Annotated in this window: 49 protein-coding genes and 1 riboswitch (2 of these 50 cut by a window edge); of the genes, 27 read left to right on the plus strand and 22 right to left on the minus strand. The window is 45.8% G+C overall.

Annotated features, from left to right (window positions below; all coding sequences use genetic code 11):
* The 3 genes in view from mtoX to A3IE_RS21870 are tightly spaced (at most 3 nt apart) and all read left to right on the plus strand, a layout consistent with a single transcriptional unit that may run on beyond the window.
* A protein-coding gene (gene mtoX, locus A3IE_RS19865) for a methanethiol oxidase (RefSeq protein ID WP_020394367.1) crosses the window boundary here: on the plus strand, nt 1-884 show its 3' portion. It extends 490 nt beyond the left edge of the window; only the last 884 of its 1,374 coding nucleotides appear in the window; its start codon lies beyond the left edge, outside the window; its stop codon occupies nt 882-884.
* Between the two features lie 3 nt (nt 885-887).
* On the plus strand, nt 888-2,780 hold the full coding sequence (locus tag A3IE_RS0104340) for a cytochrome c peroxidase (RefSeq protein ID WP_020394368.1): 1,893 nt from the start codon (nt 888-890) through the stop codon (nt 2,778-2,780).
* Complete coding sequence (locus A3IE_RS21870; RefSeq protein ID WP_020394369.1) at nt 2,777-3,766, plus strand: SCO family protein; 990 nt, start codon at nt 2,777-2,779, stop codon at nt 3,764-3,766. The genes A3IE_RS0104340 and A3IE_RS21870 overlap by 4 nt, the downstream gene beginning before the upstream one ends.
* Nucleotides 3,767-3,832: 66 nt before the next feature.
* Here the strand turns inward: A3IE_RS21870 and A3IE_RS0104355 are convergent, their stop codons facing one another.
* The 5 genes from A3IE_RS0104355 to A3IE_RS0104375 form a co-directional block, all read right to left on the minus strand.
* The gene (locus A3IE_RS0104355) at nt 3,833-4,912 is read right to left on the minus strand and encodes an ABC transporter ATP-binding protein (RefSeq protein ID WP_020394370.1); all 1,080 of its coding nucleotides are present in this window, start codon (nt 4,910-4,912) and stop codon (nt 3,833-3,835) included.
* Between the two features lie 12 nt (nt 4,913-4,924).
* Nucleotides 4,925-5,767: a carbohydrate ABC transporter permease gene (locus tag A3IE_RS0104360; protein ID WP_020394371.1), complete on the minus strand. Its 843-nt coding sequence runs from the start codon at nt 5,765-5,767 to the stop codon at nt 4,925-4,927.
* Between the two features lie 9 nt (nt 5,768-5,776).
* Nucleotides 5,777-6,697, minus strand: a complete 921-nt coding sequence (locus tag A3IE_RS0104365) for a carbohydrate ABC transporter permease (RefSeq protein ID WP_020394372.1) — start codon at nt 6,695-6,697, stop codon at nt 5,777-5,779.
* Between the two features lie 109 nt (nt 6,698-6,806).
* Nucleotides 6,807-8,045, minus strand: a complete 1,239-nt coding sequence (locus tag A3IE_RS0104370) for an ABC transporter substrate-binding protein (protein ID WP_020394373.1) — start codon at nt 8,043-8,045, stop codon at nt 6,807-6,809.
* Nucleotides 8,046-8,079: 34 nt separating this feature from the next.
* On the minus strand, nt 8,080-8,994 hold the full coding sequence (locus A3IE_RS0104375) for an N-acetylmuramic acid 6-phosphate etherase (RefSeq protein ID WP_020394374.1): 915 nt from the start codon (nt 8,992-8,994) through the stop codon (nt 8,080-8,082).
* 261 nt (nt 8,995-9,255) lie between these two features.
* Between A3IE_RS0104375 and A3IE_RS0104380 the strand changes: the two genes are divergently transcribed.
* From A3IE_RS0104380 to nadD, 7 genes are all read left to right on the plus strand, one after another.
* Nucleotides 9,256-10,158 (plus strand): glucosamine kinase nucleotide-binding domain-containing protein, encoded by a 903-nt coding sequence (locus A3IE_RS0104380; RefSeq protein WP_020394375.1) that lies wholly within the window; start codon nt 9,256-9,258, stop codon nt 10,156-10,158.
* Nucleotides 10,149-10,901 carry a GntR family transcriptional regulator gene (locus A3IE_RS0104385; RefSeq protein ID WP_020394376.1) on the plus strand — a complete coding sequence of 251 codons (753 nt, stop codon included), beginning with the start codon at nt 10,149-10,151 and terminating at the stop codon, nt 10,899-10,901. Before A3IE_RS0104380 ends, A3IE_RS0104385 begins: the two co-directional genes overlap by 10 nt.
* Nucleotides 10,902-10,930: 29 nt before the next feature.
* Entirely contained in the window at nt 10,931-11,971 is a 1,041-nt protein-coding gene (locus A3IE_RS0104390) for an SIS domain-containing protein (protein ID WP_020394377.1), read from the plus strand.
* A complete protein-coding gene (gene nagA / locus A3IE_RS0104395) occupies nt 11,968-13,125 on the plus strand; it encodes an N-acetylglucosamine-6-phosphate deacetylase (protein WP_020394378.1) in 1,158 nt (385 codons plus the stop codon). The genes A3IE_RS0104390 and nagA overlap by 4 nt, the downstream gene beginning before the upstream one ends.
* 62 nt (nt 13,126-13,187) lie before the next feature.
* Nucleotides 13,188-13,360, plus strand: a riboswitch (yybP-ykoY riboswitch).
* A gap of 5 nt (nt 13,361-13,365) precedes the next feature.
* Nucleotides 13,366-13,944, plus strand: coding sequence for a TMEM165/GDT1 family protein (locus tag A3IE_RS0104400; protein ID WP_020394379.1), 579 nt, complete (start codon nt 13,366-13,368; stop codon nt 13,942-13,944).
* Between the two features lie 95 nt (nt 13,945-14,039).
* Complete coding sequence (locus tag A3IE_RS0104405; protein ID WP_020394380.1) at nt 14,040-15,299, plus strand: glutamate-5-semialdehyde dehydrogenase; 1,260 nt, start codon at nt 14,040-14,042, stop codon at nt 15,297-15,299.
* A complete protein-coding gene (gene nadD, locus A3IE_RS0104410) occupies nt 15,296-15,913 on the plus strand; it encodes a nicotinate-nucleotide adenylyltransferase (protein ID WP_020394381.1) in 618 nt (205 codons plus the stop codon). The genes A3IE_RS0104405 and nadD overlap by 4 nt, the downstream gene beginning before the upstream one ends.
* Here nadD and A3IE_RS0104415 read toward each other — a convergent pair.
* Nucleotides 15,910-17,088: a M20 aminoacylase family protein gene (locus tag A3IE_RS0104415; protein WP_020394382.1), complete on the minus strand. Its 1,179-nt coding sequence runs from the start codon at nt 17,086-17,088 to the stop codon at nt 15,910-15,912. The genes nadD and A3IE_RS0104415 overlap by 4 nt on opposite strands.
* A 171-nt stretch (nt 17,089-17,259) precedes the next feature.
* Between A3IE_RS0104415 and rsfS the strand changes: the two genes are divergently transcribed.
* The 7 genes from rsfS to pmbA all read left to right on the plus strand — a co-directional run bounded on the left by rsfS (nt 17,260) and on the right by pmbA (nt 23,978).
* Nucleotides 17,260-17,604 carry a ribosome silencing factor gene (gene rsfS / locus A3IE_RS0104420; protein ID WP_020394383.1) on the plus strand — a complete coding sequence of 115 codons (345 nt, stop codon included), beginning with the start codon at nt 17,260-17,262 and terminating at the stop codon, nt 17,602-17,604.
* A gap of 6 nt (nt 17,605-17,610) precedes the next feature.
* Nucleotides 17,611-18,084, plus strand: coding sequence for a 23S rRNA (pseudouridine(1915)-N(3))-methyltransferase RlmH (gene rlmH / locus A3IE_RS0104425; protein WP_026154778.1), 474 nt, complete (start codon nt 17,611-17,613; stop codon nt 18,082-18,084).
* Nucleotides 18,085-18,669: a Maf family protein gene (locus A3IE_RS0104430; protein ID WP_020394385.1), complete on the plus strand. Its 585-nt coding sequence runs from the start codon at nt 18,085-18,087 to the stop codon at nt 18,667-18,669.
* 43 nt (nt 18,670-18,712) lie between these two features.
* Nucleotides 18,713-20,200 carry a ribonuclease G gene (gene rng, locus A3IE_RS0104435; RefSeq protein WP_020394386.1) on the plus strand — a complete coding sequence of 496 codons (1,488 nt, stop codon included), beginning with the start codon at nt 18,713-18,715 and terminating at the stop codon, nt 20,198-20,200.
* A gap of 126 nt (nt 20,201-20,326) precedes the next feature.
* Nucleotides 20,327-21,154: a carbon-nitrogen hydrolase family protein gene (locus A3IE_RS0104440; protein WP_020394387.1), complete on the plus strand. Its 828-nt coding sequence runs from the start codon at nt 20,327-20,329 to the stop codon at nt 21,152-21,154.
* 18 nt (nt 21,155-21,172) lie between these two features.
* On the plus strand, nt 21,173-22,624 hold the full coding sequence (tldD, locus tag A3IE_RS0104445; RefSeq protein ID WP_020394388.1) for a metalloprotease TldD: 1,452 nt from the start codon (nt 21,173-21,175) through the stop codon (nt 22,622-22,624).
* Nucleotides 22,625-22,634: 10 nt separating this feature from the next.
* Nucleotides 22,635-23,978, plus strand: a complete 1,344-nt coding sequence (gene pmbA, locus A3IE_RS0104450) for a metalloprotease PmbA (protein ID WP_020394389.1) — start codon at nt 22,635-22,637, stop codon at nt 23,976-23,978.
* A 51-nt stretch (nt 23,979-24,029) separates the two neighbouring features.
* On the opposite strand, the gene A3IE_RS0104455 is transcribed toward pmbA, so the two are convergent.
* The 4 genes from A3IE_RS0104455 to A3IE_RS0104475 form a co-directional block, all read right to left on the minus strand.
* Nucleotides 24,030-24,929, minus strand: coding sequence for a DMT family transporter (locus tag A3IE_RS0104455; protein WP_020394390.1), 900 nt, complete (start codon nt 24,927-24,929; stop codon nt 24,030-24,032).
* A gap of 79 nt (nt 24,930-25,008) precedes the next feature.
* The gene (gene pckA, locus A3IE_RS0104460; protein WP_020394391.1) at nt 25,009-26,619 is read right to left on the minus strand and encodes a phosphoenolpyruvate carboxykinase (ATP); all 1,611 of its coding nucleotides are present in this window, start codon (nt 26,617-26,619) and stop codon (nt 25,009-25,011) included.
* A 322-nt stretch (nt 26,620-26,941) separates the two neighbouring features.
* On the minus strand, nt 26,942-27,487 hold the full coding sequence (locus A3IE_RS0104465; protein WP_020394392.1) for an META domain-containing protein: 546 nt from the start codon (nt 27,485-27,487) through the stop codon (nt 26,942-26,944).
* Nucleotides 27,488-31,248: 3,761 nt separating this feature from the next.
* Nucleotides 31,249-31,941: a GntR family transcriptional regulator gene (locus tag A3IE_RS0104475; protein ID WP_033406409.1), complete on the minus strand. Its 693-nt coding sequence runs from the start codon at nt 31,939-31,941 to the stop codon at nt 31,249-31,251.
* A gap of 240 nt (nt 31,942-32,181) precedes the next feature.
* Between A3IE_RS0104475 and A3IE_RS0104480 the strand changes: the two genes are divergently transcribed.
* The 6 genes from A3IE_RS0104480 to A3IE_RS0104505 are packed head-to-tail and all read left to right on the plus strand — an operon-like array spanning nt 32,182 to nt 37,399.
* Entirely contained in the window at nt 32,182-33,642 is a 1,461-nt protein-coding gene (locus A3IE_RS0104480) for a 2-hydroxymuconic semialdehyde dehydrogenase (protein WP_020394395.1), read from the plus strand.
* Nucleotides 33,643-33,652: 10 nt separating this feature from the next.
* The gene (gene dmpE, locus A3IE_RS0104485; protein ID WP_020394396.1) at nt 33,653-34,447 is read left to right on the plus strand and encodes a 2-oxopent-4-enoate hydratase; all 795 of its coding nucleotides are present in this window, start codon (nt 33,653-33,655) and stop codon (nt 34,445-34,447) included.
* A 13-nt stretch (nt 34,448-34,460) separates the two neighbouring features.
* Nucleotides 34,461-35,345 (plus strand): acetaldehyde dehydrogenase (acetylating), encoded by an 885-nt coding sequence (locus tag A3IE_RS0104490; protein ID WP_020394397.1) that lies wholly within the window; start codon nt 34,461-34,463, stop codon nt 35,343-35,345.
* Nucleotides 35,346-35,357: 12 nt separating this feature from the next.
* Nucleotides 35,358-36,389, plus strand: a complete 1,032-nt coding sequence (gene dmpG, locus A3IE_RS0104495; protein WP_020394398.1) for a 4-hydroxy-2-oxovalerate aldolase — start codon at nt 35,358-35,360, stop codon at nt 36,387-36,389.
* A gap of 2 nt (nt 36,390-36,391) precedes the next feature.
* The gene (dmpH, locus tag A3IE_RS0104500) at nt 36,392-37,183 is read left to right on the plus strand and encodes a 2-oxo-3-hexenedioate decarboxylase (RefSeq protein WP_020394399.1); all 792 of its coding nucleotides are present in this window, start codon (nt 36,392-36,394) and stop codon (nt 37,181-37,183) included.
* A 9-nt stretch (nt 37,184-37,192) separates the two neighbouring features.
* Nucleotides 37,193-37,399: a tautomerase family protein gene (locus tag A3IE_RS0104505; RefSeq protein WP_020394400.1), complete on the plus strand. Its 207-nt coding sequence runs from the start codon at nt 37,193-37,195 to the stop codon at nt 37,397-37,399.
* Between the two features lie 110 nt (nt 37,400-37,509).
* Here the strand turns inward: A3IE_RS0104505 and A3IE_RS0104510 are convergent, their stop codons facing one another.
* The 9 genes from A3IE_RS0104510 to A3IE_RS19880 form a co-directional block, all read right to left on the minus strand.
* Nucleotides 37,510-37,929: a hypothetical protein gene (locus tag A3IE_RS0104510; RefSeq protein WP_020394401.1), complete on the minus strand. Its 420-nt coding sequence runs from the start codon at nt 37,927-37,929 to the stop codon at nt 37,510-37,512.
* A gap of 286 nt (nt 37,930-38,215) precedes the next feature.
* A complete protein-coding gene (locus A3IE_RS0104515) occupies nt 38,216-40,105 on the minus strand; it encodes a propionyl-CoA synthetase (RefSeq protein WP_020394402.1) in 1,890 nt (629 codons plus the stop codon).
* Nucleotides 40,106-40,218: 113 nt separating this feature from the next.
* Complete coding sequence (gene prpF / locus A3IE_RS0104520; protein WP_020394403.1) at nt 40,219-41,406, minus strand: 2-methylaconitate cis-trans isomerase PrpF; 1,188 nt, start codon at nt 41,404-41,406, stop codon at nt 40,219-40,221.
* A 134-nt stretch (nt 41,407-41,540) separates the two neighbouring features.
* Complete coding sequence (gene acnD / locus A3IE_RS0104525; RefSeq protein WP_020394404.1) at nt 41,541-44,147, minus strand: Fe/S-dependent 2-methylisocitrate dehydratase AcnD; 2,607 nt, start codon at nt 44,145-44,147, stop codon at nt 41,541-41,543.
* Between the two features lie 14 nt (nt 44,148-44,161).
* Complete coding sequence (gene prpC, locus A3IE_RS0104530) at nt 44,162-45,310, minus strand: bifunctional 2-methylcitrate synthase/citrate synthase (RefSeq protein WP_020394405.1); 1,149 nt, start codon at nt 45,308-45,310, stop codon at nt 44,162-44,164.
* A 13-nt stretch (nt 45,311-45,323) separates the two neighbouring features.
* The gene (prpB, locus tag A3IE_RS0104535; protein WP_020394406.1) at nt 45,324-46,214 is read right to left on the minus strand and encodes a methylisocitrate lyase; all 891 of its coding nucleotides are present in this window, start codon (nt 46,212-46,214) and stop codon (nt 45,324-45,326) included.
* Complete coding sequence (locus tag A3IE_RS0104540; RefSeq protein WP_020394407.1) at nt 46,214-46,882, minus strand: GntR family transcriptional regulator; 669 nt, start codon at nt 46,880-46,882, stop codon at nt 46,214-46,216. Before A3IE_RS0104540 ends, prpB begins: the two co-directional genes overlap by 1 nt.
* A gap of 174 nt (nt 46,883-47,056) precedes the next feature.
* Nucleotides 47,057-48,280 (minus strand): DsbA family protein, encoded by a 1,224-nt coding sequence (locus tag A3IE_RS0104545; protein WP_020394408.1) that lies wholly within the window; start codon nt 48,278-48,280, stop codon nt 47,057-47,059.
* Between the two features lie 117 nt (nt 48,281-48,397).
* A complete protein-coding gene (locus tag A3IE_RS19880) occupies nt 48,398-49,027 on the minus strand; it encodes a YgaP family membrane protein (protein ID WP_020394409.1) in 630 nt (209 codons plus the stop codon).
* Between the two features lie 314 nt (nt 49,028-49,341).
* Between A3IE_RS19880 and leuE the strand changes: the two genes are divergently transcribed.
* The 4 genes from leuE to A3IE_RS0104570 all read left to right on the plus strand — a co-directional run bounded on the left by leuE (nt 49,342) and on the right by A3IE_RS0104570 (nt 55,662).
* Nucleotides 49,342-50,016, plus strand: coding sequence for a leucine efflux protein LeuE (leuE, locus tag A3IE_RS0104555; RefSeq protein WP_020394410.1), 675 nt, complete (start codon nt 49,342-49,344; stop codon nt 50,014-50,016).
* A gap of 19 nt (nt 50,017-50,035) precedes the next feature.
* The gene (locus tag A3IE_RS0104560; RefSeq protein WP_020394411.1) at nt 50,036-51,295 is read left to right on the plus strand and encodes an MFS transporter; all 1,260 of its coding nucleotides are present in this window, start codon (nt 50,036-50,038) and stop codon (nt 51,293-51,295) included.
* 286 nt (nt 51,296-51,581) lie between these two features.
* The gene (locus A3IE_RS0104565; protein WP_020394412.1) at nt 51,582-54,296 is read left to right on the plus strand and encodes a DUF2339 domain-containing protein; all 2,715 of its coding nucleotides are present in this window, start codon (nt 51,582-51,584) and stop codon (nt 54,294-54,296) included.
* Nucleotides 54,289-55,662 (plus strand): DUF3999 family protein, encoded by a 1,374-nt coding sequence (locus A3IE_RS0104570; RefSeq protein WP_020394413.1) that lies wholly within the window; start codon nt 54,289-54,291, stop codon nt 55,660-55,662. Before A3IE_RS0104565 ends, A3IE_RS0104570 begins: the two co-directional genes overlap by 8 nt.
* A 23-nt stretch (nt 55,663-55,685) precedes the next feature.
* Here the strand turns inward: A3IE_RS0104570 and A3IE_RS0104575 are convergent, their stop codons facing one another.
* The 3 genes in view from A3IE_RS0104575 to A3IE_RS0104585 are tightly spaced (each overlapping or abutting the next) and all read right to left on the minus strand, a layout consistent with a single transcriptional unit that may run on beyond the window.
* Complete coding sequence (locus A3IE_RS0104575; protein WP_020394414.1) at nt 55,686-56,486, minus strand: ChbG/HpnK family deacetylase; 801 nt, start codon at nt 56,484-56,486, stop codon at nt 55,686-55,688.
* Nucleotides 56,483-56,875 carry a GtrA family protein gene (locus tag A3IE_RS0104580; protein WP_020394415.1) on the minus strand — a complete coding sequence of 131 codons (393 nt, stop codon included), beginning with the start codon at nt 56,873-56,875 and terminating at the stop codon, nt 56,483-56,485. Before A3IE_RS0104580 ends, A3IE_RS0104575 begins: the two co-directional genes overlap by 4 nt.
* A protein-coding gene (locus A3IE_RS0104585; RefSeq protein WP_020394416.1) for a glycosyltransferase family 2 protein crosses the window boundary here: on the minus strand, nt 56,862-57,671 show its 3' portion. Its footprint extends 177 nt past the window's final position; only the last 810 of its 987 coding nucleotides appear in the window; its start codon lies off the right edge, out of view — the gene reads right to left on this strand; the stop codon is at nt 56,862-56,864. Before A3IE_RS0104585 ends, A3IE_RS0104580 begins: the two co-directional genes overlap by 14 nt.

The raw sequence follows: 57,671 nt of genomic DNA on the forward strand, positions 1-57,671 counted from the left end.
ATAATAAGGATCATGGCGGACGCACAGCCTTGGTCGAGTACAATAATGATGGCTCGTATATCGGAACTTATTGGTTGCCGACCGAACAAGCCTTAGCGGGGGCGGTCAAAACGGGGCAGTATGCTGACGGTTATGGTTATGATTTGCGTGCGCTACCACGGCGTAATGCGATGTTTACATCCTCCTTTACGGGATGGTCAAATTACATGATGGATTTCGGCAAAATGCTGAATGATCCCGAGGCGATGAAGCGCTTCGGTAATACCGTAGTGGCTTGGGATTTACACGCTCGCCAACCTAAAAAAGTGTTTGATGTTCCCGGTGCACCCTTAGAAATTCGTTGTGCATGGCAGCCTAAACATGATTGGTGCGTGACCACCACGGCACTCACTTCAAAAATCTGGCTCATTCGTGAAGATGCTGAAAAAGGCTGGCAAGCGGTGGAAGTCGCGGATGTCGGTGATCCATCCAAAATTCCTTTGCCCGTCGATATTTCGATTACCGCCGATGATAGTGGTTTGTGGGTCAATACCTTTATGGATGGCAAAACCCGCTATTTCGATCTGAGTGATCCGATGAAGCCTAAACAAACTTACGAAACTCAGATTGGTAAACAGGTGAATATGGTGTCGCAAAGTTGGGATGGTAAGCGCTTGTATTACACCTCATCCTTGCTCGCGAATTGGGATAAGAAGGGGGATGATAATGAACAGTTTTTCAAAGCTTATGAATGGGATGGCAAGGAATTAGTACAGAAATTTGTGATTGATTTTACAGCCGAAAAGTTAGGTCGTGCGCATCAAATGCGTTTTGGGGCACGCTCGTTGTATGCCAAAGACCAAGTGATAGACCCGACCCACTTCGTTCAGCTTAAAGCACCCTAAGCGATGCGGTGTTTTCTACGTTTCCTGAAGGCTAAGCGTTACTTATTGCTAGTAACGCTGTTGCTTGGTATGAGCTTGCCAAGTCACAGTACTGAATTGGCGGTCGGCTATGGTGAACTACAGTATATCCCTCCTGCAGTGGGCTCTTACCAATTGCCCGTCTTGGGTCAGGCCGCTGAGGGGCAAGTCTTGGATGAGCAAGGGCAGGCGCAAAGCTTGCAGTCTATCTTACAGGGTAAATATAGCTTGCTCAGCTTTGTGTATAGTCATTGTAGTGATGTCAATGGTTGTCCCTTGGCGGCGCACGTGTTTTACAAAATTAAAGGGCTGATGCAGGAGCAGCCTGAGTTAGCGCAAAAGCTGCAATTAATTAGTTTAAGTTTTGATCCTGAGCGCGATACCCCAGACATTATGCGTTTGTATGGTGCTAATTTTAAATATGCGGGTCAGCAAGGGACTTGGCGCTTCTTAACTACACATTCTTTAGCAGAACTCAGCCCGATTTTGCAAGCATACCAGCAAGAAGTGCAACGCGAGGTTTCCCTAAATGGTCAGTCGACTGATTATGCCCATATGCTGCGCGTCTTTTTGATTGATCCTGAGTTGAGGATTCGCCAGATTTATAGCGTGGGTTTCTTGCACCCCGACTTGATTCTGAATGATCTCAAAACCTTGTGGATACCAGTAGCTCAACAAGTGCCTGTGCAGCCGGCAGTGAGTGAGTCCAGCAATATGGTGAAACCCAAGCAAAATTTGGATTTATTAGCGTTGGCGCAACAGCCGCCCTTGGGCTTGCCTCCCTTAATGCAAGAGACGCTAAAAGGCTTAACAACGGACAAAATCTTACTAGGGCAAAAGTTATTTTTTGATCGGCGTTTATCATTGAATAACACATTTTCTTGTGCCATGTGTCATATCCCTGAACAAGGGTTTACCAATAATGCAATGGCCACCGCCGTGGGTGTGGAAGGTCGCACTGTGCGCCGTAATGCGCCGAGTTTATTCAATGTCGCTTATAGCAAGCGCTTATTTCACGATGGGCGCGATACCCAGTTGGCGGAGCAAATTTGGTCGCCTTTATTGGCTGTAAATGAAATGGCGAATCCGTCTGTAGGGACTGTGTTAAATAAATTACGCAGCTTAGCGGATTATCAAGGGCGATTTGAGGCCATTTATGCCAGTAAACCAACCATGTCGAATCTCGGTGATGCGTTAGCGGCTTATCAACAGACTTTACTTTCAGCCAATTCAGCTTTTGATCGCTGGTATTTCGCTAAACAAGAACAGGCTTTGAGCATGGAGGCACAACAAGGTTTTCGTTTATTTACGGGCAAAGCTCATTGTGTCACCTGCCATCAAATCGCTGAAAAGTCGGCCTTATTCACTGATGATCAATTACATAATACGGGTATTGGTTATCGTGAGTCCTTAGGTTTACGGTCTGCTAAACAGCGTGTGGAAATAGCCAAGGGCGTATTTGTGGAGGTGGATCGGAGTATTATCGATCAGGTGAGTGAAAAATTACCGCAAGATTTAGGTTTGTACGAAATCACTCAAAATCCAGCGGATCGTTGGAAATATAAAACCCCGAGTCTGCGCAATATCGCGCTGACTGCGCCTTATATGCATAACGGTAGTATGTCCAGTTTGGCTGAGGTAGTGGCGTTTTATAATCAAGGTGGCATTGCAAATCCCAATCTCAGCACTGTGATTAAACCTTTACAGTTAAGCGCTGAAGAGCAGGGCTATTTAGTCGCCTTCTTACAGTCTTTAACTGGCAGTAATATTGCTGACCTCGTGGCCGATGCGGCGACAGCGCCTATTGGTGATCAGACTCAGCAAGATCCGAATTGGGCCAATCAACTCAGCCAACCGCTGCAAGGGGAAGCGCGATGAACTACTTCAAAGTGCTAGTCTTTAGCCTAATGTTGTTATGGACAACTAACAGTTGGAGCAAGCCTTTAGGGGGTGATTTCAGCTTAACAGATCAAGAGGGGCAACGTTTTCAATTAGAGCAGTTGCGTGGCAAAGTTGTATTGTTGTTTTTTGGTTTTACCCATTGCCCGAGCGTTTGCCCGGATAGCCTTGCGAAAATTAAAGTGGCTTTGCAAACAGCCCCTAAAGAGCAAGTTGCTGCGGTGTTTGTCAGTGTCGACCCAGAGCGCGATACGGTGGAGCGCATCCGAGCTTATATTGAGCCTTTTGGTGGTCAATTTACCGCCTTAACGGGGAGTGCTACTGAGTTACAACCCGTTTTAGAATCTTATCAAATTCGCGTTAAATCAATGAAGAAATCACCGAATGATCAAAAGTATATGATCGACCACACGGCGGATATTTATGTGCTAGATCGAATGGGGAAAATCGTGGGTTTAGTGCCTTATGGTTTGCCCACTGAACATTTACAAAAAGTACTCAGTGAACAAATAGAACCGTCGAAGCTTAGTGATGTGCTTGAGACTACGAATGCCCTAGTTGATTGGCGGGTAACGAATTTGCAGGGTGAGCCACAAACTTTAGCTCCTTTCAAAGGCAAGGCGATGGTGATTAATTTCTGGGCGAGTTGGTGTCCGCCATGTCGTGAAGAATTACCTTCTTTAAATCAAGCACAAGCCTTACTTAGAACTACCACTATTCAAATGCTAGCGGTTAATATTGGTGATAAACCTGCAGCGGCTCAACAATTTTTGGCGGATTACCCTATTAATTTTACCGTTTGGTTGGATGAAGATGCCACGAGTTTCAAAGCTTGGGCGCTCCAAGGATTACCAACAACACTGTTGATTCAAAGTGATGGCCTCGTGAAAGAGCGAATTGTCGGCGAACGTAATTGGAGCGACACAGCGTTATTAGAAAAAATACAAAGCTTAGAGCAGCCCTAGGGTTTTAACTAGGGCAAATTGGCAAATTAAAAAAATTATCAATCGCGCTCAATTCTGAAGCTAGTTTTATGACAATTTGATGGCTTTACCCGATTCATCAAATAAATGTATCTTTTCAGGCTTAGCGTAAGCACGGATGATTTGGCCTATGGGTAGTTGATGATCGCCTTGTTGTGCCATCGTAATGAGGTCATGGCCGGGCATAGAAAAATAAATATAGGTTATATCACCCATGCGCTCTACGGATTCAATTTGGCCTTCTATTGCTAAATCAGTTTCGGCGCCATATAAACTCAAATGTTCTGGTCGAATACCAAGGGTTAGTTGAGTGCCGTGTTTTAAATGTTGTTGAGTAGGGAGTGTTTGACCATTGGCTAAAGTAATAACATTAGTGTTATTGTCAGTAGACACACCAGCAACTAAAAAATTCATAGCTGGAGAGCCAATAAAACCTGCTACAAATTTATTTTGTGGTGCATTATAAAGCTCCATAGGTGCACCCACTTGCTCAATGTGTCCACCATTCATTACGACAATTTTATCGGCTAAGGTCATGGCTTCGACCTGATCATGAGTTACATAAATGGTAGTAGTATTCAAAACTTTTTGCAGGCGTGCAATCTCAATACGCATTTTTAAACGTAAAGCAGCATCAAGATTGGATAAAGGTTCGTCGAATAAAAATACTTTGGGATCACGCACAATTGCGCGTCCTATTGCAACACGTTGACGCTGGCCACCAGAAAGCTGCCCCGGCTTTCGGTCTAATAGACTATCTAATTGTAGTTTGCTAGCGACGTCTCGAATTTTCTGATCGATTTGCTGTTTATTTTGGCCATCGATTTTGAGCCCAAAAGCCATATTTTTATAAACCGACATATGCGGATAAAGCGCATAGGATTGAAATACCATGGCGATACCACGCTCACGCGGTGATAAATCATTCACAATGTGATCACCAATACGCATTTCGCCATCGCTAATAGTTTCTAAACCAGCAATGAGGCGTAATAGTGTCGATTTACCGCAGCCAGAAGGGCCTACAAATACCACGAATTCGCCATCTTGAATCTCAAGATCTAAATCATGCAGAACATGGACTTTGCCAAAGCGTTTATTAATTTTACGTAGGCTCAACGATGCCATAACAAGAGTCCTTTATTTCACAGCGCCAGCGGTTAAACCACGAATGAGTTGTTTCGAGAAAAATACATAAAGTAATAAAATGGGGATAACAGCCAAGGTTAAGGAGGCCAATACTGCATTCCAATCGGTAACAAATTGCCCAATAAATTGTTGAATACCGAGTGTTACTGTTCTTGTAGATTCACCCGGCGCTAATATCAACGGGAACCATAAATCATTCCAAATAGGAATCATGGAAAATACGGCAACCGTAGCAATTGCAGGGCGTGCTAAAGGCAGAATAATCGAGAAAAAGATTTGATATTCACTGACATCATCACAACGCGCCGCTTCTTTGAGTTCTTTAGGTATTTGTGACATATACTCATTTAAAATAAAAATGGCCATGGGTAATCCTTGAGCAATATATACTAAGATTAAAGCGGTACGCGTGTTGACTAAATTTAAGGCCACAACTATTTCTAGGATGCTAACTGTGCCTAAACGAATGGGAATCATAATCCCAATCGCCATAAACAGGCCCAGTAAGGTACGTCCTGTGAATTTATATTCACTCAAAGCCCAAGCGAGCATTGCGCCAAATAAAATAATAAAAAATAGTGAAACCACAGTTACTAATAAACTATTCCCGAAAAGTAATAAAAAATCAGCTTTTGATAGCACCTTCTCAAAGCCAATGGTGCTAAAGGTATCGGCATTCGGTAAGGCTAGTGGTGAATTAAAAATAGCTTTACGACTTTTGAAAGCATTTACCAATATAATAAATACTGGGAAAAGGGCAATAAACGTATAAGTCAGCAATACGATATGTACCGCTATCACATTAAAGGGTTGTTTGGCTTTAGCTAAAATCATCGTAAAACCTTAGAGCTGATAGCGATGAATACGGCGTTGCACGACATAAAAATATATCATTACGCCCATTAAGATAATCAGGAACATTACCGTAGCAACTGTCGCGCCCATGGTTGGGCTGCCGAGACTAGATTGTGCTCCAAAAAAGGTACGATAAAAATAAGAACCTAAAATGTCCGTGGAAAAATTGGGGCCAGCCAAAACGCCTTTTACAGCATAAATCAAATCGAAAGCATTAAAGTTACCAATGAAAGTTAAAATGGTAACCAGACCTAAAGTGGGTACGATCAGCGGTAATTTAATCTGCCAAAAAATCCGCATAGCTGAGGCACCATCGACACGCGCTGCATCAATCAGCTCATCAGGAATGGCAATCAAGGATGCATAGATTAACATCATCGGTACACCGACAAACTGCCACACCGAAATTAAGGCGAGGGTTAATAAAGCTGTGTGTTCTTGGCCAAGCCAAGGTTGAAACCAAGTGCCTAAGCCAATACTTTTTAGAAAATTAGGTGTGATTCCCCACAATGGACTGAGAATCAGTTGCCAAGTAAATCCAATTACTACAACAGATAATAGGGTAGGGATAAAAATTAAGGTGCGATACGTTTTTGCGCCGTGAAGGCCTTTTAAACTCAAGAGTGCAGCGAGCAATAAGCCAATAGGATTTTGCACTAGGACGTGTACTAAGAAAAATTTGAAATTATTCCAAAGGGCATTCCAAAAGCCTTCAGATAAATGAGGATCGCTGAGTAATTCTTGATAGTTAGCTAGCCCACTGAAAACACGCTCACCGCTCGATGCCTGTTTGAAAAGGCTTAAGAACATAGTATCCAGCAAAGGCCAAGCACTAAATAAGGTATAGATAATAAAACCGGGCAATATAAAAACAAGAATATGCCACGGGAAACGAGAACGGCTTGCCATGCACTTTCCTACGCTAATGTTATGCGATTATCTGAGCTATCCAGTTACTAGCTCAACACTAGGGAGCGCCATAAGCGACCGCTACCCAGCGTATGACGAAAAGCTAAGGTTATTTGGCTAAGATTTCTTGAACTTTAGCTGCAGCTTCTGCTGGTTTAGCTGTGCCATTCACCACTGATTGACCTGCATTCCAGAAAGCGGCTTCTAAATCGTCTTTACCACGATTCAGAATTTGCGCATTTAAGCGAATCGTTGATTTACAATCTTTACGCCAACTGACCATTTCAGCCGCTACTGGATCTTCAATTTTGATGTCGTGATTAGCTAAGGGGAAGAAACCTGTGACTTTATTGGCATAAAGCTCAGCAAATTCCTTAGAGGCTAACCAATTTAAGAATACTTTAGCATCAGCTTGGTTTTTACTGGCAGGATTCATGCCCATAGCCATATCATTGTGGTCACTGATATAGCATTGATCACCTGCTTTAGCGACAGGCGCTTTGAACGCTCCCATTTTGAATTCAGCATCTTTATTAAAGAAAGCAATATCCCAGCTACCGGCTGGATAAATCGCTGCTTTGCCTAACGAGAATAAGTTTTGAGAGTCGCCATACGTTTGAGCTTTATAACCTTCGCCCATATAAGGCGCCCATTTTGCCATTTGCTCATAAGGTGCAACAAATTGCGCGTCGGTTAGTTTGGCATCTTTAGTGACTAAGGCTTTACGACCTTCTTCACCCTTCCAGTAATTTGGGCCAATGCTGGTATAAACCACTTGGTGCATTTCCCAACCATCATTTGTACCTAAAGCAAGGGGAGTGATACCTTCACCCTTAGTTTTGATAGTTTCTAGTAGTTTAAAGAATTCCTCCTCAGTCGCTGGTGGCTTGAGCCCTAACTTATCGAAGATATCTTTGTTATACAGGAAACCATGGATAACGGAAGCCATAGGTACGCAGAAGGTGGATTTACCGTCATCGGTGCTCCAAGCACTTTTTGCCACGTCACTATAGTTTTTCATGCCTTCGAGATCGTTCAGATCGGCCAATTGCTTTTTATTGAATAGCTCTAAAGACACATCGAAGGGGCGGCAGGTAATTAAGTCACCTGCGGTACCACCGGTTAAACGCGTATTTAAACTAGCGTTATATTCGGTTGGGGCAGTTGGAGCAAATTTAACTTTAATACCAGGGTGCGCTTTTTCAAACGCCGGAATGAGATCTTTTTCCCATAGCTCTTGGTCATCAACACGCCAACTTTCAATGCTTAAATCACCTGCCTGTACGGCTTGAGCGCCCAAAATACCAACTAAAGCTACTAAGGAAATCTTTAGTAGTGACTCTCTCATAACCTACTCCTAGGACGATGCCCTGCTCCAAATGTTAAGAATGATTGCAATCAAGCTCAGCTAATACTGCCCTCAGTTGATTGCCCTGTTTTGCTAATAATGTCTCCGCTTTGACCTTATCCACACCCTTCGCGATTAAAACAGCGAGGGGTATTTGATAATGCGCCTGTTCTAAGGCTGCTGTAATCGTTGCTGCATCCAAGCGGGTAATATGTTCAACAATTGCCACTGCACGCTGCTTAAGCTTAGTGTTGGTAACTTTCATATTAACCATCAAGTTATCGTATAAATAACCCAATTGCGCCATGACCATCGTGGATAAGGTATTCAGTACTATTTTTTGTGTCGTACCGGCTGCCATACGCGTTGAACCAGCCACTGGCTCCATACCACTTATAATACCAATAGTGTGATCAGCGATATTGTGCAGAGGACTTTGCGCGGTATTAGTAATCCCAATCACTAAAGCTCCGAGTCGCTTGGCATAGTCACTCACCGTAAGCGTATAAGGAGTTGATCCACTAGCCGTGACGGCAATGACCACATCCCCCGTGTTTACGCCTAGCTTTTCAATATCAGTATAAGCCTGTTGTACATCATCTTCCGCCCAACCTTTGTCCTGTAATAAACACTCCAAGCCACCGGCCAAGAGCATGTGAAGACGTTGATAAGGCCAGCCAAACGTACCAGCAAGCTCAACACCATCAATGCAAGCCTGCATTCCGGCTGAACCAGCGCCCACATAAATCAAACGTCCTTGAGCGGAGCCGGAGCTTAGCCGTTCAACGATGGCTCGACTTGCCAGTCCTAGCGCCGTTTTCACCTGCGTTAGTACTTGTACACTCTCTAATTGTGCCTGTACTAGCATCTGCGCCATTTGCTCAGCAGGCCAAGTATCTAAACCTTGGAATCGGTTATCGACTTGCTCCGTTAGTGCAGTTGTTTGCATACCAATAATACCAGTTAATTAGCGGCTAGCTGGCCAGTACTTAATTATAGACTCTCTACCTATCTGAAATTCTTTACTTGTGCTGAATCATTATATTTTGATAAGTCCAGTTGTGCAATTGGTATTTTTATAATTACAAAAAATAAATTAGTGGTATTGTAAAGTGGTCTTACATTACTATACGTAAAATTGCGAAAGCAGCTATTTTTTAGGCTAAAATCAGCGATAACCTAAAGCACCAAAAATAGATGAGGCAAGTTCGTGAGCTCTGTGAATTCAGAACAGCTGTTATTAGGCATCGATGGCGGTGGCAGTACTTGTCGAGCACGCTTGGCTGATGCATCAGGAACAATTCTAAGCGAGGCGCAGGGCGGTGCCGCTAACTTGCGTTTAGGTGTAGCGCATGTCATAGAAGTAATTCAAGACACGACACAAAAAGCTTTGCACCAAGCAGGTTTGAGTCATCTTCCTTTAAACCAATTGCACGCAGGTATTGGCCTCGCCGGTTATGTGCTGAGTAGTGATATTCAAGCGGCGCTACCTATTAAGCAATTGTTTGCTTCCTGCACCTTGAGTAATGATGCTTATATTGCTTGCTTGGGGGCACATCAAGGACAAGCAGGCGGCATTATTATTGCGGGTACAGGGACTTGTGCACAAATCATTTGTCCAGCCGCGAGCCGTACTTTTGGGGGCTGGGGATTTGCGCTTGGCGATCAAGGTAGTGGGGCTATTTTAGGACGCGAGGCAGTCCGTTTGGCTTTGCAAGCCTTAGAGGGTTTAACGCAAGGTTCTGCACTTACCGAACAAGTGAATGCTTATTTTGAGCATAAGGCTGAGCGCTATCTAGAATGGGGCCTCAATGCTAAGCCAGCGGATTATGCCATTTTTGCCCGCCTCGTGATTGAGCAAGCTGATCAAGGTGATTCCTTGGCTTTACACTTACTTGACCAAGCTTTATCCAGCATCCTATTAATGTTTAAGGTACTTAAACAGTACAACACTGGCCGAATCAGTTTAATGGGCGGCTTGGCGCCGAGCTATAGGCGTTATTTGCCACAGGACATACAACAAGAACTGATGGCCGTGCAGGGCGATGCCTTGGATGGTGCTTTGCTGCTGGCGCGTCAGATTCGACCAGAACAAGGTGTGCTATGCAAATAGAAACATATCTGGTCGAAGGCTTTGCTCAACAAAAGAATGCGAGTTTACCGCTTTATGATCGTCTTGCCGATGTGATACGTCAAGGCATTGAAAAGGGTGATTTGAACACGATTGATGCCTTGCCCAGTGAACGCGATTTGGCGGCTATTTTGTCGGTGTCACGTGTGACTGTGCGTAAAGCGATTAATTTATTAGTCTCAGAAGGCTTCTTGATTCAGCGTCAAGGTTCGGGCACTTATATTGCGAAGCGTTTAGAACAGGCTTTGAAGCATCTCACAAGCTTTACTGAAGACATGCAAAAGCGTCAGTTGAATGCGGGTGTGGTGTGGTTAGAAAGGCGTATTCAAACGGCCAGTGCTGAAGAGGCGAAAGCCTTAGCCTTAGCAGAAGGGGCTCAAGTAGCACACTTATACCGTTTGCGTACGGCGAACAATGAGCCCCTAGCATTAGAGTTGGCTGTTTTGCCACAAGCTTTTATTCCTGATCCCTTACTGATTCAAGACTCCTTATATGAATACTTAGAGCGATCTGAGCAGCGTCCCGTGCGTGCTAGACAACGTTTACGGGCGATTGCCTGTGATATAGAAAAAGCAACTTTTTTACGCATTCCCGCAGGTAGTCCAGTCCTGTATATCGAGCGTCATTCCTATTTGGCGGATGGTACACCGGTTGAATTTACCCGTTCGCATTATCGCGGAGATAGCTATGATTTTATTTCTGAACTTAGTATTGCCACCCACTAAATTCCTTACATGAGGCGCAAGGCTTGCGTATGACTACAGCGTCACTTTCACTGATGTATCAAGAGGCTTGTGAGGCACCCGCACGGCTGCGGGAGCAACAGTTACTTTTGCCTGAGCGTTTGCAGGCTTTATTACAACACTTAAGAAAAAAACCGCCGCGTTTAGTCATGGTGTGCGCGCGGGGGAGTTCGGATCATGCTGGGGTATTTCTGCGTTATCTGATTGAAACTCAATTGCAAATCCCCACTGCTTCAGCGATTCCCTCAACCTTTTCTATTTATGGTGCACAACCAAAGCTCGATGATGTGTTAGTGGTATGTATTTCCCAGTCAGGGCAAAGTCCTGATTTAGTGAATTATGCCGCGATGACTCAGCGCCAAGGGGCGACGGTCGTTGGTTTAATTAACCGTTATGAGGACGCCCCCCTAGCAGAGCAATGCCATTTTGTATTGCCCTTGTATGCAGGCAATGAAGTGGCTGTAGCGGCTACCAAATCTTATTTATGTACTTTACATGCCGCCTTATTCTGGATTGCGCATTGGAGCCAAAACCAAAGCTTATTAAGTGATTTGAGTGTCTTGCCTGATCAGTTAGTTCAAGCCCAAGCTTTAGACTGGTCTGCGGCTGTGGAACAACTGGCCGATACGGAGCACATGCTGGTATTAGGACGGGGTCCGGGCTTGGGCATTTCGCACGAAGCCGCCTTAAAGTTTAAAGAAACCTGTGCCCTACACGCAGAATCTTTTAGTGCTGCTGAAGTATTGCATGGTCCTTTAGCGATGATTAAACCACAATTTAAGATTTTAGCGTTTGATCAGGGCGATAAGTCTGGGGAAAGTATTCGAAAAACCCTCGTTCGCCTTCATCAAGCAGGCGCTTCGATTTTATTAGCCTCCAGTCAAAGTGTTGCGCATGGCATCCTGCTTCCGGTGCTAACAGGTTTGAACCCTTGGAGCAGCTTGATTACGCAAATTCAAACCGCTTATTTAATGATAGAACAACTGTGTCGCCAGCGTGGCCTCAACCCCGATGCGCCTCCTCATATTGCTAAAGTCACTAAGACCCTATGAATTCATCTACTGCGCCTTTTGCCCTAACGCATTTTGACTACTTCGATGGAGATCAACGCATTGCTGGGCAAGCTCTGATTATTGACCAAGCTAAGATTGTAAGCATTCTTCCTGAGCGTGACTTGCCAAGTGATTTAGCTAAGGTGGATTGCCAAGGCCAGCTATTAGCTGCTGGCTTTATTGATACCCAGGTCAATGGCGGCGGCGGGGTTATGTTCAATGAGTATCCAACGGTGGAAGGTATTCAAACCATCGTTCGAGCCCATTGGCAGGGTGGTACAACCAGCTTATTACCAACCCTCATTACCGATAGTGCCGATGTTATGCAGCAAGCCGTCCACGCGGTCGGGGAAGTAGTAGCTGGTCACAACACAGGCATTTTAGGTATTCATTTAGAAGGCCCACATTTAAGTGTAGACAGACGAGGTGTGCATTCGCCGCAGTTTATTCGTCCTTTTGATGCTACTACAGAGCAGTTACTTCATGTGCTATCGCCCGAACACTACTTGCTCACCGTAGCGCCCGAAAATCAGCCCAAGGGTACGATTCATCAATTAGCTCAGCGTGGGATACGGGTCAGTGCAGGGCATACCACGGCCACTTATGCCCAAATGCGTGCTGCCATCGAAGAGGGTGTAACTGCGGTCACGCATTTATATAATGCCATGACACCCTTGACCAGTCGTGAGCCCGGTGTGGTGGGCGCTGCTTTAGAAGATGACACTGTTTATTGTGGGATCATTATGGATAATCACCATCTCCATCCCACGACAGCAAAACTCGCTATAGCACAAAAAGCCTCTGGAAAGATGATGCTAGTGACCGATGCGATGGCGACGGTTGGTAGCCTCGAAAAAAGTTTTCGTCTCTATAATGAAACGATTTATGAGGTGGATGGGCGCTGTGCTAAAAGCGATGGCACCCTAGCAGGTTCAGCCCTAGATATGGCCAGTGCCGTACGGCATTGTGTTCATTTCGGCATACCTTTACCGGAAGCGTTGCGTATGGCTAGCCTTTATCCCGCGACGTTTATGGGCGTTGCGCAGCGTTTGGGAAAAATTGCCTTAGGCTATCAAGCCGACTTGGTTTTATTAAATCAGGACTTGCATGTGCAACAAACATGGTGTGCGGGTACGCTTCGTTATAGCGCTTAGAGCCAAGCTTACGCAAAGGCAGTATGTTTAGCTCGACGTCCAGCCAAGGCTTTGTTATGATGCGCCGCGTCATTGGGGAGTAGCCGCTCTTCACGTTGAAGAGGTTTGCGTCAACACACTTGATCGTCTGATCATGGCGTAAACAGTTCTTGAGCTTGGCAAGACCTTTGACCACGATGCCGCCGAATGGCCGGTGCTGCGTTGTGGTCAACTGTCTGTGTAACCGGCCAAGGATGTATCATGGAAGCCTTACTCGTCTCCACTGGTGTCGTTGCCCTTGCTGAGATCGGCGACAAAACGCAACTCCTAGCTTTCTTACTCGCTGCTCGCTTCAAAAAGCCCCTTCCTATTATCCTTGGTATTTTATGTGCCACTATCTTAAATCATGGTATTGCCGGTGCTTTGGGTGCGTGGATTACGTCCGTTTTAAGTCCCGAGGTATTGCGCTGGATTTTGGGATTATCCTTTATTGGTATGGCAATTTGGACCTTGATTCCCGATAAAATCGAGGAAGAGGAAACTAGCATTGCCAGCCATTTAGGCGTATTTGGCGCAACTTTCATTACTTTTTTTCTCGCCGAAATGGGTGATAAGACCCAAGTTGCGACGGTAGCGATGGCAGCCCATTATGCTACGCCTTTCTTAGTGGTTGTGGGGACTACGTTGGGCATGTTGATTGCCGATGTCCCAGCGGTATTTATTGGCGATAAATTAGCAAATCGCATCCCAATGAAAGTAGTGCACGCGGTAGCGGCAGCGATTTTTGCTATTTTGGGTGTCATGACCTTATGGGGCTTGGGCGCAAAATGGGGTTTTTAGCGTGTATTTTCCACGTTTTAACGACAAATCGGCGTGTTGCTTTGCGAGCTTGCCTAGAAATCGCTATGCTTTGCTGAAGGTGAATGAGGATTGAGATGGTGACTATTCAAGAATATATGCAACAGATCGGTAAACAAGCACGACAAGCCTCACAGGTATTGGCTAGTGCAGAAACCGCTGTGAAGAATCAAGCTTTGTATGCGATGGCTGATGCACTGTTAGCACGTGCCGAGACCTTAAAAATTGAGAATGCGAAAGATTTAGAGGCAGGGCGCAAGAAAGGTTTGGATACTGCCATGCTGGACCGCCTAACGTTGAGTGATAAAGTGATTGCAGGTATGGCCGAAGGTTTACGTCAAATTGCGACTTTGCCTGACCCAATTGGTGCGATTTCTGAATTGAATTATCGGCCAACCGGTATTCAAGTCGGGCGGATGCGCGTGCCGTTGGGTGTGATTGGTATTATTTACGAATCGCGCCCGAATGTGACGGCCGATGCAGCGGGTTTATGTTTGAAATCGGGTAATGCCACGATTTTACGAGGTGGTTCGGAGGCGATTCATTCCAATTGTGCGATTGCTGCTTGTATTCAGGAAGGTTTAAAGGCAGCGGGCTTACCGGCGAATGCAGTTCAAGTGGTCGACACAACAGATCGTGCTGCGGTGGGTGAGTTGTTGCGTTTAAAGGATTATGTGGATGTGATTGTGCCACGGGGTGGCAAGAGCTTGATTGAGCGTATTACGAATGAATCGCTAATCCCGATGATTAAACACTTGGATGGGATTTGTCATGTGTATATCGATGATGAAGCCGATTTAGAAAAATCAGTCACGGTAGCACTGAATTCCAAAACCCATCGTTATGGGGTCTGCAATGCGATGGAGACGCTATTAGTTGCACAAAGTGTTGCGCCTAAGATTCTACCCATCTTGGCTGAGCAGTTAGGTGAAAAAGGTGTTGAATTGCGGGGTTGCGAAAAAACCCGCGATATTCTACCTAGCTGTAAAATTGCTACGGAAGAGGATTGGGTGACTGAATATTTAGCGCCCATTTTAGCGATTCGGGTGGTGGATGGCATGGAGCAGGCAATCGCGCACATCAATACTTATGGGTCGCATCACACCGACGCCATCATGACGCAAAATTACAGTAAGGCGCGTCATTTCTTACGTGTGGTCGATTCCAGCTCAGTCGTGGTAAATGCTTCAACGCGTTTTGCGGATGGTTTTGAGTTTGGTTTGGGCGCTGAAATTGGCATTAGCACCGATAAATTGCACGCACGCGGCCCTGTCGGTTTGGAAGGCTTAACTTCACAAAAGTACATTGTATTAGGCGACGGGCACATTCGCACATGATAGGAATTTTGGGCGGAACCTTTGATCCTATTCATTTTGGACATTTGCGTACCGCGTTGGAAATTGCCGAAAGCTGTGGGATGGAGCAAGTACGCTTCATCCCCGGTAGTGTGCCCCCGCATCGTCCCCAACCGCAAGCCAGTGCTGAACAACGTTTGGCAATGGTCAGTTTAGCGATAGCGGATGAGCCACGTTTTGTGGCTGATCGGCGTGAATTAGATCGTGTTGGTCATTCTTATACGGTCGATACCTTAATTTCCTTACGCAAGGAAATAGACGCAACAGTGCCGCTCGCCTTTATCTTAGGTATGGATGCCTTCTGGGCGTTTCGCAGTTGGCATCGTTGGCAAGATATTATGCAGATGGCACATCTGATTGTGATGCACCGCCCCGGCTATAAGCCTGATCCGACCGATTGGTATGGTGAGTGGTTGGCAAGTACTACTTGCGAATTACGCGACAGCTCGGCGGGAAAGCTTACTTTTTTAGCCGTCACACAACTCGATATTTCTGCCACAGCGATTCGCCATGCCATCAAACAAGGCAGAAGCACACGCTATTTGTTGCCGGATAATGTGCGTGCCTATATGACTGAGCAGGGCTTATACCGTTAAAGGCATAAATGTTTTACTAGATTCACCCAAAATTGCGCCCCTAAACCGAGTAAATCATCATTAAAGTCGTAATAAGCACTGTGTAAAGGGTGTCCGTGACAGCCACCTTTGCTTAGTTCGCCATTACCAAGCCAAAAGTAAGCGCCTGGTTTTTCTTGTAAGAAATACGCAAAGTCTTCTGCCCCCATACTGGGTTCGGGATTCCATTGCACATTGGTTTCACCCACCAAAGCATTCGCTACGAGACGGCAGGATTCTGCTTGGGCGGCGTGATTAATCGTGGGCGGGTAGCCGGGGCTGAGTTTCAATGTGGCGGAGCCACCAAACGCTTGGGGGATATGCTCGACTAACTGCTGTAAACGCTGGCGTAATAAGTGGCGCTGTTTATTATTCAAAGAGCGCATCGTGCCGCGTAATTGTACTTGTTCGGGAATGACATTATAAGCACCAGTACCCGCTTGGAAATGTGTCACGCTCACCACGCCGCTATCCACAGGACGAGTATTGCGAGCCACAATACTTTGAATCGCTGTGACTAAATGGCTTGCCATTAAAATGGGGTCATGGGTGGTATCTGGCATGGCGGCATGACCACCATTACCGGTGAAAGTAATATCAAAGGAATCGGTTCCGGCCATTACCGCAGCGCTATGAATCGCGATTTTGCCCACGCCTAAGCCGGGCCAATTATGGAGTCCATAAATTTCTTGAATTGGAAAACGGGTAAATAAACCATCTTCCATCATGCTGCGGGCGCCAGCTTGGCCTTCTTCAGCGGGTTGAAAGATGAAATAGACCGTTCCGGCAAAATCAGGATGGATGGCTAAGGCTGTTGCAGCACCTAATAATATTGCAGTATGCCCATCATGTCCGCAGGCGTGCATTTTACCTTCGTGGCGCGACTTGTAATCAAAAGTATTCGCTTCCGCAACGGGCAAGGCATCCATATCAGCCCGCAAAGCAATGTGGCGTGAACCCGTACGTTTGCCTTGTAAAATACCGACAACGCCTGTCCCACCAAGGCCGGTATAGACGGCTAGACCCAGTTGTTTAAGTTGTTGGGCTACTTTTTCACTCGTGCGTTGTTCTTGATAAGCTAGCTCGGGATATTGGTGAATATCGTGGCGCCATTCGCGCATGTGTTGAATTAATTCGGCTGAAAGGGTGGTGCTCATACGCAAATCTCTTGAAATACTAAGTTCCGAGCTTAACTTATAAAGCTTGAGATGCTCCATAAGTTTTAGGCAAAGTGATAAGCATTTCCAGCCTTGTCGCAAGCCATGCTATCCTTGTAGCAGGCTAGGGGAGCATCCTGCCAAATTTTTATTCTAAACTTGAAGGTGTTAATGGAACTGCAACAATTGCAACAGCTTGTCCTCAATACGCTTGATGACATGAAAGCGCGTGATGTGCGCATATTGGATGTGCGCGATAAATCCAATATTACTGAATTGATGGTGATCGCGAGCGGAACTTCTACCCGCCACGTAAAATCCATTGCTGATGCGGTAGCCGCCAAATCTAAAGAGGCTGGTCATATGCCTTTGGGGATGGAAGGGGAGCGTGAGGCCGAATGGGTTTTGGTGGACTTAAATGATATTGTGCTGCATGTGATGCTGCCCAATATTCGTGATTTTTATAATCTCGAAAAATTGTGGGGCGAAGAAATGTCAGCACAGCGTGCTGGTTGATTCACAGTGCGTATTCATCTCTTGGCGGTAGGTACGAAGATGCCAGCGTGGGTAACGGAAGTTTCAGATGATTATGCAGCACGGCTTCCTTCCCATTGCCAATTAGTGATTCGTGAAATTGCCAATGAAAAGCGCACTAAACACTCGGATTTACAGCGGATTCGTGAAGCCGAGGGTGAAAAACTCTTAGCAGCCATTCCCCCTCATAGTTTGGTGATTGCCTTGGATGTCTTGGGTAAGGCTTGGTCGACAGAACAATTGGCTAGTCAAATGGAACAATGGATGGCGTCAGGACAAGATGTGGTTTTATTAGTGGGCGGCCCTGAAGGCTTATCTACCGCATGTTTGCAGCGTGCTGATTTAAAATGGTCCTTGTCGCCCCTGACTTTTCCACATCCCTTGGTACGCGTCATTTTGGCTGAACAATTATTTCGCGCTTGGAGTATTTTGAGTAAGCATCCCTATCATCGAGGAGGCTAAATGGCTGCACCACAACTCATTTTGGCCTCTGGCTCGCCACGGCGTCGTGAATTACTAGATCAAATCGGGGTGCGCTATCAGATTGTGGCTGCGGATATTGATGAAACACCGTTTCCTCATGAAGCACCCGATGCTTTAGCGCTACGATTGGCACGTGAAAAAGCGCAATGGGTTTGGCAGCAAAGTGATAAAACTTTGCCAGTGTTGGGCGCAGACACCCACGGGGTGTTGGATGGGCAATGGCTGATGAAGCCAAAGGACGAGGCCGACGCATGTGCCATGTTATTACGCATGTCAGGGCGTTCACATGATATTTATAGTGCTGTGGTACTCTGTTTTGAAGATTCTTGTCTGGGTGCATTAAGTCGTAGTCGGGTTTGGTTTAGACATATGCAGGAGGCCGAAATCGCTGCTTATTGGGCATCTGGTGAGCCACGCGATAAAGCGGGGGCTTATGCGATTCAAGGTTTGGGCGCGGTATTCGTCGAGCGTTTAGAAGGCTCTTATTCAGGGGTGATGGGACTGCCTCTGTTTGAAACAGCTAATCTGCTAAAACAATTTGGTTTGTCCATTGGGTCGCGTTAAGCGCGGAATGTTAAGAAGAAAACTTTACCACCTGAGAGATAGCATGAGTGCTGAACTGCTAATCAATATTACGCCGCAGGAGTCGCGTGCTGCTTTGCTAGAAAATGGCATTCTGCAAGAGGTATTAATTGAGCGTACTTCCAAACGTGGCATGGTCGGTAATATTTATAAAGGCAAGGTATCGCGTGTGTTGCCCGGTATGGAAGCTGCTTTTGTGGATATCGGCTTGGAAAAAGCGGCCTTTTTACATGCTTCCGATTTGACCACGCCACCGGTAGAAACCTTTACGGGCGAGGTCGATACCCTAATTAAGCGTGCTACTCCCAAAATTACTGACATTTTATACGAGGGTAAAAAACTCCTCGTGCAGGTGATTAAAGATCCACTGGGCACAAAAGGCGCACGCCTGACGACTTATATTACCTTACCGTCACGTTTTCTGGTGTTGATGCCGGACGACACCACTATTGGGGTTTCCAGTAAAATTGAATCTACCGAAGAACGTGATCGTTTACGGGCTTTAGTCACTAAGTTGCGCGAAGAATTGGGTTATCAGAACGGCTATATTGTACGCACAGCAGCAGAGGGCATTAGTGAAGAGACTTTACGTCAAGATATGGCATTTTTGCGCAAACTGTGGAGCAGCATTGAGGAAGCCGCGCTAGCGTCAAGTGAAGCGTCATTATTGTATTCTGATTTGCCTTTGGTATTACGTGTGTTGCGCGATATGGTGGGTGAACCCATTGAACGGGTTTTGATTGACTCACGCGAGACGGCTCATAAAGTACGTGAATTTAGTGAAAAATATATTCCCGATTTAGCCACGGCTATTGAGCATTATCCTGGGGAGCGCCCGATTTTTGATTTGCATGGCGTTGAAGAAGAAATTCAAAAGTCATTACAACGCAAAGTTCCGCTAAAATCAGGTGGTTATCTGATTGTCGATCAAACCGAGGCTATGACTACCATCGATGTCAACACGGGTGGGTTTGTTGGTAGTCGCAATTTAGAGGAAACGATTTTTCGCACTAATTTAGAAGCGGCTCAGGCAATTGCGCGTCAATTACGCTTACGCAACCTTGGCGGTATTATCATTCTCGATTTCATTGATATGAACCAGTCGGAGCATCGCCAGCAGGTGATGAAAACACTGGAGAAAGCGCTGGAAAAAGATTATGCCAAAACGTACGTGTGTGATGTATCACCGCTAGGTTTGGTGGAGATGACTCGCAAGCGCACCCGTGAAAGCTTAGAGCATGTATTATGTGAGTCTTGCCCCACTTGCCAAGGGCGCGGGTATTTAAAAACGGCTGAAACCGTTTGCTATGAGTTATTTCGTGAAATTTTACGCGCGGCGCGCCAGTTTGAAGCTAAGGAATTATTGGTGCTAGCCTCACAGGAAGTGATTGATATGTTGGTGGATGAGGAATCGGATAGTTTGCTCGAATTACAAGAATTTGTGTCGATTCCGATTCGCTTGCAAGTTGAGGTTTTATACACACAGGAGCAATTTGACGTGGTATTACTGTAAGGGGTAGTTATCGGAGGAAACTTTGCTTTAGTCTGGAGATGTTGAGGTTTTGCCGTATTACACCAACAATGCCAGTAAGAATAGTGTGATTGAGCACACTAAACCCCTAAATGAGGAGTCTGTACCATGAATGCGATTGCCGTTGTGCAAATGGCTTCTGGCCCGCAATTAAATGCTAATCTAATGGAAGCAGGTCGCTTAATCCAAGAAGCGGCGAGTGCGGGCGCAAGACTCGTGGTTTTACCAGAAACGTTTGTATTAATGGCCATGCAGGATCGTGATCGCATTACCATTGCTGAACCCTTAGGCTATGGCCCTATTCAAGAATTTCTTGTGCGCAAAGCACGCCAACATCGGGTGTGGATTGTGGGTGGCACGATTCCGATTCAATCCCATGACCCTATGCGCCCCTATGCGACGTGTTTGGTGATTAATGACGAGGGCGAATTAGTCGGTCGCTATAATAAAATTCATTTATTCGATGTTACTGTTGAACAGGATGACATTGGCAGCTACGCAGAAAGCCAATTTACCTGCCCTGGTAATGAGCTAACCATCCTTGACTCGCCGTTTGGCCGCTTAGGTTTATCGGTCTGTTACGATCTACGTTTTCCGGAGCTATACCGTGAATTAGCCTTGCGCGGTGCCGAATTATTCATTGTGCCATCTGCATTTACTGCCGTGACTGGACAGGCGCATTGGGAAGTCTTGTTGCGGGCGCGTGCGATTGAAAATTTATGTTATGTAGTCGCGGCGGCGCAAGGGGGCTATCATGTCAATGGTCGCGCTACCTATGGGCATAGTATGGTTATTGACCATTGGGGTCAAATTCGTGGTCAACTAGCAAAGGGGTCAGGTGTGGTGGTAGTAGAACCCGATCTAGCGACTTTGCATAGTACGCGCCACAGTTTTCCGGTCTTGGCGCATACCCGTTTAGCTGTGCCCACTTATTAAGAGGATAAAATAAGCATTATGCACCAACAAGCTATGGATTATGCCCGCGCAACGTTGCTTGCGCCTAGCGGCTTAACAGAAGCCCAGCTCGAGCAAGTATTCGCTCAATTACTAACCCAACAAACCACACTAGCGGATCTGTATTTTCAATCGTCCAACTATGAATCGTGGGGTTTGGAAGACAGTATTGTGAAAAGCGGCAGCTATCGCATTGATCAGGGGGTAGGGGTGCGCTCGGTGTGCGGCGAGAAAACCGGCTTTGCTTACAGCGATGAAATTACCCTAGATGCCCTCATGGAGTCAGCCCGTGCGGCACGTGCCATTAGTCGCTCGGGTCAATCGAATCGTGTGATGGCTTGGCAAAAGCAAGCACCCTCGCGTGCTTTATATGGTTTAGAAAATCCACTGGTCTCTTTAAGTGAGCAAGATAAGATTGATTTATTGCATCAAATCGACCAACGCGCGCGTGCGGCTAGTCCTTATGTTCGTCAAGTGATGGCTAATGTGATTGCTGTGCACGAAGTAATTTTAGTGGTGGATGAGCAAGGTCGGATGACTGCTGATGTGCGTCCCTTGGTGCGAACCAATGTTTCTGTCATTGTAGAACGGAATGGTCAAACCGAAAGTGCGATGGCAGGTGGTGGTGGTCGCTTTGATTTAGATTTCTTCCTGAAAAATGATCAGGCTTTACTATATGCCGATGAAGCCGTTCGTAAAGCTTTGATTAATCTGGATGCTGAGGCAGCGCCAGCGGGTAATATGACCGTCGTCTTAGGGGCTGGTTGGCCTGGGGTATTACTGCACGAAGCGATTGGTCATGGTTTAGAAGGGGACTTTAATCGTAAAGGTACTTCTGCCTTTGCAGGCCGGATTGGTGAGCAAGTAGCGGCGAAAGGTATTACGGTAGTTGACGATGGCACTTTAGAAAAGCGTCGTGGCTCTTTAAGTGTTGATGATGAGGGAACAACCACTCAATGTACTACTTTAATTGAAGATGGCATTTTAAAAGGCTATTTGATGGATCGCCACAATGCACTATTGATGGATACGATCTCAACGGGCAACGGTCGCCGCGAATCTTATGCGCATCTGCCCATGCCACGTATGACGAATACTTATATGCGTGCCGGAAACTATGATCCACAAGAAATTATTGCTTCAGTCGAAAAAGGGATTTACGCGGTGAATTTCTCCGGGGGGCAGGTGGATATTACTTCAGGTAAGTTCGTGTTTTCCGCTTCAGAAGCTTATTTAATTGAGAATGGCAAAGCGACGCGTCCTTTGAAAAATGCCACTTTGATTGGTAATGGCCCTGATGTCTTAACTCGTGTCAGTATGGTCGGCAATGATATGGAGCTGGATACGGGTATTGGGGTTTGTGGCAAAGAAGGGCAAAGTGTACCCGTGGGTGTGGGGCAGCCCACCTTGCGGGTAGATGGTTTAACGGTCGGCGGCACGGCAACGGCGTAAGGGGAATAACATGATTGAATTAGAAAACCGCGCTGAACTGGCTGCTCAATTTGAACAAATTGCGGCGGATGTCTTAAAGGCTGCGCGTGCCAAAGGTGTTACCGCGGCAGAAGTGGGTATTAATAAGGGCAATGGGCTTTCGGTGGAAGTGCGTTTGGGCGAAGTGGAAAAACTCCAATATCACCGTGATCAAGGGGCAAGTATTACCGTCTATTTTGGCCACAAGCAAGGGAATGCTTCAAGCAATGACTTTTCAAAAGCCTCATTGGAGTCGGCTTTAGAAGCAGCTTGTCGTATTGCACGTTATACCGCTGAAGATGCGTTTAATGGTTTGGCGGATGCCGAACTGATGGCGCGTGATATTCCTGATTTGGATTTGTACCATCCTTGGGATATGGATGCGGATCGTGCGATTGAAATGGCCTTGGAGGCAGAACATGTCGCGCGCACGCATGATCCACGTATTAGCAATAGTGAAGGGGCCAGCGTCGATAGCTATGCAGGTATGGGAATCTATGCCAATAGCAATAATTTCTCGGGTGTTAGTGCTAGTACGCGTCATTCCTTAAGTTGTAGTGTGGTCGCGCAAGAAAATGACTCCATGCAGCGCGATTATTGGTATAGCTCTGCCTGTTTTCCTGACGGTTTGGAGTCTGCTCCAGCAGTAGGGCGCGAAGCAGCTATACGTACAGTACGCCGTTTAAATGGGCGCTCCTTGTCGACTCGGGAAGTGCCGGTGTTATATGTACCTGAATTGGCGCGTGGCTTAATAGGGCATTTGGCGGGTGCGATTAGTGGCGGTTCCCAATACCGCAAAGCGAGCTTTTTATTAGATTCCCTTGGTAAAAAAGTATTGCCTGATTTTTTACAATTGCGTGAGATGCCTCACCTAAAACGCATGTTAGGCAGTCGCGCCTTCGATAATGAGGGAGTGGCTACACAGGCGCGCGATATCGTGAGCGATGGCGTGATTCAAGGCTATTTTTTGGGTAGCTATTCTGCACGTAAATTAGGCATGAAAACGACAGGGAATGCTGGTGGTAATTCCAATCTCATTTTGTCTGATACCCAAATTTCTTTTGACGATATGTTGAAGCAAATGGGTAGAGGGTTAATGGTTACCGAGCTTATTGGCAGTGGCATTAATGGGATTACCGGTGATTATTCGCGTGGCGCTGCGGGCTTTTGGGTGGAGAATGGTGAAATCCAATATCCGGTGGAAGAAATTACGATTGCCAGTAATTTGAAAGATATGTATCTGGGTATTCAGGCGATTGGCACCGATATAGATCGTCGTGGCTCCATTCATTCCGGCTCTATTTTAATCGATCGTATGATGGTTGCCGGTCATTAACTATCACTGACTAAGTAACTAGCCTTTCTTCACAAGAGAGGCTAGTGAAGTTTAAGCGGTTTCATTCCTCAGTTTTTTACGGTCAGGCCACTGACTAATCAACATACCGATTAACATTAAGCCACAACCCGTTAATTGCTTAACCCCTACTGTTTCGCCTAAGAATAACCAACCCGCGATTAAAGCAAATACGGCCTCACCCGATAGAATTAATGCCGCCACGCTTGCATTCACTGAACGTTGCGCAAGAATTTGTAAGGTAAAACTTAAACCGCTGACGATCAGGCCAGAATAGAAAAGCGGAATAATGGCTGCTTGATAGGCTTGCCAACTGGGTTGTTCTATAAACGGAACGGCAATCGTTGCTAAAATAGCAGCGACCGCAAATTGCAAGACGGATAAGCCTACTAAATCTTTCACACGCCGCGCTGCCCAGCCTAAGGTCACGACATGAGTAGCCCAGAATAATGAGCCTATGAGTTCTAAAAAGTCGCCTTTATTAATATGAAAATTGGGGCCTACTGATAAGATGTATAAGCCAATCACCGCAAATACAATGCCAATCCATGTTTTAATACCAGTAGTTTGGCCTAACCATAAACTGAGTATCGGGACTAGAACGATATAAATACTGGTGATGAAGCCCGCATTGCCAGCTGTAGTGTATTGCAAGCCCACTTGCTGAAACGTAAAGCCTAAAAACATGACGCTGCCAGCCAATAAACCACTGAGCCAGAAATAGTTATCATAATGAATTTGCTGGTGTTCAGCGGCTAATTGACGGCGTGTAAACCACCAAACGGGTAATAACGAAAGAAAAGCTAAGACAAAGCGAGCTGCATTAAAAGAAAATGGGCCGAGATGCTCCATGCCAGCACGTTGCGCTACGAAACCGCTGCCCCAGATGGCAGCAATTAAAATTAACAATAAGTGAGCGGGTGAGATTCTCATGACATTAGGGGAGGCAAAAACAAAACAGGCTAGCAAAAGCCAGCCTGTAAATAAACTTAAATTAGCGATAAACGCTTCACTAGCGTCCGGCTAATGGCCCTGCTTGGCGTACATCTTCTGTGACATATTCGGCAAAGCGTGCGAAGTTTTGGTGGAAAGCTTTTGCAAGGTAATGTGCTTTCGCTTGGTAAGCTTTTTGATCAGCCCAAGTGGCAGCAGGATCAAGCACATCACTAGGCACATCAGGGCAGCTACTTGGAATCTGGAGGCCAAAAATCGAGTCAGTGCGCATAGGAACGTGATCTAAATCACCACGCAAGGCTGCATTCAACATGCTACGTGTGTAGCTGATCTTCATGCGCTTGCCTACACCATAGGGGCCACCATTCCAACCCGTATTTAATAACCAGCACGATACTTGATGTTGATTGATTTTTTCGCCTAACAAATCAGCATACACGGAAGGGTGTAAGGCCATGAATGGTGCACCAAAGCAAGTACTGAAAGTGGTAGTCGGTTCAGTCACCCCTTTTTCAGTGCCAGCGACTTTGGCCGTATAACCGGATAGGAAATGATACATCGCTTGTGAGGTCGTGAGCTTGGAAATCGGTGGCAATACACCAAAAGCGTCGCAAGTGAGCATAATGATATGCTTAGCATGGCCTGCTTTGCCCGGATAAAGCGCATTGGGAATTTGGCTAATAGGATAGCAAGCTCGTGTATTCTCAGTGATACTGCCATCATCCAAATTTAATTGGCGTGTGTTCATATCCATGACCACGTTTTCTAACACAGTGCCAAAAGTATGCGTAGTGGCATGAATTAACGGCTCAGCTTCGGCGGATAAATTAATCACCTTGGCATAGCAACCGCCTTCAAGATTGAATACACCTTGATCGCTCCAACCATGTTCATCATCACCAATCAAAAGGCGTTCTGGGTCAGCCGACAATGTGGTTTTACCCGTTCCTGAAAGACCAAATAGAATAGCGACATCACCGGATTTACCGACATTGGCTGAGGCGTGCATCGACATCACACCTTTTTGCGGCAATAGGTAGTTCATGATTGAGAAAATCGATTTCTTAATTTCGCCTGCATAATGCGTGCCGCCAATCAAGACTAAACGCTTTTTAAAATTCAATAAGACAAATGCACCGGAGCGTGTGCCATGTTTAGCAGGGTCGGCCTGCATATCAGGTACATGCAATACGGTAAATTGTGGCTGATCGACCGCTAAGCTGCGCCCCAGGTCATCAGGACGAATAAACATATTACGGGCAAATAAAGCGTGCCACGCATGTTGGCTAATAATTCGCACAGGGAGTTCAGTAACAGGATCAGCACCGGCTAGCAAATCTTGGACAAAAATATCTTTGTTGCGTAAGAAGGCGACTACATCTTGTAGTACGGCATCGAAATGTTGTTCAGACATGCCTTTATTGACTTCGCCCCACCAAACTTTGTCGTGGCTTTCAGCTTCGTCAACAATAAATTTGTCATTCGGTGCGCGTCCAGTAAACGATCCCGTGTAAGCGACCAGCGTTCCTCCATGACCTACATGCGCTTCCGCGCGGCGCATCGATTCTTCAAAAAGCGCAGGGGCGGAGAGGTTCCAATGAATAGCTTTTAAGTGGCTTAAGCCCAAAGTACTTTCTAAATGGGCCGAGAGTCGACTGGTATCGGTCATGACTAATTCCGTTGTTAAAGTATCAATCGCACAAAGTACGGACGTTGTTGACAATTTCTAGCATTAGTAAAAAAGTGCGTAGTATAAGTAATAATAACTTGCTCAGCAGTACTTTTATAGCACAAAGCAGCTAGCGCTTATTGACCTTTTTAGGCATATCACTGCACTTTAGGCGACAACTTGATTTTTTGAATTATGTCGACACTTGAAGATATTGACACAACACAAGCTGAGCGTCTCAAGAATAATTTGAGTTCTGTTGTGTTAGTTTAGGCTGTGTTGTTTTGCTGAGGCTTCACTCGCTCTATCGAAGCACTGCGCTTTATTCCGATAAGAGCTGAGTTTGCTTGGTCAAAATTAAGGATGCTTTTCCGTTTACATCGTAAAATTCCAACATCTGATTGCCTTTTTGAGCGACGCTACCAGCACGCCCTAATACTCGCAAATAATTACCCTCCCAATTACCAACATTAATGGTAGGGCCACCGACGACCGTGGGTAGTACTGGACAGGCTTTTCGGGTTTGATTAATTTTGATTACCTTAAAGCCGCGATGCCCAACTTGGGCAAAATAGGCCTGATATTGATTACATCCACTTAAACCCATCATGGCATGTTTGCCGACATTGAGTGTCAGTTGAAGTTCGGGGGGAACATCATTGCCGTAAATGGATTTAAGCCGCCAACTGCTGCCTAATAAAGAAGGGCCTCCACTATTAAGTGGGCAAGCCATTGAGCTAGGATTTGCACTGGGTGCGGCCGTTTCATTTTGTTGAGCTGTATTGATTGATTCTATAGCAAAACTGATGCTTGCTAAACCTAGTAAGCTTAGCGCTAATACAAGTTGTTGATAGTTTTTCTTTTTCATCCTGAGGCTCCCATTTAGTTTAAAAATTAAACATCCTATTGAGTATAGAAAAGGTTTTTTGCAACGCTTTATTTTTAACCAAAATTTCTTGACTAAAATCTGAAAAATAAGCAGCTCGCTTTATGAATAGCTGAAATTGCTGTGTGAAAAGTCTTTGTTACCTATACTCAAAAGCCTATGAAAGACTACGACGAACTCCCGAATCAAAAACCGAAAAATCATGTGCCGCGTGCCAAGATGTATTTGCGGGCGCATTTGCGTTGGCTCTGGGGCTATCCTTTAGGCGCGGAAGGCGAACCCTTGCAGTGGCAAGTCCTGCATTATCCTCTGCCTTGGGATGCAGAAATTTTATCCTTAAGCACTGAATATTTGGCTCATGCGGCCTTTGCTTATAATCGTGCTAAACATGCTTTTCCTAAAGCCTTGCCTGTTATCGTGGGCGATGTTGAGCTTTGGTCAACTCGGGTGAGTTTAAAATTACAAGCGTTACGCAGCTTACTCGAGGGGGAATTAGTTGATCCGTGGCAGGTTTTGCTGGTAGAGGGCGAGTCAGGGCAAGGCCGTTTAGTGCGCCAAGTCCAAGCACTAAAGCGTCAAAATCCGCTTTTAACCAGTTTGTTGGACAAGTTTGCATGGTGGTTGTCTTTAGACCCTAAAGCTTTACAACAAGCAGTGGATTGGCTTGAGGAGCAACAACAAGCGCTTGTGCATTTAAAAAGTTTTGAGAATGGCGTGGTGTCTATCGCCATTTTATTTGCCTTGCAGCGCGAGCTACCGGTTCAAACCATCAATAGCTTTTTACCGATCATCATTCATCCTGTGTGGCGAGCTGACGGAATTTTCGCTTATAAGTCTTGGTTTAATTTCTATTTCAGTTATTTTGAGCGCTTTCCGCTGGGTGACCGTGTGGACTTTAGCCTAGCTCAGGTGACAGAGTCTTCCGAAGTATTGCGTAACTGGGAGCATAAAATCCAAGGCTTTATGGCACTTAGTCCTAAACAAGTGCGGCGTTTTTTAGAGGTGAGTCATCAGTTACTCACGCCCCTTGTACTAGATAGGTGGCTTTTGTGGTGTCAACAAAGTCGGGCGTATCTTGAGGAAGTCTTAGCGGCCACGGAGCGCCAAAGACGTCTTGAGCTTGCACAACGCTATACTAAACAAAAAGCACAGAACAACGAACATCTATCGTCAGAAAATATCGCGAAATGGAAAAAAGCTTGGCATTCTTTGCGCGATGACAGTCCTATTATCCCGTCAGAGCTGAGCGATTTCTTAGAGCGCCTAAACTATTTTGCGCATGATCCGAAGAAACTTGCTTGGTTGGAGAAAGCCGCACGCCTGCTAGAGCGCTTACCGGCGGATCATGCTTGGCACAGACCTGATATGTTGCTCAAATTAGCGACACATTGGTACTTATTGAAGCGAGATGCAGAAAGCGCGGAAAACTATGCCGATGCTTTAGTAAGCGCTTGGCTACACTATTTACAGCAAGCCAAGAGCCAAGAGGCTTTGGTCAGTCGTGTGCAACCTTGGCTAAAATTGGCAAATTTTTACGCCAAAAACGAGTCGGTGTTTTCAAGCAGGTCTGGCTTAGAAATAAGAATGCTTCGTAGTGCTACTTATAGTTCTGCTGGTTTTAAGCTAGCAGAGCCTAGCGCATTTTTTACAGCACTTGGTATAGTCGTCGAATCCTCAGCAGCGCTTGATGCTCAAGTCGCTATTGATTTTTATCATTTTTATAGTGCCACACCGTCTGCTTGGCCTAAAGCTGCTTATTTCTGCGCCTTGTTAGCGCATAACTTGCAAATCGAGTTGCAACCAGAGGTTTACGCCTGCGTGAATCGTCTATTAGGTGCTGATACTTCTGTCGAGCATTTTGTCCACTTAATTCAATCATGGCACTTGGCCGCCCATGCGGAAGCNCCAAGTGGCAGTTGGGAAGCAATAAGGGTAGCGGCAGTTTTAATCGAACAGGGTCATGCGATGGTGGTGGATAAAACGCGTGAGTTAGGCGTTTGGCCTTGGCTTGCAGCGCTCAAACCCAGTATTGAGCAATTAGAAAAAATTAACTTACCCGTGCCTGCGGTAATGCTGTATCCAGCAAGTCCAAGTCATTTTGCGGATTATCCTATAGAGCTTCAGCCTGCCTTGCAATTGTTGGCAACTTACCATCCGCAAGCAGAGGTGGCAGCACAGCGTATTTTAGAGGATCTGCGTACAGATCCTGTGGCGTTGAATAATGAAATTAAAGTTATTCAGCAAAAATTAGAGAATACTTTGCCCGAAAATAAGCGAGTGATATTAGAGCGACGCCTGCAGAGTTTGACACAGCGTCTAGCGGCACTAAGCGATGGGTTTCATCGAGTGTCGCCTAAACGTTTAGCTAATCTTAGCAAAAAATTGTATTCAAGCGCCCTACAGAAGTGTTTGACCGATTGGCAACAAAGCTGTGAGCAGCAATTACAGCAGCATCTCTATAAAGCACTCTACGTCAAGCAGCTCGATCCAAAGTGGCTCAGCGATAAGCAACATTACAAAACCTTAATGGCTTTAGCTGGCTTATCTGCCTCCGAGCGTAAATTAGCTGGACAATTATTAGCGGCGGAGTTAGCGGGGCAATATCCGTTGCTACAGGCTCCAGCGAACCAAGTTTGGATTAACAACATGCATGCGCGAGGTTTTAAGTTACAAGCTTGGTTGGAAGGCTTTGAGTTATATTTGCCCATGACGCTAGGTGAAAAAGAGACCATATTTACTTTCCGTTTAGCCCAGCGGTTGTTTGATGTGCTTCACATGGGCGATCATTTTGAGACTTGCTTGAGCCATGACGGTTGTAATTTTTTCTCAGTATTAGCGAATGCGGCGGATGTGAATAAGCGTGTACTGTACGCCTATGATCAGGTTGGAAAAGTGCAAGGGCGCTGCCTATTGGCTATTTCTGATGCAGGTCACTTATTGCATTTTTATCCTTACTCCCATTTAGCAGGCACTGAGTTTGAACAAGCCCTCCATCAAGTCTTGCAGTATTTGGAGCAAGAAACCGGTATTGGACGTCATGATAAGGGTGAGATTTCCACCTTAGTGGCGCAGCATTGGTATAACGATGGGATTATCAATAGCGCGAAACACGGGATTTTTGCCGAACAAGGCGAATTTCGTCTTGCACTCAACGATAAGCAGTTAAGCGCAGAACAAGTATTTACCCGCTTTCAAGCCTTGTTAGAGCCTGAGTCGCTCAGCGATATGTTGCTACTGCAATTGATTGATTTACCGGAATTAACTAAGCGCTATTCATTGCGCCTACAGTTGTGTTTGCTGTGGTTGGAGCAAGGTTTACTCAGTCATGCCTTGCAGCGCGAGCTATTTGAACATTTGTTACATCACTCGCCGCCTACGATCGACGTGCAAGATTTATGGCCGCTGGCAAAAGAGTGGTTATGGGATTATTTATACCGTTATTTGCAAAAAAATGAGTGTTTTCCGGCTACAGAATTCGATTTGTTGCTTGACAACCAGCCCTTACAAGCCTTGAAACTGTTGAAAGTATTGCATCGTCCGATTAAACGCATTCGCTTTGAATATTGTCGTGTGCTCACAGAGGCACAACGCGCCAAAGTGTATTTAGCCTTAAACCGGCCGCGCCAAGCCTTAGCGATTTGCCACGCCGTGCGGCGTAGGTATCAGGATAGTGATTGCTATTATTTGTTAGACGGGGTCGAAGCGAGCGCAAAACAGCGTTTAGATAATTTGAATGTGACGGCCTAAGGCTGTAAACCTAATCGTTCACGCAAGACCTGCTGAGTAATTTCAGCCGTTTGCATAATGTGCAATTCGGTTTCTTTGCAAGCGGTTTCAATATCACGTGCTAAAGCAGCTTCATAAATCCGGCGATGTTCGTCTTGCACATGACGTTGCCCTAAATTGGCGCTGAGGGAGATATTGCGATACCGCTTATGTTGGTCATACAGCGTATTATAAAAATGTTGTAGCCACTTCGAGGTGCAAGCCGAGATCAGCGCCCAGTGAAAATTGCGATTACGCTGTTCCCAAAGCTCTAAATCATCAAACAAATTATTTTCTTCCAATTTAGCTAATTGGTAGTAACTGGAAACCACCCGTGCTTCCCAAGCATCATTGCCATGCTTAAGACTATTCGTCAGTGCCTTAAGCTCTAGGGTAAGCCTTAAATCAGTAATATCATCTAAGTCTTGTGGCGAAATTGGCGCAACCCGAAAGCCGCGCTGGCCTTCAGTAATTACAAAACCGTCTGAACTCAAGCGACTCAAGGCTTCGCGCAAGGGGGTTGCGCCTACACTATAAGTAGTCCGCAAGGGGTCGATCTTGAGTTTAGTGTCAGGAGCAAGCTTGCCTTGAATAATATCTTCACGTAATTGCCCATAAATATAATCCGTTAAGGTACGCGGGGAACTGGCTTCGCTGGACACGATACTCATAAGCTTACTAGCAACTTTTTATAGAAATGGTGGCGGATTATAAAACTTGGCTGGATGGTTTAGAACTAAATCCTGAGGCAATTTAGTGTTTATTTTAAGTTATTTAAAGCGCTTTGTATTCAAGACGCGCTGGCTAGATGCTGAGTTTATGGGCTTTAAAATAAAATATCGATATTCCTTTAAATATCGATAATCATACGCTATGCTTGTCCAATCAATCAGCACGGAGGGGATAAGCCCATGAAAGAGATCAAGCACTTCATCAATGGCGAGTTCGTGGGGTCTGCTTCAGGCAAGACTTTCGCCAATATCAATCCCGCTACTAATGAGCAAATCGGTGTCGTCCATGAGGCAGGTATGCCTGAAGTGGATGCTGCGGTTGCTGCGGCTAAAGCAGCCTTAAAAGGCCCCTGGGGCAAAATGCCTGTGGCGGAACGTATGGCGATTTTGCACAAAGTTGCCGATGGTATTAATGCACGCTTTGATGAATTCCTAGAAGCCGAATGTCTCGATACGGGCAAACCCAAATCCCTCGCTTCTCACATCGATATTCCACGCGGTGCAGCTAACTTTAAAGTGTTTGCTGACCTGTTCAAAAACGTCCCTACCGAAAGTTTCATGCTCGACACCCCCGATGGCAAGGGCGCATTGAACTATTCAGTACGCAAACCTAAAGGTGTGATTGCGGTCATTAGTCCGTGGAATCTACCTTTATTATTAATGACATGGAAAGTAGGTCCTGCGTTAGCTTGTGGCAATACCGTTGTCGTTAAACCTTCTGAAGAAACCCCACGCACCACTACCTTATTGGGTGAAGTGATGAATGCGGCGGGTGTCCCTAAAGGGGTTTATAACGTCATTCACGGTTTTGGTCCTGATTCTGCGGGTGCATTCTTAACTACACATCCTGATATTGATGGCATTACCTTCACGGGTGAAACACGTACAGGTGCGGCGATTGTTAAGGCTAGTGCTGATCATATTCGCCATGTGTCGTTTGAATTGGGTGGCAAAAATCCTGCCATCGTATTCGCTGATTGCGACATGGATAAGGCGATTGAAGGTACTTTGCGTTCTGTATTCGCTAACTGTGGACAGGTATGTTTAGGTACTGAACGTGTCTATGTAGAGCGTCCGATTTTTGACGAGTTCCTCAAGCGCTTAAAAGCGGGTGCGGAAGGTATGCAATTAGGGGCATGGGACGATGCTTGTACCTCGATGGGACCTCTAATCAGCAAAGAACACCAAAATAAAGTGTTGTCTTACTACAAAAAAGCGGTGGAAGAAGGCGCGAATCTGGTTACTGGTGGTGGTGTACCTGACATGGCGGGTAAATTAGCGGACGGTAACTGGGTACAACCGACCATTTGGACAGGCTTACCTGAAACTGCCACGGTTATTAAAGAAGAAATCTTTGGACCTTGCTGTCATGTGCAACCTTTTGACTCTGAAGATGAAGTGATTGAGTGGGCAAACGATACTAAATACGGTTTAGCCGCTGCGGTGTGGACGGAAAATGCGACGCGTGCGCATCGGGTGGCTGCCCAAATTGATGCAGGGATTGTGTGGGTAAATTCTTGGTTCTTACGCGATTTACGTACCCCATTCGGTGGCATGAAACACTCAGGGATTGGGCGTGAAGGCGGCGTGCATTCGCTCGAATTCTATACCGAATTGAAAAACGTCTGCGTCAAACTGTAAGAGGGTGTCTATGTTAAGCCAAGAACAAATTAATAGTTACGCGGACGAATTATATAACGCCTTGCGCCAGCGTCACATGATTCAGCCTTTTTCTGACCGCACGCCCGATATGACGGTGGAAGATGCTTATGCGGTGTCGAATCTATTGTTAGATAAGCGTATTAAGCTCGATGGTGAGAAAGTCATTGGTAAAAAAATCGGTGTGACCAGCCAAGCGGTCATGAAAATGTTGGGTGTGTATCAACCTGACTTTGGTTATCTCACTGATGCAATGGTCGTGGATGAAAGCGAACCTTTATCGGTGAGTACCAAGATGATTCAACCGCGTGCGGAAGGCGAAATTGCCTTTGTACTCAAACACGATTTGATTGGCCCTGGCATTACTGCCAGCGATGTACTACGCGCGACCGATTTCGTAGTACCGTGCTTTGAGATTGTCGATTCGCGCATTCAGGATTGGAAAATCAAAATTCAAGATACCGTGGCGGATAATGCGTCTTGCGGTTATTTCCTACTCGGTTCACAAGCGGCTGATCCGCGCAAAGTGGATTTGTCCACATGCGGCATGGTGATGGAAATGAATGGGCAAGTGGTGGCAACCGGAGCAGGTGCAGCCGCTTTAGGTTCATCGCCTGTGAGTTGTGTGGTGTGGTTGGCGAATACTTTAGGCAAATTCGGTGTGCCGCTCAAAGCAGGTGAAGTGATTTTGTCTGGAGCTTTAGTACCACTGCAACCTGTGAAAGCAGGTGATTATATGAGTGTCAGTATTGGTGGAATCGGTCGCACAGCGGTGCGTTTTGAGTGAGGAGGAGAGGATAATGGCGAAAATACGTTGTGCATTAATAGGTCCTGGCAATATCGGTACGGACTTACTGTATAAATTAAAGCGTAGTGAAGTACTAGAACCTGTGTGGATGGTGGGCATTGATCCTACTTCTGACGGTTTAGCGCGTGCACGTGATATGGGTTTGAAAACCACTGCCGATGGTGTAGATGGTTTAATCCCACACATTGAAGCGGATAATATTCAAATTGCCTTTGATGCGACTTCGGCTTATGCCCACGCTGAAACTTCCCGCAAATTGACCGAAAAAGGTGTGAAGGTAATTGATTTAACTCCTGCGGCGATTGGTCCTTTCTGCGTACCCCCTGTGAACTTGCTCGATCACCTCGATAAGGGTGAAGAGAACGTCAATATGGTGACTTGTGGCGGTCAGGCGACCATTCCAATGGTGTATGCGGTGAGCCGTGTGCAACCTGTGCGTTATGGTGAAATCGTGGCAACCGTATCCTCTAAATCAGCAGGGCCTGGTACGCGCAAAAATATTGACGAATTCACCCAAACTACTTCAGGCGCGATTGAGAAAGTCGGTCAAGCCAAGAAAGGTAAAGCCATTATTATTCTCAACCCTGCTGAGCCGCCCTTGATGATGCGCGACACCATTCACTGCATTACTGAAACCGAACCGCGTCAAGATGCGATTATTGAATCGGTCAAAGCAATGGAAGCCGAAGTACAAAAATATGTACCTGGCTATCGCGTGAAAGAAGGCCCGATTTTTGATGGTAATCGCGTGAGTGTGTTCGTGGAAGTGCGGGGTCGTGGGGATTATCTGCCTGAATATGCAGGTAATCTCGACATTATGACGGCTGCTGCGGCACGCACCGCTGAAATGTTTGCTGAACAGATGTTAAAAGCTTAAGGAGCAAGGGTAATGAATCTGAAAGGTAAAAAAATTCGTTTACACGATATGTCCTTACGCGATGGTATGCACTCGATTCGCCATCAATTCAGCGTACAAAACATGGTGGACTTATCCCAAGCCTTAGATAAAGCAAAAGTACCTTTAATCGAAGTCACTCACGGTGATGGGATTGCAGGTTCTTCCGTAAACTACGGTTTCGGCTTACACACGGATAAAGAGTACTTAGAAGCAGTGATTCCTAAGCTTCAACACTCGCAAGTATCTATCCTGTTACTCCCTGGCATCGGCACGATTAAAGACCTGCAAATGGTCGAAGACTTAGGGGTTAAAACCATTCGTGTCGCTACTCACTGCACAGAAGCGGATGTGTCCGAACAGCATATTAAGTACTCGGCTAAACGGGGCTTTGACACGGTAGGGTTTTTAATGATGAGCCATATGGCTAGTCCTGAAAAAATCCTCGAACAAGCCAAACTGATGTATAGCTATGGCGCGAACTGTTTATATATGACGGACTCCGCAGGTCATATGTTGCCTGAGGAAGTGAAAGAAAAAATCGGCATTTTACGCGCTGAATTCCCTGAGAATATTGAACTCGGTTTCCACGGTCATCATAACTTAGGTATGGCAATCGCTAACTCTTTAGCCGCGATTGAAGCGGGTGCTACGCGTATTGATGGTTCGGTGGCTGGCTTTGGCGCAGGTGCGGGTAATACGCCTCTGGAAGTATTTGCTGCTGTGTGTGATCTGTATGGCATTGAAACAGGTGTGGATGTGAGTGCCTTAATGGATGCCGCAGAAGATGTTGCAGTACCCATTATGGTGAAGAATGATGAATTGCCCCGTATTAATCGTGACTCTTTAACATTGGGTTATGCAGGTGTGTACTCGTCCTTCTTATTGCATGCGCGTCGTGCGGAACAGAAGTATGGTATTCCTGCGCGTGAAATCTTAATGGAATTAGGGCGTCGCGGCACAGTCGGTGGTCAAGAAGATATGATCGAAGACGTGGCTTTAGAAATGATTCGCGCAAGAGGTTAACTATGTCTACCTTAAGTCGTTCTACCATTGCGCAACTCGCCGAGCATCTCGAAAATGCCGAGCTACAAGCCCATGATGTGAAAAAGATTACCGACGATTATCCTGATATGGATTGGGACGATGCCTATGATATTCAATGGGAAATTCGTCGGCGTAAAGAAGCGCGTGGCAATAAAGTCATTGGTTTAAAAATGGGTTTAACCTCCTACGCCAAAATGAAACAGATGGGTGTGGAAAATCCTTTATATGCCTTTTTGGTTGATTACTTTAATGTGCCTGATGCGGGTACGATTAAAGTGTCAGAACTGATTCATCCTAAAGTCGAAGCCGAAATCGCGATTATTACCAATAAGGAATTGAAAGGGCCTGGTTGCACGGTCGCACACGTATTAGGTGCAACCGAATCGGTCGTTCCTGCGGTAGAAATCATTGATTCACGCTATGAAAATTTCCGTTTCGACCTGAAAAGCGTGATTGCTGACAATGCCTCATCTTCACGTTTTGTCACAGGTGGCAATGTCAAACGCGCTGACCAAGTCGATATGAAAACACTGGGTGTGGTGATTGAAATCAATGGCAAAGTGGTCACTACAGGCGCAGGTGCTGCCGTATTAGGTCATCCTGCGGCGAGTGTGGCGATGCTGGCTAATATGTTAGCCGAACGCGGTGAAGTGATTCCTGCGGGGACTTTCATTATGACAGGTGGTATTACCGAAGCGGTGGCGGTGAAAGCGGGTGATAGCGTATGCGTGCGCTATCAAGACTTGGGTACTGTCACCATGAGTTTTGTGTAAGGAGTTTATATGCCTTTGATTCAAGCCACGATTTTGCAAGGACGCAGTATTGAGCAGAAACGCGAGTTTTTCGCACGTGTTACACAGGTTGCTGCGGAAACCTTAAATGTTAAGCCGGAGCAGGTTCGTGTGGTAATCAACGAAGTCCCACCAGAGCATTGGTGTATTGGTGGTTTAAGTAAAGCTGATATTGACGCAAAAAATGCAAAAAATTAGTTAATTGATTTTACTGGTTAATGCCCATACGGTCATCGTTTGAGATGCCGTATGGGGAAAAACCTTAGCCTAAGTAACGTCATGCTTTCCCAGAAAGGCTAGCGTGCTTTCTAGTAGACGTAATTGGCGTAAGAAGTGAAATTGTTAGTGGTATTCACATTAGAGTTAGGATGTACACCATCTCTGCCTCTGTAGTTGATATAACGTGGGTAGTCACCCATCACAGGGCCGATGCCATGGTCAACAATAATGGTGACTGGTTTAGGATTTAGCCATTCATTAAGTTGAGAAAATTGGGAAATTTGAGATAACCAATCATTAGTTAAGCCGCCCATCCAAGGTTGGGTGAAGGCGTGATGCCCACCCATCGTAAATGGTGAGTACGACATACCAGGCCACTGTTGCATACCTGGCCATTGCTGCAGTCCCTGCCACTGTTGCAGGCCTGACCATGGGCTATTCAATCCAAATTGGTTAGCGGCATAAGGAAGTGCGCCGGTGGGGGAGTAGTTGCCAAAGATACTGCTCATAAACCCTATATCCTTATAAATAATAGACACGAAGACTGTCTTAGCTACTATAAAACGACAGGTTTTGAGGATTAGACAAAATTGCTTGAAAGGTTACGATTTTAAGATAATTGCTTAGCCCTTTATTTTGAAGCCAAATGGCTAAGTAAATTTGAGTCAGCTCAACGGTATTATGAACAAGGATTTTCCTGAAAGAGTTTGGCTGGTATGTTGCCCAGAAGAGACAAATGCTACTATTTAAAGAAAACCGCCTTAGAGGCGGCTTTCTTTTTTACTATACGCGTGGCTATTTAATCACACCCAATTCACGTAAATGGGCTTCGATCTCAGGCATGATACCGGGATCATCAATGGTAGAGGGTACAGCATAAGGCTGGCCATTGATCATTTGACGCATACTCTTACGCAGGATTTTGCCTGAGCGCGTTTTCGGTAGACGCTTCACAATATAAGTATCTTTATAACAAGCAATCGCGCCGATTTGTGCGCGTATGTCATTGATAAGCTCTTTACTTAAGGTGGCTTGATCAATATCCACACCTGTTTTCAAGACTACTAAACCAATCGGCACTTGGCCTTTTAAGTCATCATCCAGAGCAACGACCGCACACTCTGCTACCGCAGGATGTGCACCGACCACTTCTTCCATTTCGCCTGTGGATAAGCGGTGACCTGCTACGTTGATAACGTCGTCCACACGACCCATGACGAACACATAGCCGTCTTGATCGATATAACCACCATCACCCGAAGCATAGTAGCCTGGGAACATAGACAGATAGCTGTCTTTAAACTTTTGCACATCGCCCCAAACCGTGGCCAAGCAGGATGGTGGTAAAGGTAATTTAATCGCAATAAAGCCTTGCTCGCCTGCTGGCAATTCCTGACCGCCGTCATCCAAGATTTTTACATTAAAGCCAGGTGTCGGTACGGTCGAAGAACCTAATTTGATGGGCATCGGTTCAATACCTTGCAAGTTGGCAGTAATCCCCCAACCGGTTTCGGTTTGCCACCAGTGGTCAATCACTTGTTTGCCGCTCTTTTCCATTAACCATTCTTGCGTCGGTGGGTCTAAGCGTTCGCCAGCGGAGAAGATATTGGTTAGGCCACTCAGGTCGTATTTCTTGAGGAAATCACCATTGGCATCTTCTTTCTTAATCGCGCGGAAGGCGGTAGGCGCTGAGAATAGGGCTTTGACCTTGTACTCTTCGCAAATCCGCCAGAACGTCCCCGCATCCGGTGTCATAATGGGCTTGCCTTCAAAGACAATCGTGGTAGCCCCGCGTAATAGCGGCGCATACACAATGTAAGAATGACCAACCACCCAACCCACATCAGACGCTGCCCAGAAGACTTCGCCTGGCTTAACATTATAGATAGCGTGCATACTGTAGTTCAAAGCTACCGCATGACCACCGTTTTCACGTACTACCCCTTTAGGTTTGCCCGTAGTGCCTGAGGTATACAGAATATACAGTGGATCAGTACCTTTGACAGGTACGCACTCAGCAGGCTGTGCTTGAGCGGCTAAGGTTGTCCAGTCGTAGTCATAGCCTTCTTTCAATTCAGCAGTCGCTTCAGGGCGTTGGAACACCACACAAGCATTCGGCTTATGAGAAGACAAGGAGATGGCTTTATCAAGCAGAGGTTTGTAAGCAATTACACGGCTTACTTCAATCCCACACGAGGCGGTTAAGATGACTTTCGGGCTAGAGTCTTCAATACGTACCGCTAATTCAGGAGGCGCAAAGCCACCGAATACCACCGAGTGAATCGCCCCTAGACGTGCCACCGCTAACATACCAATCACCGCTTCGGGGATCATCGGCATATACAATATAACGCGGTCGCCTTTTTCTACCCCCAAGCCCTTCAACATGCCTGCGGTTTTTGCCACTTCTTGTTGCAGTTCTTTATAGGTAATAGTGCGTTTGGTATTGCTGACAGGAGAATCATAGATAATCGCTGCTTGATCACCGCGACCATTTTCAACGTGTACATCGACTGCCATGTAACAGGTGTTCATTTCACCATCGGCGAACCAATGATAAATGCCGTCACTATCTTGAGAGAGTATTTTTTGTGGGAATTTATACCACTTTAGGGCTTCGGCTTTTTCTTTCCAGAAACCTTCAGGATCATCCATAGATCGTTGGTATTCAGCTTTATAACTCATATTTTCTCCTCCACTCACTATCAATTAGTTACCCCCTCCCCATTGCCACTGAGTAGCAATGTTTTCCCTCATAATAAGGCAAAGGTGGAGGAGGGGGTTAGGGTTCTCAACACTTAAAACGCATCGCCTGGTACGCGTACCCAGCCTTCCATTAAAATACGTGCACTGCGGCTCATAATGGCTTTGGTCACTTTCCATTCGCCATTTTCTAACTTCGCTTCTGCACCCACGCGTAATGTGCCCGAAGGATGCCCGAAGGTTACTGCCGTACGTTCACCACCGCCCGCAGCTAAATTCACCAGCGTGCCCGGAATAGCAGCCGCCGTACCAATCGCCACTGCCGCCGTGCCCATCATGGCATGGTGTAATTTACCCATGGATAGGGCGCGTACTAATAAGTCTACATCAGCCGCATTAATTTGCTTGCCGCTGGCTGACTTATAATCTTTAGGTTTAGAAACAAACGCGATTTTCGGCGTATGTTGACGGGTTAAGGCTTCTTCTGGGGTTTTGATCAAGCCCATACGTAAAGCACCTGCCACGCGGATTTTTTCTAAACGCGCTAAGGCTTTGGCATCGGTATTGATTGCTTCGCGTAACTCTGTCCCTGTGTAGCCAATGTCTTCCGCATTGACGAATACGGTCGGAATACCTGCTGTAATCATAGTGGCGGGGAATGTACCCACCTCAGGCACTTCTAATTGATCGACCAGATTGCCCGTTGGGAATAGGCTGCCACCGTCCTCGCCTTCATCGGAAGGATCAAGGAATTCAAGGACAATTTCCGCCGCAGGAAAGGTCACACCATCCAGCTCAAAATCACCTGTTTCTTGCACTTGTCCATGAGTAATGGGTACATGCGCAATAATGGTTTTACTGATATTGGCTTGCCAAATGCGCACGGTACACACGCCATTGTCGGGGATTCGTGATTTATCGACATAGCCTGCATGAATCGCAAATGCACCTGCACCCGTGGATAAATTACCGCAGTTACCGCTCCAATCGACGAAATCCTTATCAATCGAAATCTGTCCATACAGATAGTCAACATCGTGATCAGGCTTAGTGCTTTTGGATAAGATCACGCATTTACTGGTACTAGACGTTGCGCCACCCATACCATCAATGTGTGCGGCATAAGGGTCTGGGCTACCAATTACGCGTTGAAATAACTTATCCCGCGCCTTGCCTGGGACTTGTGCAGAGGCAGGTAAATCTTCAAGACGGAAGAATACGCCTTTACTCGTACCGCCCCGCAGATAGGTGGCAGGGACTTTTACTTGAGGAACATTGGACATAGTTTGCCTCGTTAGTGTTTGAAGAAACCCCTCCCTAACCCTCCCCTTATCAAGGGAGGGAATTAAAGACACCCTTTTCAGATCAGAGGGTTCTTACGCCTCCCTTGATAAGGGGAGGTTGGGAGGGGTTTGCATTACGCGTTCGATTCCAAGAAATCTTGTGCAAAGCGTTGCAATACACCCCCCGCTTTATACACGCGAACTTCCGCTGCGGTATCTAAACGACAGGTCACTGGAATACGTACCACTTCGCCGTTTTTGCGATGCATGACCACGGTTAAGTCAGTACGAGGTGCAATTTCACCTTCCACATCAAAGGTTTCAGTTCCATCGATGTTATAGGTTTTGCGCGTTTCGCCTGCTTTGAATTCCAATGGTAATACGCCCATACCGACCAAGTTAGTACGGTGAATACGCTCGAAACCTTCCGCAACAATCGCTTCCACACCTGCTAAACGTACACCTTTCGCAGCCCAGTCACGACTTGAGCCTTGACCGTAATCCGCACCTGCAATAATGATGAGGTTTTGTTTGCGGTTCATGTAGGTTTCAATTGCTTCCCACATGCGCATCACTTTGCCTTCTGGCTCAACGCGGGCCAGCGATCCTTTTTTCACTTGACCATCCACCACTGCCATTTCATTGACTAATTGTGGATTAGCAAAGGTGGCGCGTTGTGCGGTTAAGTGGTCACCACGGTGGGTGGCGTAAGAGTTGAAGTCTTCTTCAGGCAAGCCCATTTTCGCCAAGTATTCACCCGCCGCGCTATTTAATAGAATCGCATTCGAGGGTGATAAATGGTCGGTAGTGATATTGTCAGGCAATACCGCCAGAGGACGCATCCCTTTTAAAGTACGCTCGCCTGCCAATGCGCCTTCCCAATAGGGTGGACGACGGATATAAGTCGACATCGGGCGCCAGTCGTATAAAGGACTTGCCGCTTCTTCCACTTTGCCCAAATCAAACATCGGGATGTAAACCTGTTTGAACTGCTCAGGTTTTACCGACTTGGCAACAATGGCATCGATTTCTTCATCAGAAGGCCAAATGTCTTTTAAGGTAATGGCTTTGCCATTTTTGTCTGTGCCTAAAGCATCTTGCTCGATGTCTAAACGTACAGTACCCGCAATCGCATAAGCCACCACTAAGGGTGGAGAAGCTAAGAAGGCTTGTTTGGCATAAGGATGAATACGACCATCGAAGTTACGATTGCCTGATAACACCGCCGTTGAATACAAATCACGGTCAATAATTTCTTGCTGGATTTTCGGGTCTAATGCACCTGACATACCATTACAAGTCGTACAAGCAAACGCCACGATACCAAAGCCTAATTTTTCCAGTTCAGGTAATAAGCCCGCTTCTTTCAAATACAGTTCAGCGACTTTCGAGCCAGGCGCGAAGGATGATTTCACCCAAGGCTTACGCACTAAGCCGAGTTCATTAGCTTTCTTAGCTAATAAACCTGCTGCAACCACATTGCGTGGGTTAGAGGTATTAGTACAAGAGGTAATCGCCGCAATAATCACAGCACCATCGGGCAATAAACCTTTAGCTTCTTCCGCTTTGGCTTCAGCTAATTTGGCTTCGTCCGCAATACCGCGTTCTTGCAAAGCAGACGTTGGTAAGCGTTTATGTGGGTTAGAAGGTCCCGCCATATTGCGTACAACAGAAGACAGATCGAAGGTTAATACGCGTGGGTATTGCGCGGTTTTCAGTGCATCTGCCCATAAACCAGTGGTTTTTGCATAGTTTTCGACTAAAGCCACTTGCTCTGGCTCACGTCCTGTGAGTTTCAGATAATCAATGGTTTGACCATCGATATAGAACATCGCTGCCGTAGCACCGTATTCGGGGCACATATTAGAAATGGTCGCACGGTCACCGATAGACAGACTATCTGCACCGTCACCAAAGAATTCCACATAAGCACCAACGACGCGCTCTTTACGTAAGAACTCGGTTAAGGCTAACACGATATCGGTTGCGGTAATGCCAGGCTGACGCTTGCCTGTTAATTTTACCCCGACGATGTCTGGGAGACGCATCATCGAAGGGTGACCCAGCATAACGGTTTCGGCTTCCAAACCACCCACGCCAATCGCAATAACGCCCAAAGCATCGACGTGTGGCGTGTGTGAATCGGTACCCACGCAAGTATCAGGGAAAGCCACACCCTCGCGCACTTGAATCACAGGAGACATTTTCTCCAAGTTGATTTGGTGCATGATGCCATTGCCTGCGGGGATTACATCGACGTTTTTGAATGCGGTTTTGGTCCACTCAATAAAGTGGAAACGGTCTTCATTACGACGATCTTCCACTTCACGGTTTTTACGGAAGGCATCTTTATCAAAACCGCCGTATTCCACCGCTAACGAGTGATCCACGATTAATTGGGTTGGCACAACTGGGTTTACTTTAGCGGGATCGCCGCCTTTGTCGGCAATCGCATCACGTAAGCCTGCTAAATCGACTAATGCGGTTTGCCCTAAGATGTCATGGCAGACCACACGTGCGGGATACCACGGAAAATCTAAATCTTGGCGACGCTCGATTAATTGCTTGAGAGACGCGGTTAAATCGGCTGGATCACAGCGCCGTACTAACTGCTCCGCCAAGACACGCGAGGTATAAGGCAGGGTGTCATAGCTACCGGGTTGAATCGCTTCCACAGCAGCACGCGTGTCGAAGTAATCGATCGTCGAATTGGGTAGTTGTTTACGGTATTGGGTGTTCATGGCTAGTGTCGTTCCTACTTACGCTCAGCTAAGGGGACAAATTTCAGATTTTCGGGGCCAGTGTAATTAGCACTGGGGCGAATAATCTTGCCGTCTTCCCGCTGCTCAATCACATGCGCACCCCAACCACTCACCCGCGAAATTACAAATAAGGGGGTAAACATATCGGTGGGAACGCCCATTTGGTTGTAAGACACCGCAGAGAACCAATCGAGGTTAGGGAACATATTTTTGACTTCTTTCATGACACTTTCTAAACGATTGGCCACGTTATACATGGTCATATCACCGTTTTCTTCAGAAAGCTCTTTGGCCACTCGCTTGATGACTTCATTACGTGGGTCAGCGATGGTATAAACCGGATGACCGAAACCAATGATCACTTCTTTATTTTCAACGCGCTTACGGATATCCGCTTCGGCTTGGTCTGGCGTGAAATAACGGCTTTGAATACGGAAGGCGACTTCGTTTGCGCCACCGTGTTTAGAACCGCGTAAGGCACCAATCGCTCCCGTAATGCAGGAATACACATCAGAGTTAGTACCAGCAATCACCCGTGCGGTAAAGGTTGAGGCATTGAACTCATGCTCGGCATAGAGAATCAAGGAGGTGTGCATCGCACGCACCCAAGATTCTTTAGGTTTTTTGCCATGTAATAAATGTAAGAAATGCCCGCCAATGGAGTCTTCATCGCTTTCAACATCAATACGCTTACCATTGACCGCAAAATGATACCAATACAGCAGCATGGAGCCGAAGCTTGCCATTAAGCGATCCAACATTAGGCGGGTTTCAGCGACGGGATGGCCTGCATGTTCAGGTAAGCAAGTGCCTAAGACCGAGCAACCTGTACGCATGACATCCATCGGATGCGCAGAGGGTGGTAAGGCTTCCATCGCTTGTTTTACTGCTAGTGGCAAACCACGGAAAGATTTTAACTTAGCTTTATAAGCTTTTAATTGCGCAGCATTTGGCAGTACACCATGAATTAATAGGTGCGCAATTTCTTCAAACTCAGCTTTTTCAGCGAAATCAAGAATGTCATAACCACGATAATGCAGGTCATTACCTGTGCGTCCTACCGTACAAATTGCGGTGTTACCTGCTGCAATGCCGGATAAGGCAACCGATTTTTTAGTTTTTGGTAATACTTGTTCTAACATCTAAACCTACTCCTTATTCTGCGCCTTGCTTAGCAAATAATGCGTCTAACTTTTGCTCGTATGCGTGATAACCGATGGTGTCATATAACTCCATGCGGGTTTGCATGGTGTCGATCACATTCTTTTGCGTACCCTCTTGCAATAGATGGGTGTACACATTTTCGGCTGCTTTACACATGGCACGGAAAGCAGATAATGGATAAAGCACCAGCTTAACACCGACACTGGCTAGCTCTGTAGTGGTATATAAAGGTGTTGCACCAAACTCAGTAATATTAGCCAGTACTGGAACATGTACAGCCTTAGTGAATTCAGCGTATTGCTCTAATTTATTCATAGCTTCTGGGAAAATCATGTCCGCACCGGCTTCCACACATGCCATCGCACGATCAATCGCCGATTGCATGCCTTCTACCGCTAGCGCATCGGTACGCGCCATAATGACAAAGCTTTGATCAGTACGCGCATCTACCGCCGCTTTCACACGGTCTACCATTTCTTCAAGGCTGACAATGGCTTTATTCGGGCGGTGACCACAACGCTTTTGCATCACTTGGTCTTCAATGTGGAAACCCGCTGCACCGGCTTGTGCTACCTCACGCGTAGCACGGGCAATATTGAATGCACCACCCCAACCGGTATCGATATCCACTAATAAAGGTGCAGAAGTGACCGCAGTGATGCGTTTAATATCTTCAACCACATCATGTAAGGTGGTAATCCCTAAATCAGGAATACCTAAGGAAGAGGCTGCCACCCCGCCACCGGATAGATACAAGGCTTTGTGCCCAACTTTTTCAGCAATAATGGCACTATTGGCAGTAACTGCACCCACAACTTGGAGTGGATGATTTTCTTCTACAGCGCGGCGAAATTTTTGGCCGGGGGTGAGCTTATCGGTCATTAACTGGTCTCCATCATTTGGCTAATACTTTTCCATGCGCCACTGATATGCCGACGCATAAGCATCTCGGCTAAATCGGCATCCCGATTTGCAATGGCATCTAAAATTTGATGATGTTGTTGTAAGGCTAAGCGTGTTCGATTCGCTAAATTGCTGGTGCGATAGCGACACATGCGCAATAGCTGATACAACTCACCGGCTAGCAGATCAATGAGCATTTGGTTACGGCTTCCCAGAGCAATTTGAAAGTGAAAATCTAAATCACCTTCACTTTGGTAATACGCCTGACCAGCCGATGCATCAATCTGCATTTCATGTTCATTTAATAGGGTGCGTAGTTTTTTAATTTCATCGTCTGTCATGTGCTGGGCTGCCATGCGACAAGCAAAACCTTCTAGTGCTTCCCTTACCTGATAAAGATTGCGCATGGTGTCATCATTTAAAGTGACTACTCGTGCGCCGGCATGGGGTACACGCGTGACTAAACCCAAACCTTCCAATTGGCGAATTGCTTCGCGCAAAGGGCCACGACTAATGCCGAATCGTGTTGCTAGATCCGCCTCGCTAAGTTTTTGTCCTTGAACCAATTCGCCGGTAATAATGGCTTGGGTCAAGCGTGCTGAGGCTTTATCTGATAATGTTTTTTCTTCGTCTAACTGTGCTGTCATGAGTTGATTGCTCCAAATTGTTGACAATCAATCCAAGGATAATAGCATTTTTCCAGATAAAGTGAAGGTGTATTGCTATTTTGTTAACAATAATCATTAAAAATGATGTTTTCTGATAGCGACAGTTTTGAGAGAGTTGATCACTAACCAACTCTCATCGCAAGCGCGGGAATATTAAGGCGTGGTCGTTGCTGGCGTAGTCGTGGAACTTGAGCTCGTCGCTGGCGCTGTGGAAGGGCTAGTGTTTGTCGTTGTACTGGAGCTGCTTGAAGCTGGTAAATCATCAGGTTTACAGCCGCTGGCTGCACTCGCATCGCTACTGGTGCTTGAAGCCTTACAGGTGCTGAGCGTTGAACTAGAAGCGGTGCTACTAGAGTTTGTGCTGCTGGGGCTTGTAGCAGAGGCTGCTGCCGGTGTTAATGCAGCATCGATAGCCGCTTCAGCTTCTTTCACCATATCCACTTGGAAACTTAAGGGTTTACCATTAATAAAGAAGCTAGGGGTTCCAGTGACTCCCAATTGACGCGCTTCTTCTTCTGAGGCCGTGACTACCGCTGCTGTCTTGGCGTCCTCAAAGCAACTCTTGAATTTAGCTTCATCTAATTTTAGCTCTTTCGCGAGTGCTAGCGGCGAGTCCATTTTTAAATCTTTTTGTTTGGCAAAAGCTAAGTCGTGATATTCCCAGAATTTATCTTGCTGACTGGCACACACAGCACCTTCAGCGACCTTACGCGAAATACCGGAACTATTAATGGGCATATAACGATAAACTAAACGGACTTTATCCGCTTTATTCGTAATTGCTTTGGGCATTTCTTCTGCCGCTAATTTGCAGTGTGGGCATTGAAAATCAGAAAATTCGACGATGGTCACAGGGGCATCCGCTTTGCCTTTGCTAGGGTAGCCTTCAGTATTGATCTTAAATACAGGCGCCTGCGCTAAAGGTAAATTCAGTTTATAATTTTTTTCAGTTTTTATCCGTTGTAATAATTCTTCAGCCTTTTTTTGCTGTTGTTCCATCCACACAATGCCTTCTAACTCGGCTTTCGCTTGTTTAAAGGGTTGTTGGATACGCTCCCAATTAGCATCATAATAAGCTTTTAAGGCTTTTTCATCGGGGCGTGGCACGGTCAATAATTCTTCGGCCATCGCTTCCGGCGTTTTGCTTTTCGCTTTGGCTTCTTGGCGAATCCAATTATCGAGCAGATATTGTTCAATGATTTTCTGGCGCTGCTCATTCACTTGTTTATCTAAATCATACAACTGAATGCGCAAAGCAGCGGGCATATCGTCCGCCTTATATTCTTTACCATCATAGTGGTAGCTCAATTCACTCGCAGCTTGGCAAGAGAAGGAAACCGCTAACCCAAGAGCGGCTGCAATCAAGGAGAAACGCATGGATGACCTCAAATTTTCATATTTTGTTTAACAATGGCTGGAGTTTAGCTTATCTGAGATATGCTAACGGGGTCGATGGACCCCGTTAGATGAATCTTTTAACGACCGAATGAAGGATTAAACATTACGTTTCACATCATCAGCCACGTTTTTTACCTCTTGAGCGGCATCACTAGCAACATTTTTAGCGGCCTGACTCGCGTCATGCGCGGCATGAGAGGCCGAATCCGCTACATGTTGGGCAGTATCTTTTACGCTATCGACTGCCTGATTCGCTAGGTTTTTAGCGTCTTGAGCCAAGTCCTTGGTTTTATCGACAGCAGCACCAGCGACCTCAGTGATTTTTTCATTGGCTTGATGGGCTAAATCTTTGGTTTTATCCATTAAATGTTCAGCACTTTGCTTCACATTATCCGGAAACTGGCCTTGTTTAATATCCTCTACTGCTTCTTGAGCTTCGTGTTTGGCTTTATCGTAAGTACTGCTAGCCTCTTGCTTGACTTGTTCAAACGTTTGGCTTGCGCGCTCTAAAGGATCAGCACTAGAGGCATTACGCTCTGCTTCAGAGGCGGTATTCATCCCAATCACTTGATACAGCGGGCAATAATTCAAAAAGCCGGTTGCCAATAAAATAATCCCGAATAATAAGAAAATCTTAGGCCCTAGCAAGCCTGCAATAACCAACACCGCACCGGCGCCAATGCGAATCATTTTGTCTTTGTCACCGACATTGCGTGCAAAATTCATGAGTTATTCCTCCACAAGTATATAAAAGTTATGATTTAGGATTCCCGTTTTACCAGGAGTGAAGTCCCGTTAATGTAGCAGATTATATGCCTATTCTGTTATTTCCACACCTCCAGACATCTGCCTTAGTCGCGTATTTAATCAAACGGTAAGCTTGGATCAAGCTTGGAAGCCAAATACCCTAAGTATTACCTTAATCTTATTAAGTGTATCCGGTGTTAAAAAACTGTTTTAAGCGCTTTGACTGAGATTGACTCAATGAGTCGAATACCAGATAGTATTTTCAAAAACTAATACCTAGCAAAGAGTCAGCGATGGAAAATTTTGGCATTATTAATTATCTCACTTACGTGTTGGGCTGCATTATGATTGTTCTGCTGCCCGGCCCGAACTCCCTCTATGTCTTGACTTTATCGATGCAGCGCGGTCACAAAGCAGGTTGGCAAGCAGCCTTGGGTATTTTTTTAGGCGACTCGATTTTGATGTTTTGTAGCGCAGCAGGGGCGGTGACTTTGCTCAAAACTTATCCTTTATTGTTTGATATGATCAAATATGCGGGTGCGCTTTATTTATCTTATATTGGCATCCGTTTAATCATGGCAGCCATTAAAGCATGGCCGAAGGCTAAAGATCCCTTGGATGCGTTAGAAAAAGCGCAAGCCAGTGTACAGTTGAATAAAACTGACTCGCCTTTTATAAAAGCACTAGTGATTAGCTTGTTGAATCCTAAAGCTATTTTATTCTTTTTGTCGTTTTTTGTACAATTTGTCGACCCAAACTATCCAAATCCTGTTATTTCCTTCTTAATATTAGGTCTGACAGCTCAGGTTTTTAGCGCGATCTATTTAGCGACACTGATTTATGGTGGTAACTATTTAGCAGAGTCGTTTCGTAAACGCCAAAGACTTAGCGCGGCTTCATCAGGGGCAACTGGCTTGGTATTTTTAACCTTTGCTGCCAAATTGGCGACAGCTTCGGCGCTTAACTAAACATTTAACGAGAAGGTTCATGACAACAACAACTTATACTTTACGTGAACGCTTGGCTTGGGCTTTTTACGATTGGGCAAACTCCGTTTTTACGACTGCTATCTTAGTAGCCTTTTTTCCCATTTTTTTTCGCAAATACTGGGCAGAAGGTCTTCCTTCTGAACAGATAACCCTACACCTCGGCACTGCCAATGCCATAGCGAGTTTTACAGTGATGGTATTAGCGCCGTTTTTAGGCGCTATTGCCGATCAAGGAGGTTTAAAGAAGCGCTTGCTAGGGTCTTTCGCGGCTTTAGGCGTGACCATGACCCTGCTCTTAACCTTTGTCGCGCAAAGTCAATGGCAATGGGCTATGGCAGGCTTTATTTTTGCGGTGATTGGTTTTTTGGGCGCTAATATTTTCTATGACTCGTTATTAGTGGATGTTTCAGCAGAGCAAGATTTTAATCGAGTCTCAGCATTAGGCTATGGCCTTGGCTACTTAGGTGGCGGTATCGCCTTTACCGTGTGCGTACTAATGACTTTACACCCTGAGTGGTTTGGCATCATTGATAAAACGGCTGCGGTACGCTGGGCTTTTGTATTCACAGCCTTATGGTGGGCACTGTTTTCAATTCCTTTATTTTTATGGGTACGCGAACGTGTACCAGCCAACTATCAGAAACAAGCTTTACCTATATTGCTGAAAAATGCTGCTAAAGACTTCATTGCTACTTTTCGTCAAATTCGTCAATTACGCCCCGTAGCCTTATTCCTATTAGCTTATTGGTTTTATATTGATGGCGTCGACACGATCATTGTCATGTCTATTGACTATGGACAAGCCCTGAATTTTCCCGAAGATAGCTTGATTAAAGCCTTGCTAATGACCCAATTCATTGCTTTTCCCGCTGCTTTAGTATTTGGTTGGTTGGGTAATAAATTAGGTGCAAAACGTGGCATTCTGATTGCGATTGTGGGTTATATGCTGATTACGATTGGTGGGTCACAAATGCAAACGGTAACAGGGTTTTATGCCTTAGCCTTATGTGTGGGCTTATTCCAAGGCGGTATTCAAGCACTTAGTCGCTCTTTATATGCGAGTTTGATTCCTGTTGAGCAAGCGGCTAAATTTTTTGGCTTTTATAATATGCTGGGGAAGTTTGCCTCAGTACTAGGACCTATCTTAGTAGGTTGGGGCGCATTCCTCACCGGCTCACCGCGTATGGGCTTATTAGCGGTGCTGATTCTATTTATCTTAGGTGGGATATTGCTGTGGCGCGTACCGACTAAAGTTTAAAGCAGCATCGTTTTTGTTCGAGCTCATAAAGCACCGGCAATATGAGTCAGCACTGTGAAAATGTGGATAGCCTCAGTGCTTCTCTGGGTAAGGTTAGTGCTTATGGCGTTGAGCTCAGAGCCTTCATATTTCTGTTCACCAAGCTGAAGTGACTTTGTTTCCAACCAGAAAGTAGCATTATATGCGACTACTCAGCACGCCCATCGCCACTTATACGGCGAATGCGGTTTCGCTTGAGGCTTGAGACTACACTTAGATTTATTTCACCTCTATCGAGTGTAGGCTTATGCAACTTTTATTCTATCTATTCGCAGGTTTAGTGTGTGGATTGATAACGCTGGGGGTGTTTGATTCTGCTTCCATGAGCGTTTTGGTTGGGATATTAGGAGGCTGGGTATTTTTCTTGAGCCAACGCCTAAAAAGTGTAGAAGTCCAATTAAACCAGCTAAAACAGTATCAGCCGATTCTAGCACCGCCCCATACCACCTCAAGTGCCTTGCCAGCCAGTGCAATAACATCCTTAGAGGCTCAAGCGGCTATGGCAATGCCAGCATCCGAGCCGTTACTGTCTGAGCCATTTGACAGTCCAGCTATTAATCAGCCGCCAAACCTCAAGCCTGAAGTACCAAAACAAGCGAATTTCTTAGATAAAGGTCTCCAAGCTGCTAAAAATTGGTTGTTTGGCGGTAATATCTTTGTGCGTTTGGGCATTATGTTGCTATTTTTCGGCGTGGTATTTTTGCTGCGCTATTCCTTAGAGCGCAACTTGATTCCGATTGAATTACGCTTAGCCGGTTCGGCGGCAGGCGCATTGGCACTGCTGGCGCTTGGCTGGCGCTTACGCAAGCGGGAAGGGGCTTACGGTTTAATCCTCCAAGCGGGTGGCATCGGCATTCTTTATCTCACCGTGTTTGGTGCATTCAGTCTCTATCATGTTATTCCAGCTTTGCCTGCGTTTCTTTTCATGGTCGTGATTGTTGTTCTGGCAGCAGCTCTAGCGTTATTACAAAACAGCTTCCCCTTGGCGGCCTTTGCTACTGTCGGTGGTTTTCTTGCACCGCTACTAACATCCAGCGGTAGCAATAATTACATTGGCTTATTTAGTTTTTATGCTTTGTTGAATCTGGGCATTGTGGCAATAGCGTGGTTCAAATCATGGCGTTTGCTGAATTTGATTGGCTTTGTATTCACCTTTGTGATTGCGACGGTGTGGGGATGGTTTAGTTATCAGGCCGATAATTTTGCGACGGTTGAACCTTTCTTAATTTTATTCTTCTTGCTGTATGTAGCGATAGCGATTTTGTTTGCAATTCGCACCCCAATTAACTTTAAAGATAAAGTGGATAGCACTTTAGTGTTTGGTGTGCCCTTAATCGGTTTTGGGATGCAGATTGCTCTAGTGCGCGATTTTGAATATGGCATTGCACTCAGCTCCTTAGTGTTGGGAGCCTTCTATCTGCTACTCAGTGTGGGCTTGTGGAAACGTTTCGGTAAGACTCAGCAATTATTGACCGAATCCTTTTTATCCTTGGGTGTAATTTTTACTACCTTAGCGATTCCGTTTGCCGTCGATGGCGCATTAACCTCCGCTGCTTGGGCTTTGGAAGGCGCGGGTATTTTATGGATTAGTATTCGTCAACAACAATACTTGCGCCGTCTGTTCGGTATTTTCTTGCAATATGCCGCACTGCTTTATTGGTTGGTGGATGTTGGCAATAATCTTATGTTCAGTGCGTCTCAGGTGACAGCTTTCTTCAATGGGCCTTTCATTGCGTTAGTTTTAATTAGTAGCGCTATGTTGCTTTCCAGCTACCTGCTTTCACAAAAATTTCCTAGCAAAAGACGCCTAGAGCGACCATTACCTTTGGTGTTATTACTGACGGCTGGCATTGCGCAATGGTTGAGCTTTGAATTAGAGAGTGTTCTGTATCTGGAGTCAGTCAACTGGATACTGTTGGCGCATGTGGTTTATCTTGGGATATGGGCCAGTATCATGCTGTGGCTAGCAGGTTTTAGCTTATGGACGCAGCGCCGCTTCTTAGTATTAGTCCCCATGGCTAGCCTGATAACTACCACGCTGTATACCAGTGCAAGTCAGTGGCTGATGGAGATGAATAAGTCAGATGATCTTTATCGTTGGCTCAGTCTTGTGATGGCATTTGGGATGACTTATACCTTGCTTTATCGCTATGAGCTTAAACACTTATGGGCGCATTGGCTAAGGGTGTTGCAGCCGATAGTCGCTTGGCTACTCGTCTTTGCAGTCCACAATGAAATCGTCGGCGTGGTGGTTAGGTATTTTTCGATCAACACCGGCTGGTTATGGGGAAGTTTTGCGGTTGCAGGCCTAGCCTATTTAGCCCTAAGCTTATTACCCACGAAACGCTTCTGGCCTTTTACCACACATCACGACAGCTTGTTGTATAGCGTGAGTTTGCCATTGGCCGGTTTACTAGGACTATGGTTAATTCAGGCAGGTTTGTCTGAAGGCTTAAGTACACCGCTACCATGGTTACCCGTGCTGAATCCTTTGGATATGTTAGCCATGCTGTTGGGTTTGCTCTTAGTCAAACTCTATTACCAACTCAAACGAATGAATGCCACACCTTGGTTTTCGATAGTGCGTTACAGTGGTGTGGCATTAGGTTTCTACTGGCTCAATAGCTTTACCCTACACCTCCTGCATTATTGGGGTGGTTTTGCATGGGATATTGAGTTGATCACCTTACCCACTACGCAAACGACACTCGCGATTGTGTGGGCTTTATCAGGACTTGCACTGGCGTGGCGTGGTCATCAAAAGCTTAATCGCCCCTTATGGACAGCCGGTGTGGTGCTACTGGGCGTAGTGGTACTGAAGTTATTCTTAGTGGATTTTGCTTCATCCGGCACGTTGGCGCGGGTGATTTCCTTTATCAGCGTTGGTGTATTGCTGTTATTCATTGGTTATCTCGCACCCTTGCCACCCGCCAAAGCTCAACAGGTAGAAACGCATGTTTAATCTAAAGAAAAAAATCACTTACACATCGGCTTTAGCATTTGCTTTGAGCTTGCTAGTTAATCCGGTGGTGGCTAAGCCTTTGGACGGTTTTCAATTTGAAGCGCCGCTAACTGAAGGTAAAGCCTCTTTGCGTCGTGCCGCATTACCAGCCGATGTGTTATTCAAATTAGAACAGCGCGATTTTAAAGATTTGGTGGTGCTAAATGCGGCTGATCAAATCGTGCCTTCTAGTGTGCAGCCTATTTATAACATGCAGGAGGGGCGCGTTAGTGAGTCGCGTAGTCTGAGTTTTTTCCGCAATGATGACCCACAACGCTTAGGTACTTTATTGACTTTGTCACAGGGGGCAACAAAACCGGATTTGACGCAATTAACGCAGCCCGGTAAGCATTATCTGATTGTGCATGATCCAAATTTTAGCCAAACCAGCTTGCCTTTAAATAAGCTGCGCTTAGAGTGGAATAATTTGGAGCAATGGCTGCCGAAAAATGTGTTGCTGGAGGCCAGTGAGGATTTAATTAATTGGCGGCCAGTAGCGGTGACGGCTTTACCCTACCTCTTAAAAGAGCAGGAGAAGGTATTAGAAAATCATGAGTTAATCTTGCAAGAGCCTGTCCATGCGCCATTTATTCGCTTGTCGGGCGATGCCGATTTAGCTCTTTTATCCAATGCTTTAGGCGAGGTCTACGGGGATTTTGGTACAGCTAGTCCCACTCAAGATCTACACTGGGGCAAAGTAGCCTTACAAGTCAGTCCAGAGCAACCCAATCGTTTTCAGGTGTCATTACCCCAAGGCTTGACTATTAGCCAATGGCGTATGGCAAATTTGCCACTTGGCAGCATGTATAGTGGCGAATGGGAGAGCTTGGCGAAGCCTGATGCTCGTTTTGGCCATCAAGAGTTTCCTATTTACCAAACTGAGTTTCACCAATATAGACTGAAAACTGAAGCGGGTGAGTTGCAATCAAAACCCATCAACGTGGACAATGATTGGGCTAGTCAATGGCGTTTTAACTTTGCTCAGGGTAGTGCGCTGCCAACGGCTGATACCGCATTGGAGTTGGGTTGGGAAGCCTTAGAAATTCGCTATATTGCTCAGGGTCAAGGGCCTTTTCGCTTAGCGTTTGGTAATCCTATGCCGAATGCTACGCTCAATCCCAGTTTGGATGCGCCACTGTTAAAGCAGATCAATCCTGAAACGGTTTCGATTGGTCAAGCAATACGTGTTGCGGATCCCCCCCTAGTCAACGATTATAGCCATCTATGGACGCTAGCACTGTGGGCTTTATTAGGCTTTGCGGTGTTGATATTACTGTGGATGGCGCGGAATCTGTGGACTGATATGCAAAAACAAAACTCCGTGTGAATATAAGCGAATCGATGCAGGTTTCACACTTGCATCGGTTTTAGTGTGAGGCCATGTTGGCTAAGTAAGTTTTGAAAAGCGTCACTCACCAAAAATTCATATTCTTTGACACGCTGTGCGCCAATACCATCGTCTACATCAACTACGGTACTCGGGTGACACATGATTAAGCTATTTTCTTGTGCTTGCTCCAACCATTGACTCATGTGCGTTTGATAATCGCCTGAAAAATTATAAACCCCTAAAAATCCCTCATTGGTCTTAATTGCCTGTTTGATTAATTGTTGTTTTAGCGTTCTGCCACCTAATAAGGTCAGTACATGCGTCTTAGGATTAGCCGTAAGCTTGCTTGGCAGTGTGTTTCTGATCCAAAGCTCTGTATTCGCATAGCGCACCTCACTAATCTTTACTACTAGATCGCGAATTATGGGGAATTGGTGAATATGTTGATGCCCATCTATAAATCGAGGGGCTTGTTTTAATCCTTGCTCAAACCATTCGCATTGGCGTTGAAGTTCGGATTCTAACAATTGAATAGACCAATTTTTGGAATAACTATTTTTTAAAATTTGGCCTAAAGTATATTTATTGTTGAGCGTACGGAAATTTTCTGTCAGATTAAGGTGTATACCAACTTCAATAGTGGTATCGGAAGCTATATATTCTTGCAGTCGTGGCGCTGAATAATTTAACCATTGTGGCGCTTCCGTCATGCAACTGGTGCAGTTAATCGCTTGGCTACGAAATAAGTTTATTACAGCCTGATTGATACCTTGCGTTAGCCCATAATCATCAGCACAAATGCGAATAAATTTTTTACTCATGCTATTTTAAAAGCCCAATTTGCACTTAGCCAGTAAGTAGAAATAGCCGCTACAATAATCGCAAGACCTAGAATAAGTGGATACCAAGCAGGAAAAACCGTTAAGCCTAGCCATAAAATGGTTTCATTAATCAGAAAACCAATAATAGCAGTTAAGCCATAACGCCATAAGGTAGTGTGATGATTGTGATAGTTTGCTGCAAAAGTCCAATAACGTTGTCCTGCATAGCTCACTATAAACGCTACTAGAAACGCTATTACATTAGCGAGTAGCGGATTCATGAATGCTTGACTAATCAATAACACCGCGACAAAAAAATGCGTTGCTGCGGCCAGCCCACCTACACCGCCAAAACGTAAGATGCGTTTTATCGACTTAGGGGGCAACATGAAATTTGCCTTCTATTTTAGAAAGTTGTGGGCTAATTTGTTGTTCAGCAATCACATATAAAGGGCGTTGTTTTACTTCTTCATAAATCTGGCTAATATATTCACCAATAATCCCTAGCATTAATAATTGCACTCCAGAGAATAAAGCTAAGCCTGCTGCCAAGGTAGACCACCCCGGCACTGGATTGCCAAAAATCAAGGTGTCACTTGCAATATAGGCTGCATAAATTACTGAGCAAATAGAAATAATACTGCCAAGAAAACCGCTAAGCCTTAAGGGAATACTTGAGAAAGACGTAATACCAGTTGAGGCCAAACTTAATAAGGTACGCAAATTGAAACTAGAGGTACCAGCGGCACGCTCGGCTGGAACAAAGGGTATTGCAATGGTTTTATAACCCACCCAAGCATATAATCCTTTCATAAAACGCCGTCGTTCAGGAAGACGCTTGAGCGTTTCCACGACTGCTTTATCCATGAGGCGAAAATCACCGGCATTGGCAGGAATTTGAAAATGATTATGCCGATTAGCATTAATTAGTCTATAAAAGGAATTGGTACCATAACGCTTAATCCACGTCTCATGACGGCGATCCGCAATTACGCCATAAATCATATCATAGCCGCTTTTCCATAGGTCTAACATCTGAGCAATCAGTTCAACAGGGTGTTGAAAATCGCTATCGATTAGTAAAGTTACATCACTTTGAGCTTGATCAATACCCGCAGATAGCGCAGCTTCTTTTCCAAAATTGCGAGAAAAATTAAGGTAGTGAATCGGGTATTTATTCATAAT

It is taken from the genome of Thiolinea disciformis DSM 14473, from assembly GCF_000371925.1.
GTDB classification, from domain to species: Bacteria; Pseudomonadota; Gammaproteobacteria; order Thiotrichales; family Thiotrichaceae; genus Thiolinea; species Thiolinea disciformis.

What these genes read in the sequence shown, in the direction of transcription:
- A3IE_RS0104340 (WP_020394368.1), top strand. Translation starts at nt 888, where the DNA reads ATGCGGTGTTTTCTACGTTTCCTGAAGGCTAAGCGTTACTTATTGCTA.
- A3IE_RS21870 (WP_020394369.1), top strand. Translation starts at nt 2,777, where the DNA reads ATGAACTACTTCAAAGTGCTAGTCTTTAGCCTAATGTTGTTATGGACA.
- A3IE_RS0104355 (WP_020394370.1), bottom strand. Translation starts at nt 4,912, where the DNA reads ATGGCATCGTTGAGCCTACGTAAAATTAATAAACGCTTTGGCAAAGTC.
- A3IE_RS0104360 (WP_020394371.1), bottom strand. Translation starts at nt 5,767, where the DNA reads ATGATTTTAGCTAAAGCCAAACAACCCTTTAATGTGATAGCGGTACAT.
- A3IE_RS0104365 (WP_020394372.1), bottom strand. Translation starts at nt 6,697, where the DNA reads ATGGCAAGCCGTTCTCGTTTCCCGTGGCATATTCTTGTTTTTATATTG.
- A3IE_RS0104370 (WP_020394373.1), bottom strand. Translation starts at nt 8,045, where the DNA reads ATGAGAGAGTCACTACTAAAGATTTCCTTAGTAGCTTTAGTTGGTATT.
- A3IE_RS0104375 (WP_020394374.1), bottom strand. Translation starts at nt 8,994, where the DNA reads ATGCAAACAACTGCACTAACGGAGCAAGTCGATAACCGATTCCAAGGT.
- A3IE_RS0104385 (WP_020394376.1), top strand. Translation starts at nt 10,149, where the DNA reads ATGCAAATAGAAACATATCTGGTCGAAGGCTTTGCTCAACAAAAGAAT.
- A3IE_RS0104390 (WP_020394377.1), top strand. Translation starts at nt 10,931, where the DNA reads ATGACTACAGCGTCACTTTCACTGATGTATCAAGAGGCTTGTGAGGCA.
- nagA (WP_020394378.1), top strand. Translation starts at nt 11,968, where the DNA reads ATGAATTCATCTACTGCGCCTTTTGCCCTAACGCATTTTGACTACTTC.
- A3IE_RS0104400 (WP_020394379.1), top strand. Translation starts at nt 13,366, where the DNA reads ATGGAAGCCTTACTCGTCTCCACTGGTGTCGTTGCCCTTGCTGAGATC.
- A3IE_RS0104405 (WP_020394380.1), top strand. Translation starts at nt 14,040, where the DNA reads ATGGTGACTATTCAAGAATATATGCAACAGATCGGTAAACAAGCACGA.
- nadD (WP_020394381.1), top strand. Translation starts at nt 15,296, where the DNA reads ATGATAGGAATTTTGGGCGGAACCTTTGATCCTATTCATTTTGGACAT.
- A3IE_RS0104415 (WP_020394382.1), bottom strand. Translation starts at nt 17,088, where the DNA reads ATGAGCACCACCCTTTCAGCCGAATTAATTCAACACATGCGCGAATGG.
- rsfS (WP_020394383.1), top strand. Translation starts at nt 17,260, where the DNA reads ATGGAACTGCAACAATTGCAACAGCTTGTCCTCAATACGCTTGATGAC.
- A3IE_RS0104430 (WP_020394385.1), top strand. Translation starts at nt 18,085, where the DNA reads ATGGCTGCACCACAACTCATTTTGGCCTCTGGCTCGCCACGGCGTCGT.
- rng (WP_020394386.1), top strand. Translation starts at nt 18,713, where the DNA reads ATGAGTGCTGAACTGCTAATCAATATTACGCCGCAGGAGTCGCGTGCT.
- A3IE_RS0104440 (WP_020394387.1), top strand. Translation starts at nt 20,327, where the DNA reads ATGAATGCGATTGCCGTTGTGCAAATGGCTTCTGGCCCGCAATTAAAT.
- tldD (WP_020394388.1), top strand. Translation starts at nt 21,173, where the DNA reads ATGCACCAACAAGCTATGGATTATGCCCGCGCAACGTTGCTTGCGCCT.
- pmbA (WP_020394389.1), top strand. Translation starts at nt 22,635, where the DNA reads ATGATTGAATTAGAAAACCGCGCTGAACTGGCTGCTCAATTTGAACAA.
- A3IE_RS0104455 (WP_020394390.1), bottom strand. Translation starts at nt 24,929, where the DNA reads ATGAGAATCTCACCCGCTCACTTATTGTTAATTTTAATTGCTGCCATC.
- pckA (WP_020394391.1), bottom strand. Translation starts at nt 26,619, where the DNA reads ATGACCGATACCAGTCGACTCTCGGCCCATTTAGAAAGTACTTTGGGC.
- A3IE_RS0104465 (WP_020394392.1), bottom strand. Translation starts at nt 27,487, where the DNA reads ATGAAAAAGAAAAACTATCAACAACTTGTATTAGCGCTAAGCTTACTA.
- A3IE_RS0104475 (WP_033406409.1), bottom strand. Translation starts at nt 31,941, where the DNA reads ATGAGTATCGTGTCCAGCGAAGCCAGTTCCCCGCGTACCTTAACGGAT.
- A3IE_RS0104480 (WP_020394395.1), top strand. Translation starts at nt 32,182, where the DNA reads ATGAAAGAGATCAAGCACTTCATCAATGGCGAGTTCGTGGGGTCTGCT.
- dmpE (WP_020394396.1), top strand. Translation starts at nt 33,653, where the DNA reads ATGTTAAGCCAAGAACAAATTAATAGTTACGCGGACGAATTATATAAC.
- A3IE_RS0104490 (WP_020394397.1), top strand. Translation starts at nt 34,461, where the DNA reads ATGGCGAAAATACGTTGTGCATTAATAGGTCCTGGCAATATCGGTACG.
- dmpG (WP_020394398.1), top strand. Translation starts at nt 35,358, where the DNA reads ATGAATCTGAAAGGTAAAAAAATTCGTTTACACGATATGTCCTTACGC.
- dmpH (WP_020394399.1), top strand. Translation starts at nt 36,392, where the DNA reads ATGTCTACCTTAAGTCGTTCTACCATTGCGCAACTCGCCGAGCATCTC.
- A3IE_RS0104505 (WP_020394400.1), top strand. Translation starts at nt 37,193, where the DNA reads ATGCCTTTGATTCAAGCCACGATTTTGCAAGGACGCAGTATTGAGCAG.
- A3IE_RS0104510 (WP_020394401.1), bottom strand. Translation starts at nt 37,929, where the DNA reads ATGAGCAGTATCTTTGGCAACTACTCCCCCACCGGCGCACTTCCTTAT.
- A3IE_RS0104515 (WP_020394402.1), bottom strand. Translation starts at nt 40,105, where the DNA reads ATGAGTTATAAAGCTGAATACCAACGATCTATGGATGATCCTGAAGGT.
- prpF (WP_020394403.1), bottom strand. Translation starts at nt 41,406, where the DNA reads ATGTCCAATGTTCCTCAAGTAAAAGTCCCTGCCACCTATCTGCGGGGC.
- acnD (WP_020394404.1), bottom strand. Translation starts at nt 44,147, where the DNA reads ATGAACACCCAATACCGTAAACAACTACCCAATTCGACGATCGATTAC.
- prpC (WP_020394405.1), bottom strand. Translation starts at nt 45,310, where the DNA reads ATGTTAGAACAAGTATTACCAAAAACTAAAAAATCGGTTGCCTTATCC.
- prpB (WP_020394406.1), bottom strand. Translation starts at nt 46,214, where the DNA reads ATGACCGATAAGCTCACCCCCGGCCAAAAATTTCGCCGCGCTGTAGAA.
- A3IE_RS0104540 (WP_020394407.1), bottom strand. Translation starts at nt 46,882, where the DNA reads ATGACAGCACAGTTAGACGAAGAAAAAACATTATCAGATAAAGCCTCA.
- A3IE_RS0104545 (WP_020394408.1), bottom strand. Translation starts at nt 48,280, where the DNA reads ATGCGTTTCTCCTTGATTGCAGCCGCTCTTGGGTTAGCGGTTTCCTTC.
- A3IE_RS19880 (WP_020394409.1), bottom strand. Translation starts at nt 49,027, where the DNA reads ATGAATTTTGCACGCAATGTCGGTGACAAAGACAAAATGATTCGCATT.
- leuE (WP_020394410.1), top strand. Translation starts at nt 49,342, where the DNA reads ATGGAAAATTTTGGCATTATTAATTATCTCACTTACGTGTTGGGCTGC.
- A3IE_RS0104560 (WP_020394411.1), top strand. Translation starts at nt 50,036, where the DNA reads ATGACAACAACAACTTATACTTTACGTGAACGCTTGGCTTGGGCTTTT.
- A3IE_RS0104565 (WP_020394412.1), top strand. Translation starts at nt 51,582, where the DNA reads ATGCAACTTTTATTCTATCTATTCGCAGGTTTAGTGTGTGGATTGATA.
- A3IE_RS0104570 (WP_020394413.1), top strand. Translation starts at nt 54,289, where the DNA reads ATGTTTAATCTAAAGAAAAAAATCACTTACACATCGGCTTTAGCATTT.
- A3IE_RS0104575 (WP_020394414.1), bottom strand. Translation starts at nt 56,486, where the DNA reads ATGAGTAAAAAATTTATTCGCATTTGTGCTGATGATTATGGGCTAACG.
- A3IE_RS0104580 (WP_020394415.1), bottom strand. Translation starts at nt 56,875, where the DNA reads ATGTTGCCCCCTAAGTCGATAAAACGCATCTTACGTTTTGGCGGTGTA.